Annotated in this window: 57 protein-coding genes (2 of these 57 cut by a window edge); 24 read left to right on the top strand and 33 right to left on the bottom strand. The window is 58.5% G+C overall.

The features are described from left to right. The 4 genes in view from ACEN83_RS13050 to ACEN83_RS13035 are tightly spaced (at most 32 nt apart) and all read right to left on the bottom strand, a layout consistent with a single transcriptional unit that may run on beyond the window. Positions 1–492: the 5' portion of an SDR family NAD(P)-dependent oxidoreductase gene (locus ACEN83_RS13050; protein WP_008059174.1), read on the bottom strand. 342 nt of this gene lie to the left of the window's left edge; 492 of the gene's 834 nt are visible here — the first part of the coding sequence; the start codon lies at positions 490–492; the stop codon falls past the left edge of the window. A gap of 32 nt (positions 493–524) precedes the next feature. Then, positions 525–947, bottom strand: a complete 423-nt coding sequence (locus ACEN83_RS13045; RefSeq protein WP_095967153.1) for a MaoC family dehydratase — start codon at positions 945–947, stop codon at positions 525–527. A 12-nt stretch (positions 948–959) separates the two neighbouring features. Next, on the bottom strand, positions 960–1,400 hold the full coding sequence (locus tag ACEN83_RS13040; protein ID WP_007973380.1) for a MaoC family dehydratase N-terminal domain-containing protein: 441 nt from the start codon (positions 1,398–1,400) through the stop codon (positions 960–962). Positions 1,401–1,410: 10 nt separating this feature from the next. Further along, on the bottom strand, positions 1,411–2,595 hold the full coding sequence (locus ACEN83_RS13035; protein ID WP_495580537.1) for a lipid-transfer protein: 1,185 nt from the start codon (positions 2,593–2,595) through the stop codon (positions 1,411–1,413). A 114-nt stretch (positions 2,596–2,709) separates the two neighbouring features. On the opposite strand from ACEN83_RS13035, the gene ACEN83_RS13030 reads away from it, so the two are divergent. Together ACEN83_RS13030 and ACEN83_RS13025 are read left to right on the top strand one after the other, a co-directional pair. Continuing rightward, positions 2,710–3,723 (top strand): AraC family transcriptional regulator, encoded by a 1,014-nt coding sequence (locus ACEN83_RS13030; protein ID WP_495580536.1) that lies wholly within the window; start codon positions 2,710–2,712, stop codon positions 3,721–3,723. A gap of 125 nt (positions 3,724–3,848) precedes the next feature. Next, entirely contained in the window at positions 3,849–4,991 is a 1,143-nt protein-coding gene (locus ACEN83_RS13025; protein WP_495580535.1) for an acyl-CoA dehydrogenase family protein, read from the top strand. Positions 4,992–5,368: 377 nt separating this feature from the next. Here the strand turns inward: ACEN83_RS13025 and ACEN83_RS13020 are convergent, their stop codons facing one another. After that, the gene (locus ACEN83_RS13020) at positions 5,369–6,292 is read right to left on the bottom strand and encodes a universal stress protein (RefSeq protein ID WP_495580534.1); all 924 of its coding nucleotides are present in this window, start codon (positions 6,290–6,292) and stop codon (positions 5,369–5,371) included. Between the two features lie 323 nt (positions 6,293–6,615). On the opposite strand from ACEN83_RS13020, the gene ACEN83_RS13015 reads away from it, so the two are divergent. Further along, positions 6,616–7,041: a potassium channel family protein gene (locus tag ACEN83_RS13015; RefSeq protein ID WP_495580533.1), complete on the top strand. Its 426-nt coding sequence runs from the start codon at positions 6,616–6,618 to the stop codon at positions 7,039–7,041. Positions 7,042–7,104: 63 nt separating this feature from the next. On the opposite strand, the gene ACEN83_RS13010 is transcribed toward ACEN83_RS13015, so the two are convergent. Further along, positions 7,105–7,989, bottom strand: coding sequence for a universal stress protein (locus tag ACEN83_RS13010; RefSeq protein WP_495580532.1), 885 nt, complete (start codon positions 7,987–7,989; stop codon positions 7,105–7,107). A gap of 335 nt (positions 7,990–8,324) precedes the next feature. Here ACEN83_RS13010 and fnr point away from each other — a divergent pair, with 335 nt between their 5' ends. Then, positions 8,325–9,068 carry a fumarate/nitrate reduction transcriptional regulator Fnr gene (gene fnr, locus ACEN83_RS13005; protein ID WP_495580531.1) on the top strand — a complete coding sequence of 248 codons (744 nt, stop codon included), beginning with the start codon at positions 8,325–8,327 and terminating at the stop codon, positions 9,066–9,068. 85 nt (positions 9,069–9,153) lie between these two features. Here the strand turns inward: fnr and ACEN83_RS13000 are convergent, their stop codons facing one another. Next, complete coding sequence (locus tag ACEN83_RS13000) at positions 9,154–10,065, bottom strand: universal stress protein (protein ID WP_495580530.1); 912 nt, start codon at positions 10,063–10,065, stop codon at positions 9,154–9,156. A 225-nt stretch (positions 10,066–10,290) separates the two neighbouring features. On the opposite strand from ACEN83_RS13000, the gene ACEN83_RS12995 reads away from it, so the two are divergent. Then, positions 10,291–10,854 carry a GNAT family N-acetyltransferase gene (locus tag ACEN83_RS12995; RefSeq protein ID WP_495580529.1) on the top strand — a complete coding sequence of 188 codons (564 nt, stop codon included), beginning with the start codon at positions 10,291–10,293 and terminating at the stop codon, positions 10,852–10,854. 54 nt (positions 10,855–10,908) lie between these two features. Here the strand turns inward: ACEN83_RS12995 and ACEN83_RS12990 are convergent, their stop codons facing one another. Beyond that, on the bottom strand, positions 10,909–11,832 hold the full coding sequence (locus ACEN83_RS12990; protein WP_495580528.1) for a universal stress protein: 924 nt from the start codon (positions 11,830–11,832) through the stop codon (positions 10,909–10,911). 24 nt (positions 11,833–11,856) lie between these two features. Further along, positions 11,857–12,114, bottom strand: a complete 258-nt coding sequence (locus ACEN83_RS12985) for a hypothetical protein (protein ID WP_007979448.1) — start codon at positions 12,112–12,114, stop codon at positions 11,857–11,859. Positions 12,115–12,425: 311 nt separating this feature from the next. Between ACEN83_RS12985 and ACEN83_RS12980 the strand changes: the two genes are divergently transcribed. Further along, positions 12,426–13,346 (top strand): universal stress protein, encoded by a 921-nt coding sequence (locus ACEN83_RS12980; protein ID WP_495580527.1) that lies wholly within the window; start codon positions 12,426–12,428, stop codon positions 13,344–13,346. A 21-nt stretch (positions 13,347–13,367) separates the two neighbouring features. Here the strand turns inward: ACEN83_RS12980 and ACEN83_RS12975 are convergent, their stop codons facing one another. The 4 genes from ACEN83_RS12975 to ACEN83_RS12960 form a co-directional block, all read right to left on the bottom strand. After that, positions 13,368–14,567: a patatin-like phospholipase family protein gene (locus ACEN83_RS12975; protein ID WP_495580526.1), complete on the bottom strand. Its 1,200-nt coding sequence runs from the start codon at positions 14,565–14,567 to the stop codon at positions 13,368–13,370. A gap of 327 nt (positions 14,568–14,894) precedes the next feature. Then, the gene (locus tag ACEN83_RS12970) at positions 14,895–15,176 is read right to left on the bottom strand and encodes a hypothetical protein (protein ID WP_116582752.1); all 282 of its coding nucleotides are present in this window, start codon (positions 15,174–15,176) and stop codon (positions 14,895–14,897) included. A gap of 387 nt (positions 15,177–15,563) precedes the next feature. After that, a complete protein-coding gene (locus ACEN83_RS12965; RefSeq protein ID WP_116582751.1) occupies positions 15,564–16,010 on the bottom strand; it encodes a VOC family protein in 447 nt (148 codons plus the stop codon). A gap of 85 nt (positions 16,011–16,095) precedes the next feature. Beyond that, positions 16,096–18,231 carry a calcium-binding protein gene (locus tag ACEN83_RS12960; RefSeq protein ID WP_495580525.1) on the bottom strand — a complete coding sequence of 712 codons (2,136 nt, stop codon included), beginning with the start codon at positions 18,229–18,231 and terminating at the stop codon, positions 16,096–16,098. 530 nt (positions 18,232–18,761) lie between these two features. On the opposite strand from ACEN83_RS12960, the gene ACEN83_RS12955 reads away from it, so the two are divergent. Together ACEN83_RS12955 and gltS are read left to right on the top strand one after the other, a co-directional pair. Continuing rightward, positions 18,762–19,322, top strand: coding sequence for a lipid-binding SYLF domain-containing protein (locus tag ACEN83_RS12955; RefSeq protein ID WP_429394789.1), 561 nt, complete (start codon positions 18,762–18,764; stop codon positions 19,320–19,322). Between the two features lie 232 nt (positions 19,323–19,554). Continuing rightward, positions 19,555–20,769 carry a sodium/glutamate symporter gene (gltS, locus tag ACEN83_RS12950; RefSeq protein ID WP_495580524.1) on the top strand — a complete coding sequence of 405 codons (1,215 nt, stop codon included), beginning with the start codon at positions 19,555–19,557 and terminating at the stop codon, positions 20,767–20,769. A 271-nt stretch (positions 20,770–21,040) separates the two neighbouring features. On the opposite strand, the gene ACEN83_RS12945 is transcribed toward gltS, so the two are convergent. Further along, the gene (locus ACEN83_RS12945) at positions 21,041–21,505 is read right to left on the bottom strand and encodes an Lrp/AsnC family transcriptional regulator (protein ID WP_007979515.1); all 465 of its coding nucleotides are present in this window, start codon (positions 21,503–21,505) and stop codon (positions 21,041–21,043) included. Between the two features lie 260 nt (positions 21,506–21,765). Between ACEN83_RS12945 and ACEN83_RS12940 the strand changes: the two genes are divergently transcribed. From ACEN83_RS12940 to ACEN83_RS12915, 6 genes are all read left to right on the top strand, one after another. Next, the gene (locus ACEN83_RS12940) at positions 21,766–22,749 is read left to right on the top strand and encodes a transporter substrate-binding domain-containing protein (RefSeq protein WP_495580523.1); all 984 of its coding nucleotides are present in this window, start codon (positions 21,766–21,768) and stop codon (positions 22,747–22,749) included. Positions 22,750–22,866: 117 nt separating this feature from the next. Further along, entirely contained in the window at positions 22,867–23,508 is a 642-nt protein-coding gene (locus tag ACEN83_RS12935) for an amino acid ABC transporter permease (protein WP_007979518.1), read from the top strand. Between the two features lie 8 nt (positions 23,509–23,516). Then, a complete protein-coding gene (locus tag ACEN83_RS12930; RefSeq protein WP_116582746.1) occupies positions 23,517–24,182 on the top strand; it encodes an amino acid ABC transporter permease in 666 nt (221 codons plus the stop codon). Next, a complete protein-coding gene (locus ACEN83_RS12925) occupies positions 24,175–24,951 on the top strand; it encodes an amino acid ABC transporter ATP-binding protein (RefSeq protein WP_495580522.1) in 777 nt (258 codons plus the stop codon). Before ACEN83_RS12930 ends, ACEN83_RS12925 begins: the two co-directional genes overlap by 8 nt. A gap of 90 nt (positions 24,952–25,041) precedes the next feature. Next, positions 25,042–26,274, top strand: a complete 1,233-nt coding sequence (locus ACEN83_RS12920) for a diaminopropionate ammonia-lyase (protein WP_495580521.1) — start codon at positions 25,042–25,044, stop codon at positions 26,272–26,274. A 25-nt stretch (positions 26,275–26,299) separates the two neighbouring features. Beyond that, positions 26,300–27,469 carry a M20 aminoacylase family protein gene (locus ACEN83_RS12915; protein WP_495580520.1) on the top strand — a complete coding sequence of 390 codons (1,170 nt, stop codon included), beginning with the start codon at positions 26,300–26,302 and terminating at the stop codon, positions 27,467–27,469. A 63-nt stretch (positions 27,470–27,532) separates the two neighbouring features. Here the strand turns inward: ACEN83_RS12915 and ACEN83_RS12910 are convergent, their stop codons facing one another. Together ACEN83_RS12910 and ACEN83_RS12905 are read right to left on the bottom strand one after the other, a co-directional pair. Continuing rightward, the gene (locus ACEN83_RS12910; protein WP_495580519.1) at positions 27,533–28,315 is read right to left on the bottom strand and encodes an SDR family NAD(P)-dependent oxidoreductase; all 783 of its coding nucleotides are present in this window, start codon (positions 28,313–28,315) and stop codon (positions 27,533–27,535) included. Between the two features lie 121 nt (positions 28,316–28,436). Then, positions 28,437–29,357 (bottom strand): LysR family transcriptional regulator, encoded by a 921-nt coding sequence (locus tag ACEN83_RS12905; protein ID WP_007979530.1) that lies wholly within the window; start codon positions 29,355–29,357, stop codon positions 28,437–28,439. A gap of 148 nt (positions 29,358–29,505) precedes the next feature. Between ACEN83_RS12905 and ACEN83_RS12900 the strand changes: the two genes are divergently transcribed. Then, complete coding sequence (locus ACEN83_RS12900; protein ID WP_116582740.1) at positions 29,506–30,411, top strand: NAD-dependent epimerase/dehydratase family protein; 906 nt, start codon at positions 29,506–29,508, stop codon at positions 30,409–30,411. 292 nt (positions 30,412–30,703) lie between these two features. On the opposite strand, the gene ACEN83_RS12895 is transcribed toward ACEN83_RS12900, so the two are convergent. The 8 genes from ACEN83_RS12895 to ACEN83_RS12860 form a co-directional block, all read right to left on the bottom strand. Further along, a complete protein-coding gene (locus ACEN83_RS12895) occupies positions 30,704–31,684 on the bottom strand; it encodes a transketolase family protein (RefSeq protein WP_495580518.1) in 981 nt (326 codons plus the stop codon). A gap of 3 nt (positions 31,685–31,687) precedes the next feature. Then, positions 31,688–32,572 carry a transketolase gene (locus ACEN83_RS12890; protein WP_007979537.1) on the bottom strand — a complete coding sequence of 295 codons (885 nt, stop codon included), beginning with the start codon at positions 32,570–32,572 and terminating at the stop codon, positions 31,688–31,690. A 79-nt stretch (positions 32,573–32,651) separates the two neighbouring features. Beyond that, positions 32,652–33,755: an LLM class flavin-dependent oxidoreductase gene (locus tag ACEN83_RS12885; RefSeq protein WP_495580517.1), complete on the bottom strand. Its 1,104-nt coding sequence runs from the start codon at positions 33,753–33,755 to the stop codon at positions 32,652–32,654. A gap of 202 nt (positions 33,756–33,957) precedes the next feature. Continuing rightward, entirely contained in the window at positions 33,958–34,755 is a 798-nt protein-coding gene (locus ACEN83_RS12880) for an SDR family NAD(P)-dependent oxidoreductase (RefSeq protein ID WP_495580516.1), read from the bottom strand. Positions 34,756–34,784: 29 nt separating this feature from the next. Then, complete coding sequence (locus ACEN83_RS12875; RefSeq protein WP_495580515.1) at positions 34,785–36,284, bottom strand: sugar ABC transporter ATP-binding protein; 1,500 nt, start codon at positions 36,282–36,284, stop codon at positions 34,785–34,787. A 23-nt stretch (positions 36,285–36,307) separates the two neighbouring features. Further along, positions 36,308–37,258 carry a sugar ABC transporter substrate-binding protein gene (locus ACEN83_RS12870; RefSeq protein ID WP_007979547.1) on the bottom strand — a complete coding sequence of 317 codons (951 nt, stop codon included), beginning with the start codon at positions 37,256–37,258 and terminating at the stop codon, positions 36,308–36,310. A 57-nt stretch (positions 37,259–37,315) separates the two neighbouring features. Beyond that, positions 37,316–38,302: an ABC transporter permease gene (locus ACEN83_RS12865; RefSeq protein WP_495580514.1), complete on the bottom strand. Its 987-nt coding sequence runs from the start codon at positions 38,300–38,302 to the stop codon at positions 37,316–37,318. Positions 38,303–38,361: 59 nt separating this feature from the next. Then, on the bottom strand, positions 38,362–38,877 hold the full coding sequence (locus tag ACEN83_RS12860; protein ID WP_102699744.1) for a flavin reductase family protein: 516 nt from the start codon (positions 38,875–38,877) through the stop codon (positions 38,362–38,364). Between the two features lie 289 nt (positions 38,878–39,166). Between ACEN83_RS12860 and ACEN83_RS12855 the strand changes: the two genes are divergently transcribed. Further along, the gene (locus ACEN83_RS12855) at positions 39,167–40,093 is read left to right on the top strand and encodes a LysR family transcriptional regulator (RefSeq protein WP_495580513.1); all 927 of its coding nucleotides are present in this window, start codon (positions 39,167–39,169) and stop codon (positions 40,091–40,093) included. A 159-nt stretch (positions 40,094–40,252) separates the two neighbouring features. Here the strand turns inward: ACEN83_RS12855 and ACEN83_RS12850 are convergent, their stop codons facing one another. Next, a complete protein-coding gene (locus tag ACEN83_RS12850) occupies positions 40,253–41,167 on the bottom strand; it encodes a pirin family protein (protein ID WP_495580512.1) in 915 nt (304 codons plus the stop codon). 122 nt (positions 41,168–41,289) lie between these two features. On the opposite strand from ACEN83_RS12850, the gene ACEN83_RS12845 reads away from it, so the two are divergent. From ACEN83_RS12845 to ACEN83_RS12835, 3 genes are all read left to right on the top strand, one after another. Continuing rightward, a complete protein-coding gene (locus ACEN83_RS12845) occupies positions 41,290–42,201 on the top strand; it encodes a LysR family transcriptional regulator (RefSeq protein WP_495580511.1) in 912 nt (303 codons plus the stop codon). 145 nt (positions 42,202–42,346) lie between these two features. Next, positions 42,347–43,111: a helix-turn-helix transcriptional regulator gene (locus ACEN83_RS12840; RefSeq protein ID WP_495580510.1), complete on the top strand. Its 765-nt coding sequence runs from the start codon at positions 42,347–42,349 to the stop codon at positions 43,109–43,111. 59 nt (positions 43,112–43,170) lie between these two features. After that, positions 43,171–44,292, top strand: a complete 1,122-nt coding sequence (locus ACEN83_RS12835; RefSeq protein ID WP_495580509.1) for a threonine aldolase family protein — start codon at positions 43,171–43,173, stop codon at positions 44,290–44,292. 79 nt (positions 44,293–44,371) lie between these two features. On the opposite strand, the gene ACEN83_RS12830 is transcribed toward ACEN83_RS12835, so the two are convergent. The 4 genes from ACEN83_RS12830 to ACEN83_RS12815 all read right to left on the bottom strand — a co-directional run bounded on the left by ACEN83_RS12830 (position 44,372) and on the right by ACEN83_RS12815 (position 46,954). Next, positions 44,372–44,629 (bottom strand): Atu4866 domain-containing protein, encoded by a 258-nt coding sequence (locus ACEN83_RS12830; RefSeq protein WP_495580508.1) that lies wholly within the window; start codon positions 44,627–44,629, stop codon positions 44,372–44,374. A gap of 15 nt (positions 44,630–44,644) precedes the next feature. Further along, positions 44,645–45,382 (bottom strand): SDR family oxidoreductase, encoded by a 738-nt coding sequence (locus tag ACEN83_RS12825; protein ID WP_217838112.1) that lies wholly within the window; start codon positions 45,380–45,382, stop codon positions 44,645–44,647. Positions 45,383–45,514: 132 nt separating this feature from the next. After that, positions 45,515–46,438: an NADP-dependent oxidoreductase gene (locus tag ACEN83_RS12820; RefSeq protein ID WP_495580507.1), complete on the bottom strand. Its 924-nt coding sequence runs from the start codon at positions 46,436–46,438 to the stop codon at positions 45,515–45,517. A gap of 75 nt (positions 46,439–46,513) precedes the next feature. Further along, a complete protein-coding gene (locus ACEN83_RS12815; RefSeq protein ID WP_495580506.1) occupies positions 46,514–46,954 on the bottom strand; it encodes a DoxX family protein in 441 nt (146 codons plus the stop codon). 153 nt (positions 46,955–47,107) lie between these two features. Here ACEN83_RS12815 and ACEN83_RS12810 point away from each other — a divergent pair, with 153 nt between their 5' ends. Then, positions 47,108–48,010, top strand: a complete 903-nt coding sequence (locus ACEN83_RS12810; protein ID WP_495580505.1) for a helix-turn-helix domain-containing protein — start codon at positions 47,108–47,110, stop codon at positions 48,008–48,010. A gap of 44 nt (positions 48,011–48,054) precedes the next feature. On the opposite strand, the gene ACEN83_RS12805 is transcribed toward ACEN83_RS12810, so the two are convergent. After that, positions 48,055–48,819, bottom strand: coding sequence for an SDR family NAD(P)-dependent oxidoreductase (locus tag ACEN83_RS12805; protein ID WP_258685773.1), 765 nt, complete (start codon positions 48,817–48,819; stop codon positions 48,055–48,057). A gap of 246 nt (positions 48,820–49,065) precedes the next feature. On the opposite strand from ACEN83_RS12805, the gene ACEN83_RS12800 reads away from it, so the two are divergent. Together ACEN83_RS12800 and ACEN83_RS12795 are read left to right on the top strand one after the other, a co-directional pair. Beyond that, on the top strand, positions 49,066–49,983 hold the full coding sequence (locus ACEN83_RS12800) for a LysR family transcriptional regulator (RefSeq protein WP_495580504.1): 918 nt from the start codon (positions 49,066–49,068) through the stop codon (positions 49,981–49,983). 274 nt (positions 49,984–50,257) lie between these two features. Next, positions 50,258–51,151: a LysR family transcriptional regulator gene (locus ACEN83_RS12795; protein ID WP_218481929.1), complete on the top strand. Its 894-nt coding sequence runs from the start codon at positions 50,258–50,260 to the stop codon at positions 51,149–51,151. Here ACEN83_RS12795 and ACEN83_RS12790 read toward each other — a convergent pair. The 3 genes from ACEN83_RS12790 to ACEN83_RS12780 all read right to left on the bottom strand — a co-directional run bounded on the left by ACEN83_RS12790 (position 51,139) and on the right by ACEN83_RS12780 (position 54,550). Then, positions 51,139–52,311 carry a (R)-mandelonitrile lyase gene (locus ACEN83_RS12790; RefSeq protein ID WP_495580503.1) on the bottom strand — a complete coding sequence of 391 codons (1,173 nt, stop codon included), beginning with the start codon at positions 52,309–52,311 and terminating at the stop codon, positions 51,139–51,141. The two genes, ACEN83_RS12795 and ACEN83_RS12790, sit on opposite strands and share 13 nt — an antisense overlap. An 18-nt stretch (positions 52,312–52,329) precedes the next feature. After that, complete coding sequence (locus ACEN83_RS12785) at positions 52,330–53,382, bottom strand: alpha/beta hydrolase (RefSeq protein WP_495580502.1); 1,053 nt, start codon at positions 53,380–53,382, stop codon at positions 52,330–52,332. Between the two features lie 64 nt (positions 53,383–53,446). Continuing rightward, the gene (locus ACEN83_RS12780) at positions 53,447–54,550 is read right to left on the bottom strand and encodes an alpha/beta hydrolase (RefSeq protein WP_493727724.1); all 1,104 of its coding nucleotides are present in this window, start codon (positions 54,548–54,550) and stop codon (positions 53,447–53,449) included. Between the two features lie 206 nt (positions 54,551–54,756). Here ACEN83_RS12780 and ACEN83_RS12775 point away from each other — a divergent pair, with 206 nt between their 5' ends. Further along, entirely contained in the window at positions 54,757–55,056 is a 300-nt protein-coding gene (locus ACEN83_RS12775) for a hypothetical protein (RefSeq protein WP_495580501.1), read from the top strand. A 160-nt stretch (positions 55,057–55,216) separates the two neighbouring features. After that, positions 55,217–56,672 carry the 5' portion of a dipeptidase gene (locus ACEN83_RS12770; RefSeq protein ID WP_495580500.1) on the top strand. Its footprint extends 284 nt past the window's final position, so the window shows 1,456 of its 1,740 coding nt (coding positions 1–1,456); it begins with the start codon at positions 55,217–55,219; its stop codon lies beyond the right edge, outside the window.

Below are 56,672 nucleotides of genomic sequence, written 5' to 3'. Positions count from 1 at the left end.
GGCCTGACCGGCATTTCCGAACAGCCCGGCAACGGAGGAAATGTTCACCACTTTGCGAATGTTACGCAGGCCGGCGTCCTGTTCAGCCTTGACCAGGCTGCGGATGACCGGCTGCGCCGCGCGCAGGATGCGAAATGGCGCGGTAAGGTGCACATCGAGCATGGCGTACCACTGCTCGTCAGTCATCTTCTGGATCACGCTGTCCCAGGTGTAGCCCGCGTTGTTGACGATGATGTCCAGCCCCTTGTAATGCTCGACCGCGGTGCCGACGAAGCGCTCGGCGAAGTCAGGCGCTGAAACGCTGCCGATACAGGCGACGGCTTCACCGCCCATGGCCTTGATGGCCTCGACCACTTCCTGAGCCGGCTCGGCGTCAAGGTCATTGACCACCACGCGGGCACCATCGGCTGCCAGCTTCAGGGCGATGGCACGGCCGATTCCACGACCGGAACCGGTAATCAGGGCAACTTTACCTTCGAGTTTCTTGCTCATCTGTCTCTTCCGCAAAAGGTTGAAAAAAGGGGTTAGCCAATGGCGATGGCGATCAACGCGTCGCCGACGATCTTGACCTGGCCGTACTGGTTGACCGTGGCCACCTCGACCCTGGCGCAACGTTCGCCGTTGACCTCGACGATCTCGGTTACCTGGCCCTTGCAGGTGATGACGTGCCCCAGGTGAGTGATGCCCTGGAAGCGCACGCCAAAGCTGCGCAGCCGGCTTTGCGGCACCCACTGGGTCAGCAGGCGACCCAGCCAGGCCATACTCAACATGCCGTGGGCAAACACGTCCGGCATGCCGGCCTTGCGGGCGAAATCCACGTCGATGTGAATCGGGTTGAGGTCGCCCGAGGCGCAACCGAACCGCGCCAGCGTGGTGCGGTCGACCGCCGCCAGCGTCAGGGGTGGCAGCCGGTCACCGACCTTCACGTGTTGCAGTGAATGACTCATGGTCGGGACTCCTCAGTTGCGGACCACGAGCACGGTGCGCAACTCGGCGACCAGCTCGTTTTTGTCGTTGTGGACTTGCGAGGTCTTGACCAGGAACTCCAGCGCGCCGTTTTTCTTGTCGAAAATGTCAGCGATCCGCGACTTCACGGTGACCGTTTCCCCGGCACACACCGGCTTGTGATAGGTGAAGCTCTGTTCACCGTGAAGAATCTTCGCGATCGGGATTTCCAGATCCGCCAGCATGCTGTCCACGGTGCCGGCATCCAGCTCGGCACCGAACAGGAATGTCGGTGGGACCAGCACGTCGCACAAGCCTGCTCCTTGGGCGGCAGCGAGATCGGTGTACAACGGATCGGTCTCGCCAATGGTCCGGGCGAATGCGCAAAGGCGCCCTCGCTCAAGCGTCATCGTGGTGGCGGCCAGTTCGTGACCGATCCACTTCTTGTCGATCATCCGTCGCCCCTCAGACTTTTTCGTAGAGGGTGACGACGCAGGCGCCGCCCAACCCGAGATTGTGTTGCAGAGCCAGACGCGCGCCGTCTACCTGACGTGGACCTGCCTCGCCACGCAACTGCTGGACCAGCTCGGTGCACTGGGCCAGGCCGGTGGCGCCCAGTGGATGGCCCTTGGAGAGCAACCCGCCGGAAGGATTGGTGACGAATTTGCCGCCATAAGTGTTATCGCCGTCCTCGACAAAGCGCTCCGCCCCGCCGATCGGGCACAGGCCCAGCGACTCGTAGGAGAGCAGCTCGTTCTGTGCGAAACAGTCGTGCAACTCGACGACCTGGATATCTTGCGGACCGACACCGGCCGCCTCGTAGACATTCTGCGCGGCCGTACGGGTCATGCTGAAACCGACCACTTCGCGCATGTCTCTCGCATCGAACGTCCTGGACGTGTCGGTGGTCATGGATTGCGCACGGATGCGTACTGCGCCCTTCAGGCCGTGGCGTTTCAGGAAGTCCTCCGAACAGAGGATCGCCGCCCCGGCGCCGCAGGTCGGCGGGCAAGCCATCAGGCGCGTCAGCACGCCGGGCCAGACGGCAGGCGAGTTCATCACGTCTTCGGCGCTGACGACGTTACGGAACAACGCCATCGGGTTGTTGGCGGCATGGCGGCTGGCTTTGGCGCGGATCTTGGCAAAGGTTTCCAGGCGGGTGCCGAACTCCTGCATGTGCGCCAGGCCAGCGCCACCGAAGTAGCGCAGTGCGAGCGGGATGCCGGCGTGCCCGACCAACTCATCGGTGGCCAGGTCGAAGCGCTCGAAGGGGCTGGGGCGGTCGCCAAAAAGCGTGCCCAGCGCACCCGGGCTCATTTGCTCAAAACCCAGGGCCAGGGCACATTCCGCCGCACCGCCGCTGACTGCCTGGTTGGCCAGGAACAGCGCGCTGGAACCGGTGGAGCAGTTGTTGTTGACGTTGACCACCGGGATACCGGTCATGCCGACTTCGTATAGCGCGCGCTGGCCTGCAGTGGAGTCACCATAGACGTAACCGACGTACGCCTGCTCTACCTGCGCGTAACCCACACCGGCATCGACCATCGCGGCACGCAAGGCGGCAGCGGCCATTTGCGGATAGGGCGCGTTGGCGCCCGGCTTGACGAAAGGGATCATGCCGACCCCAATCACATAGACATTGCGACTCATAGCGGCTTTCCTGAATTTAAGTTGCGGCACGGTGTGACTTTGTGGGCTTAATGTGATGGCCGTGCGCAAAACCGCCAATGTCATGGCGCCGCAAATGACTTGCAGAATCCACCAATGTCGAATCCAACCCCCGTTACCTTCGCCTCCGTTTTCGTCTCCTCCCTGCTCGCCGCAGCCCGTGATCGCGGCTACGAGATCGAGGGCTTTCTACGCGACGCAGGGATCGATCCACAGCAGCCTCAGGACTTGGACCACCACGTCACCGTCGACCAGTACGTTGCGCTGCTGCGCAAGACCATCAAGGGTCTCGATGACGAAGGCATCGCGCTGTTTTCGCGAAAATTGCGCCGCGGCAGCTTCATGCTGATGATGCGTTCAGCCCTGACCGGCGACACCCTGTTCGGCGCCCTGCGGGAATTCACCCACACCCTGCGACTCCTGCAAGACGACCTTGACCCGGTGCTGCTGGACGACGGTCGGCACGTACGGGTCGAACTGCACTTCCTCACCACTCAGGTCGAGTCCCGCGATTTCGCCCACGTGCTGTTTCTGCGACTGATCTGGCGCGTCATGGCCTGGCTGGAAGGCGGGAGCTTGCGCCCCGCTGGTATCGACGTGGCATTCACACAACCTGAGTCGGTTGGCGACTACCGCAAGCTCTTCCCTACGGAACTGCGCTTCGGCACAGCCTTCTCGACTATCTGGTTCGACTCCCAGGCACTGCAGGCACCCGTGCGCCGTGACAGTTCTCATCTGCATGAATACCTGGCCAAGGCCCTGCTCGACCTTCTGGTGCCCGCCATACCCGCACGCGTCAGCGACCGGGTGCGGGTCTATCTGCGTGAAGAACGCGCGCGCCATAGCGGCTGGCCAGACCTTGAACAGACCAGTGCCGCCCTGCACTGCTCGGCCAGCTCATTGCAACGTCACCTGGCTCAGGAAGGCGCCTCTTTCCAGAACATCCGCGATAGCCTGCGCCGCGACTGGGCGCTCTACCGACTGAAAACCAGCAAGCTGCCGACACCGGTGCTGGCCGAGGAACTTGGCTTCGCCGACAGCGCCAGCTTCCAGCGCGCCTTCAAGCGCTGGACCGGCCAGACCCCGGGCCAGGTTCGCAAGGGCAACTGACCGATTGAGGTCAAGTGCAACAGCTTTGGGGCCAGCGGCTATGTGCGCGCACGGCCCCTCGTTCTAGGCTCGCATTTCGCACGCTGCCATCGGTGGCGAAGCCCAAAATTGCGGAGACCGAGCTTATGTTGCCCCAACTGCACCAACATTCCTGGATGGATAGCGACATCGAGGCCTATCGCGACCAGGTACGTCGCTACATCACCAATGAGATGACACCGCACAATGATGCCTGGCGCGAACAGGGCTACGTGCCGCGCGAGATCTGGCAGGGCTTTGGCGAGATGGGTTTTCTGCTGCCGGAGATCAGTGAGGAATACGGCGGTGCCGGCGCGCCGCTGTCCTATCAACTGGTCGCCCTGGATGAACTGGCTCGCGCCGGAATGCCGCCCAGTACTGCGGTGCACTCCATCGCCACCCACTACATCCTCGACTACGGCACCGAAGAGCAAAAGCAAAAATGGATTCCCCGCCTGGCCAGCGGCGAGCTCTTCGCCGCCATCGCCATGACCGAACCCGATTGCGGCTCCGACCTCAAGACCCTGCGCACACGCGCCCGCCGTGATGGCGACGAGTACGTGATCGATGGTTCCAAGACCTTCATCACCAACGGCTACAGCGGCAACCTGGTGGTGATCGCCGTGCGCACGTCCGACGATGGCGCCAAGGGCATTTCACTGGTGGTGATCGAGACCGGGAACCTCAAGGGCTACAGCGTCAACAAGCTGAAAAAGATCGGCCTGCATGGCTCGGACACATGCGAAATGTTTTTCGACAGCGTGCGCGTACCGGTCGCCAATCTGCTCGGCCCGGTCGAGGGCAACGGGTTCATCCAGCTGATGAGCCAACTTTGCTATGAACGCATGTTGCTGGCTGTGCCCGCCGTGGCGGTCATGGAGCGTGCGCTGGAACTGGCCACGGACTACGCCAAGGAACGCCGGATGTTCGGCCAGAAACTGTTCGACCTGCAGAACACCAAGTTCAAGCTGGCCGAGTGTGCCACCATCACCCACATCGCCCGCACATTCGTCAACGACTGTACCCAGCGCTTGCTCGACGGCAAGCTCGATCCTCAGGCCGCCTACATGGCCAAGTTGTGGTGCAGCGATATGCAGTGCAAGGTTACCGACGAACTGCTGCAACTGTTCGGTGGTTACGGGTATATGGACGAATACCCTATCGCCCGGATGTTTGTCGATTCGCGCGTACAAAAGATTTATGGCGGCGCCAATGAAGTCATGAAGGACCTGATCGCTCGTCAGCTGTAGGTCTGGGCTGCGCCTTTTTCCTTGGCCGCTCCCCTCCCTGGCCTCTGCTTGTTTTGTTGGATGAAAAGCCCGCTCATCGAAGCGGGCATTGACTGTTGTTGCCGCCCTCCTCCTGCTCCGAAAGCCAACACTCGCGATCGACGCAGTTGCTCCAGCCTCTCCCCCTCTTCGACATTGCGCGGGAATGGGGACTGACGAGCAAGGAAAATCCCAGCCAGGATGACGCAAGAACAAGGCCACGGCCGATGGCATCCGCATCGCCTCCGCCATCTTTATACGACAAAGCCCTGATTATTCAGGGCTTTGTCGCTTCAGGGGGTTGGCGAACATACGACCACACTCAAAGCGTGACAAAACCATCCCGTATTCCCGCCTTCCTACATCCCGCCCCCCGATAATGGCTTGACGATCATCAAACTGCACGGTGCCCGGTTCAACACGCTCTCGGCGGTATCGCCGATAAACCGCTCGGGCCCATGGCGATAAGCCGTGCCCAGCACCACCATGTCGAAAGCATGCTGTTGAGCGAACCGTGCGATAACCTTGTGGGGGGAGCCCGTCAATAAATGTCGACGGGGATCCTTGATGCAGTAACGCTCGGCAAGCACATCGAACGCCTCTTGTTGGGCATCCTCGATAGCGTCTCTCAAACTCGCATCAAGACTGCCTGTCGGTACACTCATCGGCGCATCGCTCATCTCTGACCAACGACTGACGTTAAGCAAGTGCAACTGCGCACCGCAACTGGCTGCCAAAGTAGAGGCCAGGTCGAGTATTCGGTCATTTAATCCCTGAGTGAGTTCCTCCAGATGGGACAGATCGATCGCCGCGAGAATTTTCAAGGGTTTGGGATTTATGGCGCTGGTCACCAGATGCAGGTGGGTCGGACACTCGCGTAGCAATCGCCAGTCCACAGGCCGATGAAAGGCATGGTCCAGAGCCGGCACATAATGGGTGTCCTTGATCACCAGGTCCGGAACAAAGTCGTTCACGTATTCCAGCAGGTTTGTCAGGCTCGACCTGGCCCAGAACACTTCGGTGGTCACCTGTATGCCGCCGCATCGTTGAAACCGGGCCTGCTGCTCCAGCCAATGACGGTGAACCTGCAGATAGCCTTCTCGTGCCTGTGCCATCGCGTCATGGTCAAGCAGACCGGCTACCGCCAGGGCCTGGACATAATCGAACGCGACAATGTGCAATAAGGCACCGGTTGCACCCGCCAAGGCATATGCACGCTCAAACGCCGGGGTCAGGGTCATTTCGCTGGGGGCTATCAATAGAATGCGTTTGAGTTTGAGCATCACATACCTCGGCCTGAAACCTGCCTGAGTGCAAACCCGCCTGGCTGTCCGGGCCTTGAGACAAACGTTTGTTACTTCGAGCGAACTCATGATTGCAGCCAGCAAAAAGTCCTGTCGACTTGTTGCGACCGGAAAGCGGCAGTTCGATTATTTGGCGTTATGCCGTGGGGGATCTGACTTTTATCAACTATTCAACAGCTATCGTTAACGGAGCGACTGGCTTTCGATGACTTAAACCCTTATTGATTCAGCTCAACGATTTTCCGGCTTCCTGGCGTAGAACTACGCTGATGCACCGCCTCCCCTATCGCTGGAGATTTGCCATGCTGGCAGTCACGCTGATCAATACGCTGGTGGTGGTCATTGCCGTAGTGATCCACTACGAATGCCTGTTACGCCTGAATGACTGGCTGCCCCGGCTCAAGGTGTGGAACCGCTTCAGAATCGTGGTTGGCGTATTCGGCGCCCTCCTGGCCCACGCCATGGAGGTCTGGTGCTTTGCGCTGGTCTATTACCTGATGGTGCACTCAGGGGGATGGGGCAGCCTGACGGGTAACTTCGACGGTTCGCTGATGGACTGCGTCTACTTTTCCTTTACGACGTACACGACCATCGGCTTCGGCGATATTTCGCCTGAGGGCAACCTCAAATACTTGACCGGTCTACAAGCCCTTACCGGACTGGTGCTCATCACATGGACCGCATCCTTCCTGTTTCTGGAAATGCAAAAGTACTGGAAGCACAAATAATCCCCTTTCTGACTCGTATCAGACTCAACTGACGGTCTGGATCAAGTCTGGTACGGACAGGATCTAGACCGCCAGAACGCAGCAGGGCACCTGATACAGAATATGCTCGGTCGTGCTGCCCAGAAGCTTGTCCACACCATGGGACTGGACTCTGCCCATCACGATCACATCCACATTGTGTTCATCGGCAAACTCACTCAACGCCTTCACCGGGTTTCCCTCAATGAAATGTCGACGATCGGAGGGCACTCCGAACCGATCTGCCAACTCAATGAACGACGTTTCCAGGTCTCTGCGAAGCGCGTGGGTCAGGTCAGCGAGGGTCAGGCCGCCCATGTCCGCCAGAAAAGCGGCCGAGATATCGCAGGCATACAGCAAATGCAGCTCGGCGTTGCATTGCATCGCAAGGCTGCAAGCCTGCTTGATGATTCGGTCGTTCAGTTCATTGTCGGTAGACTCGACATCCGATACCTCGACCGCTGCTACTACCTTGCGAGGCAAAACGAAGCTGCTCCCGCCCACCAGAAAAACCGGCACCGGACAGTGACGCAACAAATGCCAATCCAACGGGGTGAAGAAGGCCCGCTTGAGCGCGGACTCATGCTGAATCTCCTTGATCAACACGTCAGGCTGCATGTCCGTGACGTGTTCAATGATGTCTTGCTTCATGTCCTCGGCCCAGGCCACCTCGGTGGTCACTTCTATCCCCCTGCCACGCAAATTTTCCGCCTGAGCCTCAAGCCAGCCGCGATGGTCCTGCAGGTAGCGCTCCCGACCCGATTCTCGATCGCCCTCTTCAAGCAGCGATAACCATCTGGACGAAGGGGTCAGCGCCGCGATATGCAAACTTGCACCGCTGGTCTTGGCCAGCGCCGCTGCATGATTCATGGCTGAGGAATGGCGCAAGGCCGGGTTGATGATCAGTAACAGGCGTTGATACTGGCTCATGAAAAATCTCCCGTGGGGTGGATATTCGGTTCAGCCTGCACGTCATGTGCCTGCAGTTGCCCGGCACTCGAAGAATCGCTGTTGAACTTCTCCGCTAGCGGATCAGGCCACCAACAGGTTTTTCTCGATTCTGAGCGCCTGCAGCGCGCATGATTTGATTTACATCAACGCTCAGAAAGTGCGTATTGACTGAATGACGCATAGGCAATGGACATTGGTCCAGCAGAGGCAACGAGGCTTTCACCCGTTCGTCTATTACATCCACTATAAGTTGGAACAAAGGGTGGCCTGGGCTGCTAGCGCGTATGCTGATCCTATCCGTGGGGAGACATGTCATGTCTGAAGCCATGCAGATTCAAAGTCAAAACCTCAAGTCTGCATGTTCCAACTGCAGCGTTGTGGAGCTGTGCCTGCCGCTTGGCCTGACCGGTCCGGAAATCGAACGTCTCGACACACTGATCGTGCAACGATTCAAGGTCAAAAAGGGCGCAACGCTTTACCGCGCGGGCGACCCGTTGCGTTCGCTGTATGCGGTGCGAATCGGTTCGTTCAAGACCAGCGTGCTGTCGGTCGATGGTCGCGAGCAAGTCACAGGGTTCCAGATCCCCGGCGAAATGCTCGGTCTGGATGCCATCAGCACCGATCTGCATGCGTGTAATGCCGTTGCTTTGGAAGATAGCGAGGTCTGCCCCATTCATTTTGCTCATCTGGAAAAACTTGCCCGGGAACTGCCTTCGTTGCAGCACAACCTGAACAAAATCCTCAGCCGGGAAATCGTTCGCGATCACGACATGCTGATGATGCTGGGCAACATGAACGCGGATGAACGCCTGGCCGCTTTTCTCCTCAATTGGTCGCAGCGCTTGAATACCCGCGGTTATTCGTCCAGCAGCTTTGTGCTGAAAATGCGTCGGGAGGAAATTGGCTCCTACCTGGGCCTGCGCCTTGAAACCATCTGTCGGGGCATCGCGCACCTGCGTGACCAGGGACTGGTGGAAATAAGCGGCCGCGACGTCAAGATCCTGAACATGGACGGGCTCAAGCAACTGATCGTGGGCTGCCATCGCAACCTCCACTGACACCTGCAGCCTGGAGAATCTTCATGCGTGCCATGTTGCTGGCTGGCGCTGTTGCGCGCAGGTCAGTTCAACGGTGCGATAGTGCTCACTCCCTGGCTCGCGACCTGACCACCAACAGACTGCCCGGCACAGAGTACAACGCCCGCTCTGTGTTGCTGCCGATCAACCGATCGAGCCCCACCCGATGAGCTGTGCCCATCACCACGACATCGGCCAGGTATTGCTCGACAAACTCACTGATCACCGGCACCGGCAGTCCCATGACGAAATGCCGTCGCTCCGGTGGCACCCCGTGACGCTCCGCCAGTGCAACAAACGCCTGGTGCAAGGATTGACGCAGCTCTTCGCTCAGATCCACGCCCCAACCGCCCCCGGCCAATGGCGCATCGCTGTTGAAAGCAGGCGACAGGTCATAGGCGTAAAGCAGGTGCAACGGCGCATCGCAGTGCAGGGCCAGGGCGTTGGCGGTCTGAATGATGGTGTCGTTCAATCCGCTCAATTGTGTCGACGGATCGAACGGATCCACTGCCGCCACGATTCGGTGCGGCAAGCTGTAACGAACGTGGTTGACCAGATGCACGGGGATCGGGCACTCACGCAATAAGTGACAATCGAGCGGGGTGATGAACACTCGCTTGAGCACAGGTTCAAGGGTTACATCCTTGATCAACAGGTCGGGCTTGAGATCCTCGACCGTCTTCAAGATATCCAGCAACGCATGGGTGGTGAAAACGGCCTTGACCGTCACCTGCAGCCCCAGGTCGCTGAGTCGATCGAGCTCTTCGGCCTCCCAGCGGCGGTAGCGACGCAAATATCGCTGTTGCTCCGCGTCATCTACTTTTTCTTGCCATAAATGCACCACCGGTGCCGGTTCGACAAAGGCCCGCACATCCAGTACGGCCCCGGCTGCCTTGGCCAGTGCGACGGCACGCAGCTGGGCGGGAGACTGATGCAGGTTTTGGTCAGCGATCAGCAGAAAACGTTGATATTGACCCATCACACACCTCCGTTCGACTCCGGTCATATAGTGCCGGGATGCTTTCAAGACTGCGCTCCATCACCTGGCGCGGTTTGATTTACATCAAGCCCACGCAAACCAGTTCCGCCGGCACGGCTGTCTGATCCAGATCAGATTCAAGCATCGACAGCGGTGTAGAAAAGTACTCAAACGCGACTTTTTTACCCCATGCCAATCTTGCAAACCGCACTGGAGGAACACCCCATGCTTACCGTCAAAGACCACAACGATCGGGCTGCGGCCACCTATGCCGCAGTCGACGGCCAATACTGGATAGAAGCGCTCAGGGACGGTCGCCACGTTTTGATCCGACCACTGGCGCAGAAGGATCGCGACCGTGAATACGCTTTCATCAAACGGCTGTCTCCCGAATCCCGGCACATGCGTTTTCTCGCGCAGATCAGAGAACCCGGCGCTGCGATGCTCGATCAGTTGATGGACACGGACAATGAACAGCGTGTGGCCTATGTTGCCCTGGTCCATGACAAAGGGGATCTGGTCGAGATCGGCATCAGCCGTTACGCGGCCAGTCGCGAGCATGAGTGTGAATGTGCCGTCACGGTCGCCGATGAATGGATGCATCTGGGGCTGGGCACGTTACTGATGGAGCATCTGATCAAGGCCGCCCGCAAAAACGGCTTTCGCCAGATGTATTCGGTGGACGCCTCCAGCAATGCCCCCATGCGCGACCTGGCCAAGGCACTCGGATTCGAGACGCACAATGATCCCGACGACAGCCGTCAGGTGATCCATCGTCTTTACCTGTAGAACAAACGCTGCGCGATGTTCCGGCCACCGGTTCGTCGCGGGGCGATCCAGCCCTCAGGATTGCAGCATTCTTCCCGGCTTGATCGCCAGCACACTGCACGGCGCCCGATGCAGCAGGTGCTCGGCGGTGGTTCCGATTAATTTGCTCAGACCCTTGTGCTGTACCGTGCCCATGACAATCACATCGGTACGGTGGTCCGAGACGAATTCACAGATCCTCGGCACGGGTGCCCCCTCGATGAAGTGACGACGCTCCGGAGGCACGCCGTGACGTTCAGCGATGGCGGCGAATGTCTCGTGGTGTGCCGTTCCCAGCATCTCATAAACACCGCTGGCCAGCGGCAATGCGGCAATGCCCATGTCCTGGACATACACAGCCGTCCAGTCATACACATGCAGCAACTCAAGACTGGCATCACAGACCGCCGCCAGTTTCGCCGCGGCATCGATAACCTGGTCGTTGAACACGCGGTCCTGATCTTCATCGCGCAACACATCAATGATGGCCAGCACGTTGCGTGGTCGGGCATTCAGCGCAGTCGTCACCAGATGCACCGGCACAGGACAATCGCGCAGCAGCTGCCAATCCAGCGGAGTAAAAAATACTCGTTTTAACGCCGATTCTTCCTGGGCGTCCTTGATGATCAGTGTCAGCGGCATCTCATTGATGAAGTTCAGAATCTCCTCATAAGGATGCTGTACCCACACCACTTCGCTGGTGACCTCGACCCCCTGCTTGCTCATCAATCCGGCCTGATCCACGAGCCATTGGCGATGGGTTTGCAAGTAGCCGTCCCGAGCCCGACTGAATTGTTCCGGGGCGAACAGCCCGGCCACCGCCAGGGCCTGGGAATAGTCGAACGCCACGATGTGCAACGGCAATTGCATCGCGAGCGCCAGCGCAGCAGCCCGGTCGAATGCCGGTGTTCGAGTCATGGCTGAAGGCGCGATCAAGAGTAAACGCTGAGATTGCGTCATGGGGCACCTCGGCACGCGGCCATTTCAATCCGGGAGTAAAACCACAGATTGATTGCTCCTTGTTCCGACCACTTGATTTTTATCAGTTGAGCGCGCGATATCTTTCAGGGCCGCCCCTGCCAGGCTAGCGCCGCTTGGCCAGACATGGGGCGCCTCGATACGCGCCGTGAGCTGGCCAACAAATGCCTGTGCTTCTCCCAGTGTGTTGAAGTTCACTTTCAAGGCATCCATGCACACAACCCAGCAATGGCTTGCCGGTTTCTCCTTGATATCAATGATCATAGAGTCCTCCGTACTGCTTCGAGAATGCACGGTCCGGTTCCTTTCGACGAAAACGGCCGCTCTCCTGGTTGCCGTGATGCTCCCTCCTCCACCGTACGTATGCCGAGTTCGGCATGAGCCCAAAGATTGCGCCGGGGAGCCGGACGAAAAATTGATAACGGTCAACAATTTCGTCACTGGACGAAGCCCGGACAACCGCACGTCGGGCAGCACCACCCGTTCCCTTCCATTTGACAAAGATCAAACCCGGCGCCCTGAACAGCGGCAGGCTAGGGGCAAGCGATTGCGCGATTGCCTACCGGAGATCCGTCATGTCTGATCAATTACGCTTCATGCTGGTCGTCTCGCCGTTGATGGAAAACAGCCCCGCCTTCGACCGGGCCGCTGCCTTGGCCAAGGCCTCAGGTGCTGCCCTGCACATCGTGGCGTTCGATTATCTTGAAGGGCTGGCGACTGCAGGGATGGTCAATGGACAGGCGCTGGAACAGATGCGGCTGGGCTATGTCGAGCGCCATCGCCAGTGGCTCGAAGACCAGGCCCGCCCCTTGCGCAAGATCGGTGTGCACGTCACCACGGAAGTCGTCTGGGTCGAAAGGCCTTTGCAGGAAATCCTCATTCATCTCAAAGAACAGCCGATGGCCGTATTGATCAAGGCGCTGGAACACGAATCGCTGCTGTCACGCCTGATGTTTACGCCATTGGATATCCACCTGCTACGTGAATGCCCGGTGCCCCTGCATTTTGTCAGTCATTTGCACAACGCTTTGCCGCGCAAGATCGTCGCCGCCGTTGACCCTTTTCATTCTGATGAGCAATACGAAGGCTTCAACGACAGCATTCTGCGCGAGGCCTCCAAACTGGCGAGCACCTGTAATGCAGAACTGGACGTGATCTACGCCCATGACCTTTCCAGCATCAGTGCAGACGAATTCGGTTTCAGCAATGGATCGGCGTTTTTCTCCTCGGGAAAAGCCAAGTCGCTGTTCGAAGCGCAGGCTGATGCGTTTCGCGAGCTTTCTGAGCGCAACGGTATCCCGCCGGAGCACCAGCACATGATCATGGGCAATCCGGTCAAGGTGCTATCCAGCTACGCGCAGACTTATGACATCGATGTGATTGTCATGGGACGCATTGGTCATCGCGGCATGGAGCGGCTGGTTGGCAGTACGGTGGAACACCTGCTGTACAAGTTGCCCTGCAGCGTGTGGGTGGTTTCCCCGGAAAAAACCTGAACGTTCGATGACACGCTTGTTTCACCGTTTAGCGTTTTCCAGATACGGCAATTTATGCCACGGATAGCCCTTCGCGCTGAGTTGAAAGGCGTAATCGAACAAACGCTTCATGTACTCGCCATCGAATTTCCGATCGTGCGCAAAGTTAAAGTCGGAGCCAATGTACGCAAGATTGAAATCCGCCCCATCCTGTTGCGCCATACGGTAGATACGCTCCAGGTCGCTGATCCCCTGGGTTTGAATCAAGGCGCTGATGGCCCGGCCGCCGATGCTCAATGTGCGGCGCTTGGTCCCGGACCACTGCGGCTCCAGTGTCCCGTTACGAATGACATAGAAATGACGGTCGAACCGCAACGGTGCTCCGGTGGCTTTGCTCAGCGCCATCACGGTGCTGGGCGGGTAAAGAAACACTTGGGTGATGACCCCTCCGTCCACGTGCATTTCCTGGAACTGTTTGCCGTCAACGTCCACATCAATCATGACGGGTGAGACTGCACCGGGAATGCTCATTGACGCGAGCAGGATGTTGCGAAAGAGGTCGAGCGCTCCCGGTGCCTGGCTTGCGGCAATCGCGCCCATGTTCCAGGTGACGGGCCGACCCGAATCAAGGTCGGTTGTGCCGATCAGCAGGATTCGTCCTTTGGCGTACTCCGTCGCGATCGCCGCAAGAATCTGTGTCGTGACGTATTTTGCGATGAGCCGCGACAGTGGCTTGCTGTCCGCTATACCGTCGCTGGCAAAACGGGTTAATACGTTTCGCGAATGAAAAATGTCTTTGGGCCCGATTGCGTTGGAGACATATCGAATCACGCTGTCGTAATCGGAACCCAGGTAAGCGAACGGGGCGACCAGGGCACCCGCGCTGATGCCGGTGACGACCTTGAACCGGGGGCGAGTCCCATGCGTCGTCCATCCTGCAATCAGTCCCGCTGCGAAGGCGCCCGCATCGCCACCACCGGAAACCGCCAGCATATTGGCCAGCGGCAGGATATGGTTCGGCTTCCCGGCCTTGGCAAGCTCCTCGCTCTCACGCTTGTTGGACTGAACCGCATCCTCAATGAAAGGCGTCAGGTCGTGGTCCAGCCTGTAACGAGCATTGGGAATGCCGGGGATGACCGCTTTTTCCGTCAAGGTTGGCGGAACAGCGTCACGACGTGGCAGACACGCTTGAAGAAACATGTCCAGAGTTGAGGCGCCAGGTCTGAGCGGGAATGGTTTCAAAGCGCGTCTCCAGCCCTTGCCGTCGTCAGCAAGCGCTCATCATCGCCGAGAGAGTCCCTACCTCTGGTGCTCGAGATGACCACACGCCAGCCCCGCCAGCGGCACTTCATTCGAACGCCGGGCTGCTCATTCTGCGCTCCTTTACCTGATAAAAAAACTCACTGGCCGTGCGCGCCAGGTTTTATGCGAAAGCCGTTGGACTCACCAGGTTAAGGGGCAGAGCGTAATATTCAACAAGTCGGGTTGGAACGCCTGATGAAAGAACATGGTTTCAATAACCAGCAGAGAATGTATTAGAACTTCCAGCTCATGAGTGACAACCCACTACTAGAACAGGACGCGGTATTTATTGCTGGCGACATTCAGTGTTGCCATAACCCTGACAGAACGATCAGCGTAGAACTTCTGGATAATGCCGTCATATACACAGAGCACAACCCCTTCACCCGATACGTATGAACTACCGTTATCCACCAAATTCAAATTGTGCACGCCGTAACTACGAGTGATATCTGGCTTGAGCCTGTTGCAAATGGCCAGGTGATCAGGTTCGCCAGCATTGGCGATAAGGGGTGCAAGCAGGGTCAACAGGATGAGTGACTTTTTCACTTTGGCTCGCCTTGACGCACATTGAGTTTGAATCTGACAGGCTCGACATTCAGTAATACTGCAGACACAACAGGCACATGAATATACATTTCCACCCGGGTACCGGAGCAAGTGCAAGATACCCGTGATTAGCTACCTTAAAGTTCATGGCGGCGGATGGTAGTTTTGGCTTGACTACCTGTCAATATGCGATATCTGCTAGCTTTTTATGCAGCATCGGATTCCACCAAATGCAAAAACCGACTGTTTAACTATTGGAAAATCAATAATAAAACCGACAAGCCAACTAGGTTAATACTGAGCTTCAATCAGCGATATGCAAGGCACCCAAGTTATCTCGCGCTTGCATCCGGTCCGGTGGTGACGCTCAGCACCTGCCGCAGGTACTCACCGGACTTGCCCGAGTTCCTGGGCAAGTCCGATGAGAATGCCTTCGGGCCCCCGGATGTAGCACAGACGATACATCTCCTCGTACCGGACCACTTTGCCGACGAGCTCTGCGCCGTGTTTGTGGAGCCTGGCGAGTGTGTCGTCAATGTCTTCCACGGTGAACATGACTCGCAGGTAACCAAGCGCGTTCACCGGGGCGCGGCGGTGATCGGCGACCACGGGGGGTGCGAGGAATCGGGAAATTTCGAGCCGGCTGTGACCGTCCGGCGTGCGCATCATGGCAATCTCGACGCGCATGTCGCGCAATCCTGTGACGCCATCTGCCCAGTCGCCCTCGATGGGCGCGCGCCCCTCGAGCTCAAGGCCCAGTTCGGTGAAGAACTCAATGGCAGCGTCGATGTCTTCTACAACGATGCCGATGTTGTCCATGCGCTTGACCGTCATGCTGTCTCCCTGGCGCTTGAAGGGGCCCGTCGCCCGGCCTGAGGCATGCTCACGCCCCCAACCGGCGTGAGCATGCGTCGGCCACTCAGGTAAAGGCGAAGTCCGACTCGGTGACGGCGGCCTGTGGCACGCCGCTCAAGGTGATGGTTCCCACCCCCGGCTGGCCCGTGACGCTGATGACGGCCTCGCCGAACTGTTCGCCAACGGTAAGGTTAGCAAAGGTCAGACCGCTGGCGCTCAGGTCGATCAGATCAATGCCGTCCTCGAAATCGGCGATGGTGTCCGTCCCCCAGAGGGCACCGAACTGGAACCTGTCCGCATCGAGGCCAGGTTCGAACTGGACGCTGCCGACCATGAAGTCATCCGCCGCGCTGCCCACCAGCCGGTCGTCCCCCGTGCCGCCAATCATGAAGGCGCCTGCGCTGCCCGATTGCAGTGTGTCGTTGCCTTCATTGCCCTCAAGGGTCGTCTGGAAGGCGAACGCGGCGCTGCTGCCGATCACCAGGTCGTTGCCGGCTCCGCCGAAGGCACTGCCGAAATCCTCGATGGTGAGTGTGTCGTTACCCTCGCCGCCGAACAGATTATCCAGGCCAGTGCCGCTGAGCAGCACGTCGTCCCCCGTACCGCCATCGAGCAGGTCCTCTCCTGCCTGGCCGAACAACTGGTCGTTGCCGCCGAGGCCGAAGATCTTGTCGTCGCCATCGGTGCCGACAATGATGTCGTTGCCATCGGTGCCCGCCGTGACGAACTCGGTATTGTTACCGAAGTCGCCCACCGTGAAGTTCTTGACGCCGAGGAAGTTCACCGTGAAGTCGGTGCTGTCGAGCCGGCCGTTGTCATCGTCGTCCGCTATCAGCCAGGTGTTGCCCTGGCGGACCGTGTAGAACAGGTCGGTGATGCCGTTGCCACCGCCGACCAGTACCGCGCCAAGCTGTGGATTGAGCGTGACCTGGCCACGAAATACGAACTCATCGTTCAGCTCGAGCGTATCGCCGCCGGCCACACCTGCGCCCTGGAAGTCCTGGACCGTATCGAAGATCGCGAAGGTCGAGCTCGGGTTGAACGAGCCAAGGAAGAACTCGAACTCGTCATTGCCGGCACCGCCGTTCAACTGGTCTGCCCCGGCGTCGCCTTCGAGCGCGTCGTCACCATTGCCGCCGAACAACTGGTCGTTGCCGGCATCACCGAACAGTTCGTCGTTGCCGTCCTCGCCGAAGATCTGGTCGTTACCCTCGCCGCCAAAGAAATCGTCATTACCGACACCACCGAACAACTGGTCGTTACCGGCATCGCCGTCGAGGGTATCGTTGCCGGCACCGCCATTGACGATATCAGCGCCGTTACCGCCGGAAAGCGTCGTGTCATTGCCGGCGCCACCATCAATGATGTCGTTGCCGTCGCCCCCGGTGATGAGGTCGCGGTCATCGCCACCGTTGAGGGTGTCATTGCCCAGCCCCCCGGTAAGCCGGTCGATTCCCGCGCCACCGTTGAGGATGTCGTTGCCGGCGCCGCCGTCGACGATGTCGTTGCCGTTGCCGGCGTTGACCACGTCGTTGCCACCGAGCGCGAAGATTGTATCGGCGTCCGGGGTGCCGTTGATCACGTCATTGCCCTCGGTGCCACGTACGACGAAGGCCGTGGTGCCGAAATCGGCTCTTGTGAGGTTGTGCTGTCCCGTGAGTTGTACAGAGAAGTCACTGGCATCGAGCACGCCATTGTCGTTGGAGTCTGCGAACAGCAGCGTGCTGGTGGCACCTACGGCATAGAACACCTCGGTAAAACCGTTGCCACCGAAACCGAGCGAAGCGCCCAGCGTCGGCACCGTGGGGCGAGCCCCCTCGAAAACCAGGCGGTTGCTCGCGGAAAGAAGCAGGTTGTCACCACCGGCAACGCCGGCCCCCTGGAAGTCGGTCACTGTGTCGCGGGCCAGGGAAGAGGATTCCACGCCACTGCCGACAAACCAGTTGAAAGCGTCATTATCCGCGCCCCCGGTCAGGGTATCGGCACCGACACTGCCCGTAAGACTGTCGAGTCCGGCGCCACCGCGAAGGAGATCATCGCCGTCACCACCGACGAGTTCATCGTTGCCATCCCCCCCTTCTATCGTGTCGTTGCCTCCTTCACCCAGGATAAAGTCGTCGCCACCCAGGCCGAAGATCTGATCAGCCTCCGGGTTGCCAAATATGAAGTCGCCTTGTTCAGTCCCATTGATAACAGCCATGGTACTACCCTCCATTAAAGGAAATGGTAAGCGTTAACTGCGTTACAGCGGGTTGAGGAAATTAGACAAACCCAAGGGGTCACAAGTGCGCCATTTCGGCCTCACCGTTTATCGCCAATGCAGACGGGTGTTCCGGAGCCTTCGCCCACCTTCCAATGCCGCTACATGGCTGGCTCGGGGGTTGCGGGGCAGGAGGGTTTGAAAATCTGTTATCTCCGGCGAGCGGAGGAAACATTTTGAAATACAAAGGATTTCCCCGGCGTGAACTTTGACAATAGTTCTACCGCACACCTTTTTTACTCGACAGGCCCACAAAGAAAAGCCTTGCGAACGAACACCGCCATTGCGCAGTGGTCACAACATCTGATGGCATCGCAAATGACAGGTGATTACGAGCCTGCTTCATACAAAAGCGACGCTTGAATTCACACATTTCAGGGCGCGCCGGATAACCTCAGCGGATTCAGTTCCTGCCAAATGCAGGCGCCTGCCGCTGCTCTCATCCAATGCTCCCTCAGCGGAGTATGCAAATGACTCAATCAATGCGGTTCTTCCTCTCGTTCTTCCTCGCCACTGCAACATTGGCATCGACCGGTTTCCTGAACACTGCAGGAGCGGCCACCGCCGAGGATCTGAATGCCGATGCCAAACAAGCCTTGCAATTGCTTTACAAGGCCCATCCTTTTGCCGAAAAAATCTCGCACGAAGCCAAAGCGGTGCTGGTTTTCCCGAAAATCATCAAGGCGGGCCTTGTGTTTGGTGGCAGCTACGGCGAAGGCGTCCTGATGAAAGGCACCAAAGTCGAAAATTACTACAACTCCGTCAGCGGTTCATGGGGCCTGCAGGCCGGCGCCCAGTCGTACGGCTATGCGGTTTTCCTGATGACCGATAAAGCAGTGAAATACATAACCGAAACCAAGGGCTGGGAAATCGGTGTGGGGCCAACGGTTGTCGTGGTTGATGAAGGGGTGGCGAAAAACCTGTCCAGCTCGACGCTGAAGGACGACGCCTACGCGTTCATCTTCGACCAGCAAGGGTTGATGGCGGGGGTCAGCATCGAGGGAACGAAGATTTCCCTGATCAAGCGCTAGACTCAGGCGTTTGACTGGCCATCGGGAGCGTGATGGCGGCCTATGCCAATACTGGTGGGTTTTCCCATACAGGCTAGGCTGTCCTCACTCCTGGCGCACAGACGTAGCTGATGATGAGGGCTATCTGGACGAGCAAGCTGGAGGTTGCTGCCTCGACCATTCATTGATCCAGGTCTAAACATTGAATGATCGAATCCTGATAATGATTGATCAGTTTTTAGGTAGGCCTTAAATGACTTCACAGCTCTTCCAGGTTCACGGCCTCGTGAGTTTCACCCTTGCCATCCTCCTGCTTTTCCTCGGCAAAACCCTCGTCCAGCACAACGCCTTTCTCCGTCAATACTGCATCCCCGAATCGGTCGTCGGCGGCTTCGTCTGTGCGGCGGTGACGTCCCTGCTCTACTTCGGCCTGAATATCCAGGTCGAATTCGATCTGCAGGTTCGCGACACCCTGCTGCTCTATTTCTTCGCCGGCATTGGCTTGAAATCGGACATGCGCCAACTGCTCAAGGGTGGGCGCCCGTTGCTGATCCTGCTGTTACTCGCCGCTGTGTTCATTCTCCTGCAGAACTCGCTGGGCATGGGTGTGGCCCAGGCGTTCGGGCTGGATCCCAAGGCGGGCCTGATGGTGGGCTCCATTTCCCTCACGGGCGGCGTGGGCACCACCCTGGCCTGGGCACCGCTTTTCGTCGAGAAACTGGGCATCAGTAACGCCCATGAACTGGGCATCGCCAGCAACACCGTCGGCCTGATTGCCGCTTGTGTCATCGGCGGCCCTATCGCCAACCGACTGATACGTCGTTATCAACTGACGCCGTCCAGGGATGCGGAGCTGGAAGTCGGCATTCTCGAACAACAACCGAGCAAGGCGCTGGACTACTACGACGTGCTCTGGGCGTGGATGTGGCTCAACCTGACCCTGATGCTCGGCTATGGGCTCAACCTGCTGCTGGTCGATGCCGGCGTCACCCTGCCCAAATTTGTCAGCTGTCTGTTCGCGGGCATCGTCATTCACCACCTTGTGCTGGCCTTTGTGGGTGATAAACGCCTGAAAAGCTGGAGCGGCGCCAGCCTGGGTCTGTCGCTGATCTCCGATATCTGCCTGGGCATGTTTTTGACCATGGCCCTGATGGGGCTCCAGCTATGGCAGCTCAGCGGCGCGCTGTTGTTCATTCTGTGTGCGTTGACCCTGCAAATTCTGCTGACGGTCGCCTATACGTATTTTGTGGTCTTCCGCTTCATGGGGCGCGATTACGAAGCCAGCGTGATCGCTTCCGGATTCGGCGGGATCGCCCTCGGCTCCACGGCGACGGCGATCGTCAACATGTCGACCGTGACACAGAAGTACGGCGCGGCGCACCAGGCCTTCCTGATCGTGCCACTGGTTTGTGGTTTTTTCATTGACTTGGTCAATGCCGTGATCATCAGCCTGTTCAGTGGTCTTTAGCGAGCGCCCCTTCGATGCTCGAACGGTCAAGCACACAGGAATGAGTGTGCCTCTGCCTTGATCCTGGACGACCGCGAGATTGTCAATGACTACGTAGTACTCGCGAGGACTCGGCAATACCCTGTCGCGCATCGCACTCAACCCTGCCGGGAATTCCAGTACTTCCATAACCCGGCTGTGACAAGACATCAGCTGCAGGTCCGCCTATAGAGAGGCGGTGAACCGGTGGCGCGGGACAAATCCGCGCTGCCGGCCTGCATGGAACTGCACTTCACTCAATATCCATGGGTATCGCAAAAGTTCTTTTGTTGTTCTGCATCGCCACGAATGTCTTGAACTGCTTGATATTCCCAAAAAAGAAAAGTTCGCGAGTGAGTTGCTCATACTCAGTCATATCCTTGACGTTCAACACCAACAAAAAATCAAAGTCGCCCGTCACGTAATAAACCTGTTGCACTTGCGGGCAACTAACGAAGCGCTTTTTTATCTCATCCAGCAAGTCAAGTCGCTCATTCTCGAGCTTGACTTCGACAATAACGGTAATGGGGCGCCCTACAGCCGCTGGGTCCACAATGCTGACGTTGTATTTTATTACACCTGCAGATTCCAATGCTGCGATTCTTCTATTGACCGCAGAGGGAGACAGGTTCACGCCTTCTGCCAATTCGCGCTGGGAAATCCGATTGTTCTCTTGAAGGAAGCTGAGGATTTTTCGGTCATAGGCATCAAGTTGCATCTTGAGTCTCCTTCGCTTGGGCGAACCCATTACAGCAGAAAAGCGCACTGAACGCTCATTCGTTGCGTAAAGCCCCTCCAATCTCGCACCGCCTCCCCCAACCTGCGCAACAAAATACTGAAAACGCAACGATGATGCATTTGACCACTCGATTTTCGAGCAATCGTGCGCATCCGGCGCATTAGCATCCTTCTATCCCACCTGCCTGTCAGGCAAGGGCTGCGCCTTCAACTGCAAAAAACAATAAGAGCCGAGAAAGCATGATCAAAGCTATCCCAACAGCAATCGCAGCTTTTAGTTTGGTACTGCCCCGCCACCTATCCGATGGGAGTTTCACGATGCATATTGTTCAAGAAAAGTGCACAGACCGAAGTGTCATGTCCAAAGCGGGTCGCCTTCTCGCCATTGGCGCGGCAAGTATTATCCTCAGCGCTCCCCTTGGTATTACCAGCATGGCTAATGCGGCCAGCCTGGCAGAGATCAACAGTCGCGGCACACTCAATGTTGCAACGGAAGACAGCTATTATCCCTTTGAGTTTATCAAGGATGGTGAGTCCGACGGCTTTCACAAGGACGTTATCGCGGAGCTGCGCAAGTACGCAAAATTCAAGGTAAACCAGGACATTATGCCTTGGACCGGCCTGCTGGCCGGTGTCACATCCGGCAAATACGACGCTGCAATCACGGGTGCTGGCGTTACCGAAGAGCGGTTGGGGGCGTTTGATTTCGTTGCACCGGTCGCGCCCGAGGTCTCCTATTACATCAAGCGGGCAGATGACGACCGCATCAAGAATATCTCAAGCCTTTCGGGGATGACCGTGGGTGTGCAGGCCGGTGGTGCCCAACTGGCACGATTGACGCAACTGGATGCAAAACTGAAAGCCTCCGGCGGAGCGATTGGCAAGATTGTGCAGTATCAATCTTACCCGGAGGCGTATGCCGACCTGGCTAATCATCGGCTGGACTACGTCGTCAACTCGATCGTGCCTGCCAACATGCTGGTGAAAGAGCGACCAAAAGTATTTGCCGTTGGCGAGGCCACTTCAAGCATGGGTTATATCGCTTGGCCAGTGGCCAAGGGGAACAAGGAACTACTCGATTACCTGAGTGGTTTTGTTAACCATTTGCGCGAAACCGGCAAACTCGCTGAGCTACAGAAGAAGTGGCTCGGACAATCTTTCGACAACCTGCCCCACGACCCCATTACTTCCGGTGAACAATTTACACAGCTGACGGCGAAATAATCCGAGCGCCTCCATCGTTGGAAAAAACAATTGTCAACGATGGTCAAGTCGGCAACTTATTCTTTTTGACTCGGTAGATATCAAAGAGCCAAAAGACTTGCTCGAAGGACGTACTCAATGGATAGCAGTGACTGGATCACTCTACTTTATGCTGGCTGGACGACCATTTGGGTTTCCGGCGTCTCTATAGTGTTTGGCATTATCCTGGGGCTGGTTGTTGCGATGTTGCGAGCAGCAAAAATCCCTGTCGTCAGTCAGGCTCTCGCTGTGTATGTCAGCTTGATCAGGGCTACACCGATGGTCACCCTGGTTTTATTTCTGTTCGTAATAGCACCTTCTGTTGGTTGGGAAGTCGATGCGAGAGTTGTCGCCATTGCGGCGATGACGATCAATACCACTGCATTTAACGCCGAGATCTGGCGTAGCGCCCTGACGAGCTTCTCGCGTGAACAACTGGAGGCGGCAAAAGCAGCAGGCATGACCACGGGATTGACCCTGCGACGCATCATGCTTCCACAGATGTTGACGACAAGTCTTCCCGGGCTTGTAAATGAAATGTCTCTATTGGTCAAAAGCAGTCCGGCGATAGCGATGATTGGCATCGTGGATTTAACCCGGGTCACCAACCGGATTGCTGCTGTGACCTACGATCCGCTTCCGCCCATCCTCGCGGCAGGCCTTCTTTACATTTTGATCATTGGTGGCCTTGTTCGCTTCCAGCGGATCGCAGATTCGCGCGCCAAGCGCCTGGCCATGTAGGGGACCCCATGAACGGAATTAAAATGCTGTGGGACAACCTGGATGTGTTCTCGGTTGGCCTCCAGAACACACTCATACTCTTTTGCGTATCGGCCGTGTTTTCATTTCTGTTGGCCTGCTTCATCGCCTTCCTGTTAGAAGGACGGGACAATATTCCCAGACGGCTTGTACGTGGGGGATTGGATCTCATGCGGATGCTGCCGTTTCTGATCTTTTTATACCTGCTTTATTACGGCCTTCCTAACGTTGGCATCAGCATGGATGTCTGGTCGGCCGGATTCATTGCATTGATTACTTATCACGGCGCTTATTTCGCCGAGATCCTCCGTGCGGCGAGAACTTCGTTACCTTCTGGCCAGGCAGAAGCTGCATGCGCTCATGGTTTCATCAACGCCAAGATGTATTGGAGAATTTTACTGCCGCAAATGGTGATGCGTTCAGGTCCGCTGTTTGGCAACCAATTAGTCTGCCTGCTAAAGGACACCGCCTTTTTATCGATCATCACCCTGATGGATCTAACGGCCGCGGCATCTGCAGTTCAAGCTAAATACTTCGTTCCGCTGCCACCCTTCATATTTGTGATTGTTCTGTATTGGTCCATCACATTGTGTGTAGAGGCGTTATTACGTCGCCTGGGCCGGCGCGCGCAGAAAAGAGGATTGGTAAATGAATAAGTCAGCTCCAGTCGTTGAAATACGTGACCTGCATAAACACTTCGCCGGTATCGAGGTTCTTCGCGGGATCAATCTCAACGTTGAACGAGGACAAACCGTCAGCGTTTTAGGCTCATCCGGCTCAGGTAAATCCACGATGCTGCGCTGCATCAACTGGCTGGAGGTTCCTGACGGCGGTGAGATTTACATCGGCGGGGATCGCATGGGGGTCAAGAGCGGTGGGGTTAAACCCATGTCAAACCGCGAACTTTCAGCCATGCGCGCTCGAACCGCCATGGTGTTCCAAAGCTTCAATCTCTGGCCGCATCTCACGGTGCTCCAGAATGTTACCGAGGCCCCTGTTCATGTCATGGGTGTTAGCCGAAAGGATGCCAACGATCACGCCGTTGCGCTGCTGGAAAAAGTAGGCCTGTCCCACAAGCACGATGCCTACCCCTGGTCTTTGTCGGGTGGACAACGACAACGCGTGGCTATTGCCAGAGCCTTGGCGATGAACCCTGAAGTCATTTTGTTCGATGAGCCGACCTCTGCTCTCGATCCGGAGCTTGTAGGTGAAGTCCTTGCAGTGATGCGCTCGCTGGCCGAGGACGGTTTCACCATGGTCATCGTCACTCATGAAATGGAGTTTGCGCGCGCCGTATCAAATGAAGTGGTCTTCATTGAAAAAGGACAGATCATTGAACGGGCTGCACCGGAAAAATTCTTCACGAATTCAGACAGTGAACGCGTACGTCAGTTTTTAGGGCGCTACAGAACGACGAGCGCATGACGGACCATGCCACTCGCTGATATTGCACCCAAAGCAACGCCATCCGCGCCCATCCACACGCCACTTCTCAATGAGTTACAAGGAACCGGTATGTTATTCGTAAATCCTCGCGCCTCTCGTTGCCCTTATCCTGCCGACCTCAAGGAAGTCATGAGCGTCGGCTCAGCACATGAATCACGAGACTGGCTATCGAGTTGGGAGCATCTGAGCCAGGACGCAACGCCGCTGTGGGAGCTTCCCGGCATTGCAACGGAGCTTGGTGTCGCCCGGTTTTGGGTCAAGGATGAATCGACACGCTCACCCTTGGCCAGCTTCAAGGCACTCGGTGCCCCCATCGCGTTGATCAGGCTGATTGTGCGTCTCATGCCCCAGGAGTCCTTCGACCCCAAAGGGCTTATTACCGGCAGGTATCGGGAACGCCTTCGTGACTTCACCGTTATCAGTGCCACCGACGGAAATCATGGCCGGGCCCTGGCTGCCGCCGCTCAAAGCGTCGGCTGCAAATGCGTCATCGTCTTGCACGCCAATGTGAGTGCCGAGCGCGAGGCTGCCATTGCGGCGTACGGTGCTCGCATTATCCGTATTGAGGGCAACTACGATGAGTCTGTCGAGCATACGGCCAAGGTTGCTGAACAGAATGGATGGCCCGTCGTCTCCGATACGTCATACGAAGGTTACGAGATTGTCCCTCGTGATGTGATGCAGGGTTACGGCACCATCGCCGCCGAACTGATAGAGCAAACCACGGGGGATACCACGGCGCCCTGCCCCTTTACCCACGTCTTCCTGCAGGGGGGCGTTGGCGGATTGGCCGCCGGGATCAGCAGCTATCTCTGGGAAATTTATCAAGACCAACGACCTGCATTCGTGATGGTCGAACCCCGGCAAGCCGATTGCCTTTATCAAAGCGCGGTTCAGGGTCGTCCTGCCAAAGCGACAGGCTCGGTAGATTCCGTCATGGCGGGTTTGGCCTGTGGTGAAACCTCTCCCCTCGCCTGGCGATTCCTGGAGCCGAGCATCGATTTCTTTTTGACCATTGCTGACCACGAAGCTGTAACCGCGATGCGCAAGCTCGCTCAAGGGAGCGCAAAGGATATTCCCATCGTTGCCGGTGAGTCGGGGGTGGCCGGTCTGGCGGCTGTTCAACTACTGGTGCGCGATCCAGAAGCAGCCAGAAAAATCGGCCTCAACAGTGACTCTCGCATCCTGATCATCAGTACCGAAGGTGCTACTGCACCGACAGTGTACGAAAGCCTGGTGGGTGAATCCGACGAAGCAGTGATCGACCGCCAGCGCCAATGGCAGAAACAAAAACATCTGTGATTCGAAGAGAGAAGGAGCACCTCCAGTGATCAACCAAGACGAATTCCACGCACAGCTTGTGAGCTGGCGTCATCACTTGCACCAACACCCCGAGGTCGGCTTCGAAGAGCTGCAAACCTCAAACTACGTTGCCGATGCGCTCACCTCTATGGGCCTGGAAGTTCACCGAGGTATTGGTGGCACGGGGTTGGTCGCGAGTCTGAAGATCGGTGATAGCCCGGCGGTCGTAGGCTTGCGTGCCGATATGGATGCACTGCATATCCATGAAGATGCGCCGGGACGCGATCACGCCTCCGTATCCGCCGGGAAGATGCATGCCTGCGGTCACGACGGCCACATGACGATGATCCTCGGAGCCGCGCGGCTATTGACCGAAAGTCGCGATTTCAATGGCACCGTGCGTTTCATTTTCCAGCCCGCCGAAGAACACGGCTGTGGTGCAAAAGCGATGATCGCCGATGGTCTGTTTGAGCGTTTTCCTGTTGATGCGATCTACGGTGCTCACAACATGCCCGGGCTCCCCGCTGGATCGATCGCGACTCGCTCAGGGGGGATCATGGCCAGTGAAGATAACTTCGTTATCCGAATCAAAGGCCAGGGGACCCATGCGGCACGACCTCACATGGGGGTTGACCCAATCGTCATTGCGGCGGAAGTGGTGTTGGCGTTGCAGACCATCATTTCCCGAAACCTCGACCCGAGCGTTCCGGCGGTGATTTCGTGCACAGAGTTCATCACTGATGGAATCCGCAATGCGATTCCAACCCATGTTGTGATCAAGGGCGACACTCGCAGCTATGCACCCGACGTCCAGTCCATGCTGGAAACGCGGATGCGAGAAGTTGCAGAAGGTATTTGCAGGCTCCATGGCGCTTCCTGCGAATTCGAATACTCCCATGAGTTCGCACCGACGGTGAACTGGGCGCAGTGCACCCCCATCGCTGTTGCTGCCGCGACAAAAATCGTTGGCGCAGACAAGGTGAATGCTGACATCCAGCCGATGATGATCTCGGAGGATTTCGGTGCATTCCTTCAAGTCGTCCCCGGAAATTTTGTGTTCATCGGCAACGGCGAAAAGGCGGATGAAGGGGGTATTCCCCTCCACAACGCCAAATACGATTTCAACGACAATGTACTGACCACCGGTGCGCATTATTTCGCTGAGGTGGCCCGCACTGCCCTGTCTGCGGGATAGGCAAGAAGAGGACAGCACTGTGACGTGCTGTCCTCTCGCAAGGGCCTGAGAGCGGCTACCGCTTTAAAGTATCGAGCGTATGGTTCCACCTTCAATGCGCATGGCCATGCCGTTGAGCGCCGGCGATGCTGCCAGGTGCAGGACGCTGCAGGCCACCTCTTCGGGCTCGATCATGCGTCTGATCAGGGATGTCGGTTCGGTCTCGTCAAAATAGTCGTGTACCACCTGTTGCGCCGAGATGCCCTTCTCTTCTGCGATTTCCCGGTGATAGCGCTTGACCGCCTCGGTGTAGGTAGGCCCGGGGAGTATCGAGTTGACGCGCACCGCAGTGCCCTTGGTCAACTCCGCCAAAGCTCTGGAGATACCCAGCAGACAGGTTTTCATCGCGCCATAGTGAACCATCCACGGCTGTGGCTTGACGGCTGACTCACTGCTGATAAAGACAATCGACCCATGTCCGCGATCGAGCATGTCCTTCATGACAAGGCGCGTCATGCGCACACCGCTCATGACATTGACGTTGAAGTAATGAAACCACTGGGCATCGTCTGTTTCGAAAAAATCCCTGACCTCGAATATCCCGACATTATTGATCAGGAAGTCGATCGGGCCGGACTCCAGGGCCATGTTGACCAGGCGCTCCGCCGCTCCGTCCTGCGTCAGATCGGCAACCAGGCCCCTGCTGGACTCGCCCAGTTCTTCAACCGCCGCATTCACTTCGTCCGCCAATAGCCCGCTAATGACAACCTTTGCACCTTCGAGAATGAAGCGTTGGGCGATGGCCTTGCCAATGCCTGTCGCCCCGCCTGTGATGAGTGCGGTTTTGCCAGTCAGTTGATAATCCATGAAAGCGGCCTTGTTTGTTGTTATGCGTAAAATCTTGCCCCAGGCTCGGGCTGAAGTCTTTCAAGGGTTGCAGAAGACTGTTTTAACAAAACTCTGAAAATGGCTGCTTGACCTGCCGTCATTAAGGTCTGAGATGCGGGCCAATCCTTTCCAACAGAAAATCAATAAAAACCCTGACGCGATGGGGTAGTTGCTGTCCCGGGCCGATAAACACCGCATGAATCGCCTCGGTTTCACCGCTGTTGAATGGCTCCAGCAGCGGTATCAAACGCCCCGACTCGATATCGGCATTAATATGGAAGCTCGCGAGTCGAGCGATACCCAATCCCGCCAGCGCAGACTGGCGCATGCTCTCGCCATCGCTGAGCAAGGCATTGCCTTTGGGTTCAATCTCGATGCGCTGGCCCTCGGCGTCGCGATAAACCCAGGCCTGCGAATGACGATGAAAACCAAAGCTCAGCCGATTATGTCGTTGCAGGTCATCCAGGGTTTTCGGCTGACCGTATCGTGCGATGTACGCCGGTGACGCCACCGTGATCATTCGGCTTTCACCCAGTCGACGCTGAACCAGGCTCGACTCCTTCATCGGTCCGGTACGTATCGCGACATCCGCGCGTCGTTCCAGTAGATCCACAACGGTATCGGTCAACTCCACGTTCAGGGTGATGTCCGGGTAAGCCGCCAGAAAATCAGGCAATTGCGGTAACAAGCAATGCAGGCCAAAGGGAAGGTTGGCATTGACCTGAATCAACCCGCTAGGTTTGGCCACATTGGCAACATCACGCTCGGCGGAGTCAATCAGCTCAAGTATCCGCAGGCACTCATTGTTGAATCGCTCGCCTTCGGCCGTGAGCTCGAGGCGTCGAGTGGAGCGATGAAGTAAACGCGCACCCAGCCGCGTCTCCAATCGGGCGATCAACTTGCTCACCGCCGAGGGCGACATGTGCAGAAGCCGGGCAGCCTCGGAAAAGGTGCCTGCGTTGACGACTCGGGTGAACACTTCCATTTCGCCAGAGCGGTTGATGTCTTTGAGATTTAGCATGAACTGTATTCACAGATACTTGTAGTTAGAGCAGTCTAGCTCACAAACGGACCCCATCGTATCGTGAAGAGATTCCTTAACCAGGAATGACCGCGGCTTTGTTTCAAGTAGAGGCCGGGCAAACTCAAGATGCGAAGGAGACAGAACATTGAAAATTTTCGTTACCGGTGTGACCGGTTACATCGGCGGTTCGATTGCCAAATACCTGGTAGATGCGGGTCATGAAGTCACTGGCCTGCTGCGTAATCCGGAACAGCGCAGTGCGCTGCTGGCACTGGGCATCACCCCTGTGCTCGGCACCCTGGATGACGCGTTCATTCTTAGCGAACAGGCGCGTGCTGCAGACGCGGTCGTGAATGCGGCCAATTCGGATCATCTGGCCTCGGTTCAAACCTTTATCAGCGCCCTGAGCGGTAGCGGAAAAGTGCTGCTGCATACCTCAGGCTCCAGTGTTGTGGGGGACGATGCTCGCGGTGCTTATGAGCGTGCCGAGATCTTCACCGACGAGACGCCATTCACCCCCATGGACATCCGCAAGGATCGGGTTCACATCAACCAGACCGTGCGGCGCGCAGGTGTCGAACAAGGTATCCGCAGCATCGTGTTTTGCCCGACCATGATCTACGGTGAATCATTGGGATTGCCGGCAAAAAGCGATCAACTGCCCAAGCTGTTCGCGCAATCGCGCAAATATGGCGCCGGGGCCTACATGGGTGCCGGAGTACATCGCTGGTCCAACGTGCACATTGAAGATCTGGCAGAGCTTTATCGCCTTGCAATCGAAAAGGCTCCATCGGCCTCGTTGTTCTTCGCCGAAAACGGCGAAGCATCGTTCCTCGAAATCGCTACGTCGATCAGCAAATCACTTGGCTTTGGCGGCGAGATTCAAAGCTGGCCGGCTGATGATGCCATCGCCAAACTTGGAGATTGGGCGCGTTTTGCCATCGGCTCCAACAGCCGCGTGCGGGCAGTCAATGCGCGTACTCTGCTTGGCTGGAAGCCAAAGCGCGAATCGATTTTGCAGTGGATCGAAAACAGCGGAGTGCAATGGTAGTAACCGCTGACTGTCGAGATTCTGAAAGCTCACTTCGGTGAGCTTTTTTATGGGCTGGCGAATGCTGTTTCCAGGCAAATCCCACCCATAAAAAAACGTGCAACCAGGGTGATCGTCAATGAAGACCCTCGTTGCACGCCAGGCCCATTAAGCCTAAAGGGGAAATTCGTTATGGCGTTACTGCCGGTCAGTCATGTGGGAGCGAACCTGCTCGCGAAAGCGATGTATGCGTCGAATCATCGGCGACTGACACACCATCGCGAGCAGGCTCGCCCCCACCCGATATCAAGGCTTAACCCAACACCTCCCGCGCCACGCTTTCGATGCCCGCCGCATCCAGCCGGTAATGCCGATAGAGGTGAGTCGGCGGCGCAATGAGGCTGTACTCGTCGTAAATCCCATGGCGTCGCACTTTGACGCCAATACCTTCTTCGGCGATGACTTCACACACGGCGCCACCCAGACCGCCAATGATGTTGTGTTCTTCAACGGTAAGAATGGACCGGCTGTTGCGCGCAGCCGTCAATACCGCTTCACGGTCCAATGGCTTGATGGTGGTCATATCGATCACGCCTACCGAGCGCCCCGCAGCATTCAAGGCTCGCGCCGCTTCAAGGGCGGGGTGAACCGTGGAGCCGGTCGCGATGATGGTCAGTTCATCGCCCGTCAGGTGCACGGTTGCCTTGCCAAAGACAAAGTCCGGAACGGTTTCATACACCACCGGATCACGCCCGCGCTGGATGCGGAAGTAGATCGGTTGCGGGTAGTTGGCCGAAGCCAGGATCGCCGCCTTGAGCTGATTGCCATCGGCTGGAGCAACCACCGTGATATCGGCAATCGAACGCATGATCGCCAGGTCCTCGGTGGCGTGGTGCGAGGTGCCGTAGAAGCCCAGGGAAATCCCGGCGTGGTGGCCGATCAGGCGCACCGGCAAGGCTGAATACGCGACGTCCATACGGATCTGCTCGCAGCACAGCAATGGCAGGAAGGACGCAAAGGTCGCTACGAACGGCTTCATGCCTACTGCGGCCATCCCGGCCGCGGCAGATACCATGTTCTGTTCGGAAATACCGAACTGCACGAATTTCTCTGGATGCAGTTCGGCAAATTTAGAAAGGCCGTTGGAGTACTGAAGGTCGGCGGTTCCGGCAACGATTGGCTCGCCCCGTTCGACCAGTTCGATCAGGGCATCCGACAAGGCATTCAAGCTCGGTGTCTGGCTGTTCAGTTCCCGGTACTGCCAGGAGTTGTTCGACAGAGGTGCGGTATTCATGAGTTAGATCACCTTGCTTTTGATTTCGTCGATAGCACGCTGCGCATCTTCGGGATCGAGATACCCCAGGTGCCAACCCGGCTCGGTTTCCATGTAGGAAACCCCTTTGCCCTTGACCGTATTGGCGATGACGCACACCGGCTGTGTGCGCGTCGTGTCGGCTTTGAGGCGGCGCAACAGGCTGGTGACGGCAGCGAGATCATGGCCATCCACCACGTGGGTCTCCCAACCGAAAGCAATCCACTTGTCCGCCAACGGCTCGATACCGATGACGTCATCGACATTACCGTCGAGCTGATAGCCATTGCGGTCGATGATTGCCACCAGGTTTGCAGTCTTGTGGTGGGCCGCCGACAGTGCCGCCTCCCATACTTGCCCTTCCTGCATTTCCCCGTCGCCGAGCATCACGTAAGTGGTGAACGACTTGCCCAGCATCCGCCCGGCCAGGGCCATGCCCAAGCCGCCGGACAGGGCATGACCGATGGAACCGGAGGAGAAATCCACACCGGGGACTTTGCGCATATCAGGGTGGTCGCCCAGGGGATTACCGAGACGCGTGTAGTTGTCGAGGATTTCTTTGGCGAAGAAGCCCCACTCCACCAACACTGGAAACAACCCGACGGCCGCATGCCCCTTACCCATCATGAAACGGTCACGGTCGGGCCATTTTGGCTCGGCGAACCGCAGGTCCATCACGTCGTAATACAACGCGGCGAACAACTCGGCGGCAGAGAACACTGAGGTGTAGTGGCCGACCTTGGCGATCTCGATCAGCCGGATGGTTTCCAGGCGAATGAACTGGGCCTTCTCCCGCAGTCGAGACAATTCGTTCTCGGTCAGTTCAAAAGCGTGATCCGCGCTTTCGCGGAAATTCGTCAAATCAGTCATATGTCGTGTCCAGGCGCAATACCAGAGTTTCGGCCGCATCCGCGACGCGGCCGCACATAAGCCCAGCGCAATCGGGCGATTACTGCGCTTTCAAGCGTGGCGTCATGTAGTCGTTGAGGCGCGGCATGACCTGCTGCGCGGTCAGCTGCATCGAGCGCCGCCACAGCGCTTCGTCGTCCCACTCGTGGAAGGTGGTCATCAAGGTGCCGAACGGCCCGGTCTGCTCACTGAACGCGACCAGTTGCTCGGTGACGGAATTGACGTCGCCGTAAATCACCATTTCCTTGATGCAGTGGTCGACCGTCACATCCTCGTCGGTCATGTCGGGGCGGGTCTTGAAGATCTTGGTGTAATGGTTGGTGGCCAGGTTATCGATCATGTAGTCGAAGTAGCGCCGCAGCGTGCAGCTCTCTTGCGCCAGATAGTCTTCGGCCTGGGCCTGGGAGTCGGCAACGAACACCGAACGGGCCACTCGCCAATTATTGGCATCGGCCTTGATCCCGGCACTTTCCGCGCCCTGACAGTAAGCCAGCCAATGGGAAGCCACCGTTGCCGTCGGGTTGAAGTTGGCGGACATCAGGTCCCAATCCCTGGCGCCCGCAAGTTTTGCGGTGCCGGAAAACGGACTCATGGCCGTGGTTGCTACCCGAGGAAACGGCTTCTGGAATGGCGTCGGCATGTAGCCGATCTCCAGTTCGTGGTGCACCGATTCCTTGAGGCTGACCTGGTAGTGCTGCGAGGAAAAATCATAGGGCGCGCCCGAGTTCCAGATCGCACGGATCATCTCGTAGCACTCCACCATCATCTGCCCGCGATCCTTGCCGTTGCTGCCGTACACCTCGAAGTCGGAAGCCAGCCCACCCGGGCCGATGCCCATGATGAAACGCCCCTTGGACATGTGGTCGAACATCGCGGCATCGGCGGCGATTCGCGCCGGGAAATGGTGCGGTAGATTCAGCACTCCGGTGCACAGTTTCATGCGTTGGGTAAGCGGAATCAGGGTGGACAGAAATTGCAGTGCATTGGTAATCGGCTCGGTGCGCTGTGAGGTATGTTCACCGACCCAAAGCTCATCAAAACCGACGCTGTCGGCATGGACGGCACACGCGATGTCCTGATCGTACATCTCGTGATAGTCCCAGCCCTTGTGATGAAGTGGCTGCATGAACATGGCGAGTTTCATGTCGTTCTCCTGCTGTTTTCAGTGACCGGTGCACAGCGAAACTGTTTTCGCTGCACACCGTTTTCATGACGAGCGCTCGTTTCGCAGGCGTGCCAGTGCCCGCGCTGCAAGTCGCAACGTTCAAGGAATGGGTTAAATATCCGGGGCGATTGACGCGTGACTTCAGCGCGTACAACTCACCCTCAAATGCGTTGTTTGTGCTTCAACTTCCGTGCAGCAACCAGCCGCCGTCCACCAGCAAATCGATGCCCGTCACATAGGACGACAGCGGCGAAACCAGGAACAGCACGGCATCGGCGATCTCCCAGGGCTCGGCCGCCCGCCCCAAACCGATGTTGCCCAGCACGTTGTTCTGCCGGTGCTGTTCGAGCAGTTCCGGCGCCAGGTTGCCCGGCGTCGCGGTCAAGCCCGGAGAGATCGAATTGACCCGAATGTTGAAGGCACTCAAGTCCTTCGCCAGGCTCCGGGTCATGGCCAGAACCGCGCCCTTTGAAGCGTCATAGGTGCAGTGATTGGCCATGGGTCGGTGAGCGCAAATCGACGACAGATTGACGATCGCCCCGGCGCTTTTCTGCCGGCGCATTTGTCGTTGTGCGGCCTGAGCGCCCAGAAACACCGCCCGCGTATTGATCGCGTGGACTGCGTCCCAGAAACCCGCATCGATGTCATCAACCGCCTGGAGCGGGTAGACGCCAGCGTTATTGACCCAGATATCCAGGCCACCGAAACGCTCGATCGCGGTGTCCGCCAACCCTTGAATGTCACTCGGACGACTGACATCGGTGGCGTGAAAGTCCACGGCGAAACCGGCCTCGATCAGTTCGCCGCTGCGCTCCGGCGCCAGACTGCCGATCAGTACATTGGCCCCTGCTTCGGCCAGGCGCCGACTGATGGCGAAGCCGATGCCGTTGCTGCCGCCGGTGACAACGGCGGTTTTTCCGGACAAATCCAGCAGTTCGGCAAAGGGCCGATACGGCAGTGCCTGGTACGGATTCGACATGTTTGCTCCTCCTCGATTAATCCCCGTCATCAAGCGGTGGCCAGGGTCATGATGCTGTCGGGGGCAATCTGCGGCCGATGCAGAATGCCCTGGGAACAGCCGCGCGCCATGACCATGACCCGATGGGACAGACCGATGACTTCCTCCAGGTCGGAACTGACGACAATCACTGACACCCCGGTTTTAGCCAGATTGATGATCAGCTCGTAAATCGCCGCGCGTGCGCCCATGTCGATGCCTCGGGTCGGCTCATCGAGGATGATGACTTTCGGATTGCGCGCGATCCATTTGGCGATCACCACTTTCTGCTGGTTGCCGCCGGACAACTTGTCGAGCATCTGCCCCGCCACGCCCTTGATCCCCAGCGTCGCAATGCGTTCACGAGCGAATGCCGCTACCCGGTGATTGGCCATGACGCCGCAAGAGCTGAGACTATCCAGATTGCAGTAGGCCAGGTTCTCGGCAATCGTCTGGCTCAGCACCACGCCTTCGGATTTGCGGTCCTCCGGGATCAGCACGACACCGGCATGGATCGCCGCCAGCACGTTATTGGCTGGCAGTGTCCGATCCCCCAGCATCACCCTGCCCTGGCTCAACGCACTCAACCCGGCGATCGCCTGAACCAGCTCCGTTCGACCGGCGCCGACGATACCGGCAATGCCGAAAATCTCCCCGGCCTTCACTGAAAATGACACATCGTGAAAGCGCCCCGCCTTGTCCGACAGATGCTCGACGCTCAATACCGACGCATCCCCTGGGGTCGGCAACTCCGGAAACAAACGGTCGATCGGGCGCCCCACCATCTGCGACACCAGGACGCCGACATCGGCCTTTCCGCTGTCGTGACGAGCGATCAGGTGACCATCGCGCATGACCACGACCTTGTCGGCGATCCGCGCGATCTCGTCCATGCGATGACTGATGTAGATGAAGGACACGCCCTCCTTCTTCAGTTCCTCGATCTGTTTGAACAGCAGGTCGGTTTCGTCCTTGCCCAGGGCTGCGGTCGGCTCGTCGAGAATCAACAGACGCGAGTTGAGCGTCAGGGCCCGGGCGATTTCCACCAGCTGCTGGGCGGCGATTTTCAGTTGCCGCACCGGTGTGTCCGGCGAGATATCCAGACCCAGGCGCCGCAGTTGCGTCTCTGTTTCACGGAACATCTTCTTGCGGTCGATGATGCCGTCGCGGGTCGGCAGATGACCGAGGAAAACGTTCTCCGCCACGCTCAGGTCAGGCAGCAGGTGGACTTCCTGATGGATCATGTTGATCCCCAGCGCCATCGCAGCCCCCGGTCCACTCGGCGCGTAGGGTTCACCGGCCAGGAACATCGTGCCTTTGGACGGCGTCAGTGCGCCGGCGACGATGGAGGAAAAGGTCGATTTACCCGCGCCGTTTTCCCCCAGCAATGCCACCACTTCTCCATAGCCGATATCGAGGCTGATATCTTCCAGCACCCTGACCGAGTTGAATGACTTGCCGATGTTGCTTGCACGGAACAACGGCGCCTGGGTGGTATTGATCGCACTCATGACTTGCCCTCCCTTCACCGGTCTCAAGGATGCTGCTCAAGGAAGGTTGCTGCGTTTTCCCGGGTGGTGACGAAGGCCGGCAACAGCTGAGTCTTGGTCACCGGTTTGCCTTGCTGCAGATCGACCGCGGTACGCAACGCGGTACGCCCCATTTCCACGGCTTGTTGCGTGATGGTCATGTCCAGTTTTCCATCGCGAATCGCTTCCAGGGCAGATGGCAAACCGTCATAACCGAACACCCAGACCTTGTGATCGATGTTGGCCACCTTTACCGCCTGAGCCGCACCGAGCGCCGGCGCATCGGAACGTCCGATGAACACGTTGATCTTCGGGTTCTTTTGCAGCATGTCCTGGGCGACCTTGAAGCCGTTGTCCTGCAGCCAGTCAGTCGGTTTGCGGTCGATGATCTTCATCTCCGGGGCCTCGGAAAGCACCGCATCCAGGCCTTTGGCCCGAGCGACTTCAGTGGAATCGCCAAGAGTCCCTTGCAGCAGGCCGATTTCAGCCTTGCCGCCCGTCAACTTGATCATTTGCCGGGCCAGCTCGCCCGCCGCGGCCAGGTTGTCGGTAGAGATGTAGGCATCGCATTCGACGTTTTTCGGAAAGTTGTCAATGCAGATCACCGGCACACCCTGCTGTCGCGCCAGGCGCACAGGCACGGCCGAAGCAGCGCTACCGGTGGCGGTGTAGAGCAGCACATCGATGCCTTTGCTCAACATGTCCTGAATCTGACTGACCTGGCGCGCGGGATCGGCCTGTGCATCGGCCACCAGCACATTCTTGATGCCGAGGGTCTTGGCTTGCTCCATGACACCGTCTCGAACCATCAGGTAGAACACCCATTGCAGGCTCGGGATCGACATCCCCACGGTGATTTCGTCCGTAGGTTTGCTTTGAGCGTAAGCACCGGCCGACATCAGGCAGCCCAGCAATGGCAACCACAGAAAACGAAGCGAAAAAGCAGACAGGTTCATGTTTCTTACCTTTTTATTGTGCGTGGAACGAGGCGGGTGTTGGTCAATGACCCGGGATCAGTCGGCCTTGCGCTTGAGCAAGTCGAGCATCACCGCGAAAGCGATCACCGCGCCGATGACCACTTGCTGGACGAAGGGAGAAATACCGGCCAGGTTCAGGCCGTTGCGCAAAACGCCGATGATCAATACGCCGATGATCGTGCCGACCACACTCCCCGCACCGCCCTTGAGACTGCCACCGCCGATCACCACGGCAGCGATCACATCCAGTTCGTAGCCGACACCCGCGCCGGCACCGGCGGTGTCCAGGCGGGACGTCATGATGATGCCGCCCAGGGCCGCACAGATGCCGGAGATGATGTACACCGCGCTGGTGTAACCCTTGACCCGGATACCGGCGAGCTTGGCCACCTTGCTGCTACCGCCGATGGCATACAGGCTGCGACCGGGCACCGTGAACTTGAGAACGAACCAGAACAGCAGTGCCAGCACCACGAAACAACTCACGGTGAGCGACAGCACGCCGCCATAGCGAATAACCGAGAGGTTGCTGAACCACTCCGGAAATCCGCTGACTTGCGCGCCGTCCGTGACCATATAGGCCAGGCCACGTGCTATGGACATCATCGCCAGCGTCGCAATGAATGATGGCAGGCCAGCCCGAACCACCAGCAAGGCCGTGGTCGATCCACACGCTGCACCAACGGCTATCGCTCCGAGCATGGCCGCCCACATCGGCAGGCCGAGAACCTGCTCGAGCCAACTCATGACCATGATCGCTACCGCCAGCACTGCACCCACCGACAGATCGATGCCACCGATGAGAATCACCAGCGTCATGCCCAGTGCCATGATGCCCAGCACCGTCACTTGATCCAGCACATTGAGCAGGTTGCTCAAGGTCAGAAAACTATCGGTAAAGAAGGTCAATACTGCACATAACAATAAAAGCCCGACCATCGGCCCCGCCACACTGTTATCCAGACCGACCCACTTTGGAACCGACCCGGGCAGTCTTGTTTTTGCCAACAACTGATTATTCATACCCACATCCACTTCTTATGTAATTGTTATAAGATCGAGCAGTACGCGCCAACTACGAATTAACGACCCAACTCCCTGTAACGCCCCTCCATATAAAGAAGTGGCTCGTCCAGTGGCTGCGTGATGACATAAATAACGTTGCCGATAATCACCGTGTGCGTGCCGTGTTCAATCTCCTGCACTACTTCGCAAAAGATCGCCGCCTGGGCGTCGGCCAAGTAACGAATACCGTGAACACCCGTGCGCCAGTCACCCTCGACAAAACGCCGTTCGCGCAGATCGGGCTGGCTGAATATTTTGCAGATCGGTTCGTGCTGACTTTGCAGCATGTTCACGCAGAACAGCCCGGAACGCTTGATGATCGGTGAGGCACTTGCGCTGCGATTGACACAGATCAGGGCCGACGCAGGGTCCATCGACACCGAGGAAAAGGCAGTCGCAGCCAGGCCGTGGGGCTGACCATCGTCATCAAGTGTGGTGATCAGGGTTATAGAAGAGGCAAAGCGGCCCATTGCCAATTTGAACTGACCGGCCAGGTCTATCGAAGGGGCGGCCTCTTGATATTGAACGCGCATAGCATAAACCCTCTTTTTATTGTGACTCACAGGCACTGGCTAGCATTATTAACAATCAACCGGACTTTTCTATTCGATTTTAGGAAATTGACTCTTCACCAAAGCTGAAAGATGAACCAAACAACAAACATATTTGAATTCGTTTCACAGACACCCTCAAACCCCTATTCCAAAGCGCTTGCGAACTTATTCACCTTATCCGTCGACTCTTTGATTAGATGGTTTTTACTGAATAATTGACTGATACTTTGACAGCAATAAAAAGCAACTTTCACGAGGCGAAATTCCCATGGTCGATCGATTGCAGGACATGCGGCTGTTTCGCCTTGTCGTTCAGACAGGTTCACTTTCAACGGCGGGTCGGCAAATGGGCCTGTCGCCAGCGGCCATGAGTGGTCGACTCAAGGCGATGGAGGACTTCTATGGATTGCGCTTGCTCAAGCGCAACACCCGAAGCTTGAGCCCTACCGCCGAAGGGCAGTTGCTGTTTGAAAATGCGCAGAGAATTCTCGAGGAGGTCGACACCCTCGACAGCATCATCAAAAACGGCCACAGCGATTTGCTGGGTACTATCGGCCTGACGTGCCCTACCGATCTGGGTCGGCAGTGGATCAGTCAACTGGTCGATAGCTTCATCAGCGAAAATCCCCATATCCGCATTCGCCTTTTTCTCACTGACCGCGTACTGGACTTTGTCGAGTCCGGCTCGGACATTGCAATCAGGTTCGGCGACCTTCCGGACAGCACACTTATCGCCCGCTCCCTTGGAGTGGACCGGCATATAGTTTGCTGTTCTCCGCAGTATCTTGAGCAGCACGGCGCACCGCTCAGCCCTGAAGACCTGCAGCATCACAACTGCCTGGTACACCTGAGTGCAGACTTCACACTTGATCGATGGAAATTCATGGATAAAGGCGTGCCGACCACCATTCAGGTCAAGGGCAATCGGCTGGCCAACGACGGTTTCACCTTGCGCCAATGGGGCGTTCAAGGCTTGGGGATCATCTGGAAGTCAGCCTGGGAGGTGGCGGACGACATACAAGCCAAACGGTTGGTCCCGCTGCTTGAAGACTATCAATGCCCCAGCACCGGGTTTCACCTGCTGACCGAGGGTGGAAAAAAGCTGCCGTTACGGGTCAAGACCTTCGTCGATTTTGCCGTGCAGTACTTCAAGAAACTCGACACGCCGTCCCGATACAACCTGCCCTTCCCCTGACAAGACCTGCTCAAGACATCGGCCTTGATCTGACGAACAGAGCACTGTTGGAGCCACCGTTGGAGTCCACAGGCGTGAGGCTTCTCGATACAGCGAAGCCCCCGTTCCATCTCAAAATCCTTCGACCGGCACCAAATCGGTCAGACCAGCACATCCGGGTTATTTGAAAACCGGCACGCTGCCTGAGCCGTCGGGCTTTTTCAGATACTCGCGCAACCGGGCGCCAATCTCGGCGATTTTCGCCTCCCCCGCCCGCAAGGCTTGCGGGTTGGTATGCACCGAGTAGTTGCCCAGTGCCAGTTCATGGGGATGGGGTAACGCCGAGCCGATCACGAAGACCGTGTCCTTGTGCATGGCCTTGAGCGTGACGGCACCGCTACCGGGTTCGAAGATCACCATTTCTCCTGCCATGACCACCCCGGGCGCGCCAAGGGATCCGCGGCTGACACTCAACCACAACGACTCATGTCCGTCGGGCGGTACATAGCTCCAGGATTCCCCGGCACGCAGCGTGACCAGCAGATAATTCATGCCGGCGGGAGCGCGGACCGGACTCTGAACGCCCTGATAGGTGCCGAGAATCACCCGCGCCGGCCCCACTTCGGGCATCGCGCCCGACTCCAGGTACTGGCTGTCGACACTGGCGTTTTCCAACGCCGGCGGCAGTGCCACCCACAATTGAAAGCCCTGGATCCGTTTCGATGTCCCCATCGACATTTCCTTGCCGTGCCAGACCCCGCCTCCGGCCCGCATCCACTCGACACCGCCGTAGTCGATCATGCCCTTGCCAGAATCCGCATCCTCGAAGCGCAGGTTGCCTTCAGTAATGACGGTGACGGTGGCGATGCCCGAGTGCGGATGCATGGGCATGCCGTTGATGAACGAGCTCTCACCTTCGAACAGATCAAGGAACACAAAGGGCTTGATCAGGTGGCCGAGATCACCGGGGCTCATCAACCGGACGATGGCGCCATGCCCGCTGCCTGTGGTGCGGTAGCTGATCGCCCGGTAAGTGTCGGTTTCACGCGCAGTGGCCGGAGCAACCGCGTTGTAAGGCTGTGGCAGAGCATTCATCAGGATCACTCTAAACAGGAGGCCTCGCGGCCCGATACCCCAGACAATAGAGCGAGGCCGATTACTTGATTAGCCGGTACAATTGGATTGCACTCGTCCACCCACGTCAGGAATGACCGGCCATGCTCGACCTCAATGACATCGCGATGTTTGTCCAGGTAGTCCGCTGCGGCAGCTTTGCCGAGGCGGCGCGCCGGCTGGGCATGCCGCCCAATACCCTGAGTCGCCGCATCCAGCAGCTCGAAGCGCACCTCGGCACACGGCTGCTGCAACGCTCGACCCGCAAGCTCACGCTCACCAGTGCCGGCCAAGGCTTTCACGAGCGTTGCGTGGGCGCCGTCGATGGACTGCTCGAAGCGGGACAAGCGTTGATGACCGGCAGCAACGAACCCAGCGGGCTGGTACGCGTGGCGGCTCCCGCTGACTTTTTCGACTTTTTCCAGATGGCGTGGGTGAGCGAGTTTCTGGCCGCGCACCCGCGCGTGCGGCTCGATTTCGTGCTCAGCGATGCGAAGGCCGACCTGATCGCAGAACAGATCGACGTCGCCTTTCGCGGCGGCCCCTTGCGCGATTCGGGCTTTGTCGGGCGCCAGATCCTTGATCCGCGCAGCGTCGGCATGGTGGCCAGTCCGGCCTACATCGCGGCGCGCGGCGCCCCCCGCACCCTGCAGGACCTGGCGGACCACGACTGTGTGATCTCCGCGCAGCCGGGCGGCCACGCCACCTGGCGCCTGGTCGGTCCCGATGGCGAGGAAGAAGTGCAGGTTACCGGGCGCTTCAGCGGCAATACCGCCCAGGCATTGCGCAAAGCCGCCGTGGCCGGGCTCGGCATCGCGTTGCTGCCGCCCGTAATGGCCAGGCTGGAGGTAGAGACCGGCGCACTGATCCCGGTACTGCCGCAATACCAACCCAAAGGCTATGGGCTGAACGTGCTGTATCCGAGCCGCCGCCAGCTGCCGCTGGCGGTATCGGCATTCATCGGGCTGGTGATCCAGAAGATGAATACGGCAGACGCACCGCAGGAGCCTCGCTAACCACCCCCGTTACTGGCACCCCATGGATCTGAACCGCGTGAGCACCTAGACTTTGTGCGCCCCTGCCCTCCTCGCCGATTGTTGAACGGGTCCCATGACTGAGCATGCCAAGTACCATCACGTGTCCGAAGTACCAGGCCTGGTCTTGGGTTCCGCACGCTTTGCCGATGTCGGCTTCGACCGCCATTACCACCTCGATTTCCACATTGGCTTTGTCACCGAAGGCATCCAGCGTCATCGTTCGAAAGGCGAGTCGTTTCTTTTGGGGCCGGGCCGTATTGCCCTGATGCCGCCGGGTGAAATTCACGATGGTGCGTCCGAAGGCGGCGGCGCCTATACGCTCAAGACGTTCCGCCTGTCGCAAGCACTGATCGCGGACATGACCGAGGAGATCAGCGGTCAACCGAGAGAACTTGAGTTGACCAGTGTGTTGCTGGAGGACGCGCGGCTTGTCGGCAACCTGCGCGGGCTGCACGAAGCGATGCAGCAGCACGTCAGCCCCGGCAGCCTCGCGGTGCAGGCGCAATGGATCACCCTGCTTGAACGCCTGTTGCGCCAGTCACGGACAATCACGCCCGAAAGCATTCCCGGATCGCTCTCAGCCCTGCAATGGTCGCGCGTCAGGGACTATTGTTTCAGTCACATCGATCAGCGCATCACGCTCGATGATCTTGCCGGACTGTGCGGTCTGGGCCGATTCCCGTTCCTCAAGCAATTCAAGCGGACCATCGGCATGACGCCGCACGCGTGGCTGCTTCGGCTGCGTCTGGAACGGGCGTGTGGCCTGCTATCGCGCAGCGGTCAATCGATCGTCGATGTCGCCCACGCCGTCGGCTTTTACGATCAGAGCCATTTCAACCGCGCCTTTCGCCAGGCATTCGGCGTCGCCCCCTCGCGCTACAGGACTTAGGGCGTCGCACAGGCGAGCGTCAATTTTTTACAAGCGCGACAACCGCCCCTCTCCCTAGGATGCGCCAATCCAGGCGAAACACCTTCGCCTGCGCAGCCGAGAGTTGGATGATGAACGGTGAAACAAGCAGAGCGCCCGCCCTGGGTTTTTCAAGTGACAACATCGCAGGCGCATCGCCGGAGGTGGCACACGCCCTCGCCAAACACAGCACGGGCCAGGCGGGGCCCTATGGCAGCGACGAGTTGACGGCGCAGGTCCAGCGCAAATTCAGCGAGATCTTCGAGCGCGACGTGGAGGTCCTTCTCGTGCCCACCGGCACCGCCGCCAACGGCCTGTGCCTGAGCGCGATGACACCACCCTGGGGAAACATCTATTGCCATCCCGCCAGTCATATCAACAACGATGAATGCGGCGCGCCTGAGTTCTTCTCCAACGGCGCAAAGCTGATGACCATCGACGGCCCGTCGGCCAAGCTGGACATCAACCGACTGCGTGAGCGCACCCGCGAAAAGCTGGGTGACGTGCACACGACCCAGCCCGCCTGCGTCAGCATCACCCAGGCCACCGAAGTCGGCAGCGTCTACACCCTGGACGACATCGCGGCCATCGGTGAGGTCTGCAAGTCGGCCTCCCTCGGGTTCCATATGGATGGATCCCGATTCGCCAACGCCTTGGTCTCCCTGGGTTGTTCGGCGGCAGAGATGACCTGGAAGGCCGGCGTGGATGCCCTGTCGTTTGGCGCCACCAAGAATGGCGTGCTGGCGGCGGAAGCCATCGTCCTGTTCAACTCATCACTCGCGACCGAGTTGAACTACCGTCGCAAGCGTGCAGGCCATCTCTTCTCCAAAATGCGATTTCTTTCGGCGCAGATCGATGCGTACCTGACCGATGATCTCTGGCTGCGCAATGCCCGCAAGGCCAACGATGCCGCCCAGCGCCTGGCGCAGGGGCTTGCCGGGCTGAGCGGCGTTGAAGTGCTGGGTGGCACCGAGGCGAATATCCTGTTCTGTCGGCTGGACTCTGCCGTGATCGATGCACTGCTGAAGGCCGGGTTCGTCTTCTACCATGATCGCTGGGGCCCTAACATCGTGCGTTTTGTCACCTCGTTCGCCACCACCGCCGAGGATGTCGATCACCTGTTGAGCCATGTGAGGCGAGTGGTGAGGTCGGTACACGCATAACGGGCGCAAGGCGCAATGACGGATGGCGGCGGTGCTCACTCTCAGTCGAATGAGCACCCGCCACTGCGGCGTCAGGCGTCTACAACTGGCGGTAAAGAATCATGCCCGCGTGATACAGAATCCCGTCGCGGAACTCCCCGTCAGCCGTGAAGCCGGTGTCATCGACGTACTCGATGTGGTCACCCTCCAGCCAATACCGCCCCTGGTAGGCACTCGTCTTGCGGCCACGGGCTTCATCGTACCGGCCACCCGGTAACAGCTCATGGCGGATGAGCCCGTCTGCCGTGACCCACAGACCGACGTACTTAGCCTGATCAGCGGATTTTTTCATCGTCATGTTCAAGTCCTCCATTCAGAACGCACTGGCGGTCGGGCGGACAATCAGTTCACTGACGTCCACATCGGCAGGCTGTTCAATGGCGTAAGCGATCGCACGAGCAACCGCCATTGCAGGGATGGCGATCTTGCGGAACTCGCGCATCTCCGCCCGCCCGCCTTCATCGGAAATGCTCTCGGCCAATTCGGACTCGGTAACCCCAGGGGAAATCACCGTGACACGAATGTCCCCGCCGACCTCCTGGCGCAACCCTTCCGAAATGGCGCGCACGGCAAACTTGGTCGCGCAGTAGACTGCCGCTGTCGGGCTCACGGTGTAGGCACCGATCGAGGCGATATTGATGAACTGGCCTGATTGCTGTTTTTGCATCAGTGGCAAACCGGCCGCGATACCGTGCAGAACCCCGCGAATATTGACGTCGATCATCCGGTCCCACTCGGAGACTTTCAGCGCCTCGAGTTTCGACAGCGGCATCACCCCGGCATTGTTGACGATCACATCGACCCGGCCATGCAGCTTCAACGCAAAGTCCACAAACCCTTGCATGTCGTCTCGGCGGGTGACATCCAATGCCTGGAAGTGAGCGACTCCACCGCTCGCGTTGATCTCACCACAGAGTATTTCGAGGCGCTCGGTACGACGTGCCCCGAGCACGACATGCGCCCCCTTGCTGGCCAACAGGCGCGCTGTCGCCTCGCCTATGCCACTGCTCGCGCCCGTGATCAGAACGACTTTTTTCGAGATGTTCGACATGACCTAATCCCTCACTTGAGTGTCTGGTGACGCGAGAGCGGTGTCTCGCTGCCAGTCCAGATTAGGGATAACGGCGGTCGGCCAGTTAGTCAGATCCTTCTGACAACTTGCCTGATCCTGTCGGGGAACACCTTACTTCGTGGTGTCGAGGACAAGCCTGCCCTGTAAATGCCGGCCCATGCTTTTCTCGATCGCCACTTTCGCCTCACTCAACGGGAATGCCTCGACGTCGACCCTGAGGCGTCCCTTGTCGAACAGTTCGGCAATCAGCGAAAGCTGCCGGCCATCCGAGCGAGTCGCAAAGTTGGCCGGGGTCACACCGTAGTCGTTGGCCAGGGACATGTTCGGCAGGCTCACGGGCGATACCAGCACGCCGTGTTTTTTCAGCACCGCAAAGGAACGGGTCTGTGTATCGCCGCCCACCAGGTCCAGTACCACATCGACACCGGACACCAGCTCTTCGAATGCCTGGGTGCTGTAGTCGATGGTGTAATCAGCGCCGAGGTCTTTCAGGTAAGCATGATTATGCGCGGACGCCGTTGCGTAGACTTCGGCCCCCAGGTACTTGGCCATCTGCACGGCCATGCTGCCCACGCCACCGGCCGCGGCATGGATCAACACTTTCTGTCGACGTTGCACACCCGCGTGTTCGGTCAGGGCCTGCCAGGCCGTCAGGGCCGTGGCGGGGACAGCGCTGGCCTGCAAGGCACTGAGTGATGTGGGTTTCAGCGCCAGTTTTGCAACCTGGGCGACGGCTTTGCTCGCATAACCCCCGACGATGTTGATGAAGCCGAACACTTCATCGCCGAGGCTGAACTCAGTGACGCCCTGCCCCAGCGCGATCACGGTACCGGCCACTTCAACCCCCGGGGTAAAGGGCAGCGGCAAAGGGATGAACGCTTTCATGGCACCGGAGAGGATCTTCCAGTCAATCGGGTTCACCCCGGCTCCGGCGACATCGATCAGCACTTCACCGACACCGGCCACCGGGTCGGCAATGTCTTCCAGACGTAAAACTTCAGGGCTGCCGTATTCGTACACGCGTATGGCTTTCATGGAGGTCTCGACTATCGAAAAAGAAGGGAGAAGAACATTGCGCTGCGAGGGGCTGGCCTTCGCAGCGCGGGGCTATCAACGACGGCGAGCGTCGATGCTGAAACGACCGGCACCGAAGGCCACGACCTGCAACAGGCCACCCGCCATCGCGATGTTCTTGAAGAAGTGAATGAACTGGTTTTGATCGCCCAGGGCGTTATGGAAAGCCAATGCGGTAAACACGCTGAACACAGCCAGCACAGCGGCAACGGTGCGGGTGCGGTAACCGGCGATCAGTGCCAGGCCACCACCGATTTCAACGACGATCGCCAGCGCCAGCGCCAATTGCGGAAGGGGAAGACCCACGGAGCTGATGTAGCCGACCATCATGGCCGGAGCGGCCAGTTTCGAAAAACCGGAGAGGATGAAGATTGCACTGAGCAGTACGCGGCCGATCAACGAGGCCGAGGCCTGGGTGACGTCGGAACGGCTCTGTTCAGCGGTGGCGGAATGAGCGATGTTTGCGGAAGTCGTCATGAGGCATTTCCTTCAATGGGTTGCGATTCGACATGAACCGCCCTGTTGAGGAAATGTTGCGCCTGGACAGCTCATCTGAATAGCCGACTAATTTAGATCATTAGATTCGATAAAATAGATAAGCTAATCACCCCATCGAAAGGGAGCTCAATCGTGCAAACCGCTGAGCGAACATCTGCAACAGGCCTGGAGGCCCACATTCGCGGTCAGCGCCTGGCCGCCTCCGACGAGGTTTTTTCCAACGATGTGCTGGTGCAGATCTTTACCCGCGAGCGGATCGAGCAAAGCGTTGTCGTTCCTGCCGTAGCTGAGCCGCTGATTGTCTGGGTACTTTCCGGGAGCGCCACCATTGAGGAACGGGAGGCAGGCGAAGCGTGGCGGGCGAGTGAAGTGACACAAGGGGATTTTTTCCTCACCACCAGCGCCATGCCCTACGAGATGCGCTGGCAAGTGACCAGTGCGGAGCCCTTTGTGGTGATGCATATTTACCTCGGCCTGCCCCTGCTTGAACGAGCGATCCAGGAAACCGGCAAACACGTCACCGGTTCGATTTGTCTGCGTGAAATATCCGGGGGGCGTGACGAGACTTTATCGTTGTTGTTCGAACAGTTCAGAGTCGAACTGCAATCCCGGGGAGAAACCAGCCCGCTGCTGATGCAAGGCATCGCCCAGTGCATCGCCGTGCACCTGGCGCGCCACTATCTGGATGCGCAAGCCGATAACATCGTTCAGCGCAACGCCCTGCCGGCCTTCAAGCTCAAGCGTGCGGTGACTGCGATGGAGGCGTCGCTGGGTGAGACGTTTTGCCTGGGGGATCTGGCCGACGCAGCCGGGATGAGCGAGTACCACTTCAGCCGCCTGTTCAAACGCGCCACGGGGCTTTCACCCTCGCGCTACTTCATCAGGCTGAGAATGACCAAGGCCAGGCAACTGCTGATCGAAACCGACATGAGCATCATCGATGCGGGACTTGAGGTCGGCTACAGCAGCGCCAGCCATTTTTCCCAGGCATTCAAACGGGAGGTCGGCGTCCCGCCCAGTCATTACCGCAAATGAAAACGCGGCACGGCGCTCGCCGTGCCGCCAGTACAACCGGCCAATCAACTGCCCACGGGAATGCTCATGCCGCCATCGGCCATGACCACCGAGCCGACTATGAAACTGGCACGCTCGGAGGCCAGGAACGCCACGATCTCGGCAATTTCATCGGGCGAAGCCGCACGGCCGATCGGTGCCGACTTGCCGTGCTCTTGCAGGAAGCCCGGGCCATCTTCCATGAAGTGATTGAGCAGATTGGTGACCACGTCGCCCACGCCAATCGCATTGACCCGAATACCGTGCTCTATCGCTTCCAGGGCCTGGGTTCGGGTCAGTTGAGCCAGAGCCCCTTTCGACGCGGTGTAGGCCGCGATGCCCGGGAACGCGAAGTAAGAGGCATAGGACGCGATGTTGACGATGGCGCCTGACTTTTGCTTCATCATTTCCTTCGCCGCTTCACGGGAATGAAGGAACGCGCCCGTCACATTGGTCTCCATCTGCCAGCTCCAGTCCTCGCGCGTCATCTCGACCAGAGGCTTGTAGATGATCCGTCCCGCGTTGTTGACCAGCACATCGAGTTTGCCGAAGTGCTGAACGGCCAGGGCAACCGCTTTTTCCGCCGAGCCATCGACCGTGATGTCAGCCACGAATGGCACCAGGCCCGGACGCTCGAGAGCGTTCACTTCAGGGTTGATGTCTTCGGCAATGACCTTGGCGCCACGGGCATGGAACAGCTCGGCGATGGCACGGCCGATACCGCTGGCGGCGCCCGTGACAATCACGACTTTGCCGGCAATCTCGTTGGGGGTAGCAATAAAATCAGTCATCTCGTTTCTCCTGGCAAGAGAGCAGCTGAACCATTCCAGCCGCTGCGCATACGCCGTATGCGGGTGTCGCTTTCGACGACTCAACTGTCGCCGATCACGGTTCGCCACTCTTTAGGAGCCTTGTTCAACCTGTCGCGGTTTTGCGCTTATCTGCCTGGTGTTTCATTTTTCCAGCACACCGGGCAGATGCATGACGCTATACGATGTACCGGGATAATATTGGCCATTACGTTCGAGGAAACAGGCATGATCTCTGACCCCGGAACACCGACACTGGACCAGCTGCGCGTGTTCCTGACGGTCGTGGAAGTCGGCAGTTTCGCCGCGGCGGCCAGAAAACTGCACCGGGCCACCTCGGTCATCAGTTACTCGATCGCCAACCTGGAAATGCAGCTCGGCGTGTCGCTGTTTGACCGTCAGACCACCCGCAAACCCCAGCTCACCGATGCCGGCCGCACAGTGCTGGCCGAAGCCAGGACCATCGCCAACGGTATTCATGGATTGCGCGCCAAAGTGAAGGGCCTGCTCCAGGGGCTCGAAGCCGAGGTTCACGTGGTACTCGATGTGATGCTTCCCCCCGAGCGCGTGGTGGACGCACTCAAATCCTTTCGCGAAGCGTTCCCCACCGTTGCCCTGCACTTGCATATGGAAGCCCTCGGCGCCGTCACTGAGCTGGTGATCAACCGTGGCGCGATCATCGGCGTCAGTGGGCCCATGAATGAAGGCATCGACGGTATCGAAAGAATGGGCGTCGGCAGTGTCGAGCTGATTCCGGTGGCCGCCCCGAATCATCCACTGGCATCGAGCGACTCGAATGCTCCGGGCGCCGGGCGAGAGTTCACGCAACTGGTGCTGTCCGACCGTTCGGTGCTGACCAAGGACAAGGATTTCGCCGTGCTCAGCAACCGCACCTGGCGGCTGGCGGACCTGGGCGCCAAGCACATGCTGCTGCGGGAGGGCATCGGTTGGGGCAACATGCCGGCCCCGATGGTCCAGGAAGATCTGCAGAGTGGCCGGCTCGTGCAACTGAACATTCCGGAATACAAAAGCGGCCAATATGCCTTCGACGTCATCTACCGCACGGATGTGCCACCGGGGCCGGCGGCGCGGTGGTTGATTGACCGCTTCGTCCAACAAGGCTCGGCGCAGGAGGCTTCGGCTTGAGGACGGGACTTGTCGATTTTCTGGAAATCCCGGGGGAACAGAGATTACGAAATATCTGTAGGAGCTGCCGAAGGCTGCGATCTTTTGATCCTGCTTTTGCGATCTGGAGATTGCTGAAGATCAAGATCAAAAGATCGCAGCCTTCGGCAGCTCCTACAGTTTCCCGGAATTACGTGATGAACCATTTTTTGACCAGACCGTGAACGTTCCAGGGCAACACCATTACTCACTTCAGATGGCATAATCGCAACCGGTTCATAACAGGTGCGTATCAATGACCGTCGAAAGCTACGACCAACTGGCGATCTTCTCGGCCGTGGCACAGGAGCGCAGTTTTACCCGTGCCGCCGCCAGGCTGGGTATGTCGCAGCCGGCCTTGAGTCGCGCCATGCGCCAGCTGGAGGATCGACTGGGTGTTCGGTTATTGTCTCGCACCACGCGCAGCGTTTCGCCGACTGAAGCCGGCGAGCATCTGCTGCGGGTGATCGCCCCCAGGTTCGAAGAGATCGACAACGAACTGGCCTTGCTCAGCGCGTTCCGTGACAAGCCGGCGGGCAAATTGCGGATCACGGCCGGCGAGCATTCAGCGATCACGGTTCTGCACCCCGTACTGGCCAAATTGCTGCCGGACTATCCTGACCTCAACATCGAAATCATCGTCGACTACGGCTTTACCGACATTGTGGCCGAAGGCTTCGACGCTGGCGTACGGTTGGGTGAGCAGGTCGCCAAGGACATGATCGCCATGCGCATCGGCCCCGACATGCGCATGGCGGTGGTCGGCTCCCCCGCGTATTTCACCCGATATTCAAAGCCCGTCGTCCCGATCGATCTGATGCAGCACAATTGCATCACCTTGCGCATGCCGACTCACGGTGGGCTGTATTCGTGGGAGTTCGAGAAGAATGGCCAGCCAGTGAACGTCCGCGTCGAGGGTCAACTGGTGTTCAACAACATTGCCATGCGCCTGCAGGCCGCCCTGCAGGGGTTGGGCCTGGCCTACATGCCGGAAGACCAGGTGCAGGAGCATGTAGCGCAGGGCCGGTTGATCCGCGTGCTCACGGACTGGTGCGAGCCGTTCTCTGGTTATCACCTCTATTACCCAAGCCGGCGGCAAAGCTCGCCGGCCTTTACCCTGCTGCGCGAAGCCTTGCGCTATCCGGGCTGATTGGCCTGCGTGGCGTCCAGCGCCTCGGCGGCGCGCTTGGCTGCTTCGGCATCCCCCTGATCGGCCAGTAGCCGGGTCAACTGACGCAATTGTCCGACAGTCAGGCCGACCCGCAGGCTGGCGGCCATGTGCGAGCGCAGTTGTGACTCTACGCCCGGCGTGGCGGCCAGCGCCGCGACGGTCGCCAGCTCCCGACTTTGCCAGTCAAGGTTGTCGCGCTCGAAAATGTCACCGAACAGATGCGTTTGCAGGTACTGATTGATGACTGGGACGAAGTCGAACAGCGGCCCCTGGACAGGCGCCCCGGCAATACGCGTCTGGTTGGCCTTGCCAACCGCCAGCAACTCATCGCCGACGGGAAGGGTGCGACCGGGCTCGCGCCCCGCAACATCCTCGATGCCCCGCTGTTTGCGTGCCTGGACCACATTCATCAACTCGCCAAGGGCATTGAGGCTGCGCGGAAAACCGCTGTAGGCGTAGAGCTGCACCAGTATTTCCTTGGCCTCGCTGACCGTCAGCCCTGCATCAAGTCCCTGGTTCAGGGCCGCATTGAGTCGGGGAATATTGCTCGTGGCCATGGCGGCGGCAATCAACGGGATGGCCTGCTGCCTTTCGGACAATGTCTCGGAAACGGGTGGCGTAGCAGGCAAGGATTGCGGCGCAACAGAACCCTGGGCGCTGTACTGGGCATCGGTGACCTTCTCCAGCCATTGCACGCTTTTGCCCTCTACCGAACCGGTCACGGCCAGGTGCGTCATGCGGCTCGCAGGAGCGGCACCATGCCAGTGCTTGACGCCCGGCGGGCAGACAATCACATCGCCTGGATGGATTTCCTGCACGGGCTTGCCCCACTCTTGCGTCAGGCCGACACCGGAGGTCACTACCAATCGCTGGCCGGCAGGATGGGTATGCCAGGCCGAACGCGCGCCCGGCTCGAAGGTGACGTAGGCACCGGACGCATTGTTCTCGCCCGTGGCAGGAAACAACGGATCGACGCGCACCTGTCCGGTGAAATAATCCGCCGGGCCGGCGACCGAAGCCTGGCTGCCTGCACGACTGATCTGCTGGGCGGCCCTGGGCTCACTGACACCGTCGGCCCCTGCTGCGCCGGCAAAAGGCGCCGCAGCGCACACCGCGATGCCAAAAAGCGTGTTTTTCATGATGAAGGATCCCTCGAGTCAGAGTGTTCTGGCGTAGAACGCGTTCAACTGGCCTATGGCGACGTCCACATACTCAGGCACCCAATAGGTTTCGATATGGGTCGCGCCATCGATCGTGAACAGTTTCTTGTCCCGGGTTCCAGTGGCCTTGGCGAACGCCTGCTCCGACATGTACAGGCTGTCGGCCTTGCTGCCGGCGATCATCAGCAAGGGTTGGTCGATCAGTTCGATCTGGTCCGTGGCATCGAAGCTCATCAGGTCCAGCAGGCTGCTCTGGGTGTAGCGGAAGGTCGAGTTCGGATGGGCGTGGGTCTTGCCGTAATACTCGAAACCCTGCCGATACAGATCGAACGGCAGCCTGGCGATCTGCTCATCGGTCAGCCTGGCGTCGCCAACGTAGAGCACCTCCCCGCCCGCCGCTTCTTGCGCGCGGGCGGCCGAAGCCTGTTGCAAGCGCTCCTGGATCGTCGACAGTTGCGAGTCCCGGTAGCCATTGCGACGTACCAGCCCGGAGTTGAACATGCTCAAGGTCGCGATCGACTGGAAGCGCTTGTCGGATTGCGCCGCCTTCAACGAATACCCCCCGCCGCCGCAGATACCGAGCAAGCCCAGTCGCGCGCTATCGACGCCCGGATAGCGGGCGATGAAGTCCGCCATGCCATGGATGTCCTCGATGCGGTACGCGGGCTTGTCGATGTTGCGCGGCTCGCCACCGCTGGCCCCCTGATACGCCGCATCCGCCGTGATCGTGATGTAGCCCTGATCGGCCAGGCGCTGGGCATACAGGCCGGCGACCTGCTCCTTCACCCCGCCATTGGGATGCGCCACGACGACGGCCGGGTATTGCTTCGTCGCGTCATAATTGGCCGGGGTGTAGACGTTGGCGGCGATGTCCAGGCCGTTGAGTCTGTAGGTGACCGGATGGATGTTGACCTTGCCCGGCTCGTTCTTCACCAGCGCGCCTGCGTAGGTCAAGGTGTAGGGATTGTGTTTGTAGTCTGCGGCCTCGGCGTCAACGCCGGACATGCCGATCATGGCGGCCATGAGTGTGGCCTTCAGCGTGGTTCGCATCTTGTGAATACTCCTGACAATTCCAGTTTCCAAGGGTGTGCGGCAGCGATTGCCCTGCTCGACATCAATCGAGGTTTTTCTCGGCGAGAAACTGCGAAACCAGGTCCGCGATCTCGACGTTGTTCAGGTCCGAAAACGGGAAGTGGCTGTTGCCCCTGATGCCGATCTCCGGCAGGTGAATGAGCCGCACGTCGCCGCCATGGCGATTCACGGTGTCTCGCCACAGTCGCGCCATCTCGAGCCGGGCACGCCAGCTGTCCTGTGCCGGTAAACGAACCGGCTTGTCGGGGATGTTGTCGCCGTAGATGATCAGGATGGGGATATGCGTCAGCGCTTCGAACTGCGCCTTCGATACGACCTGCGCCGAGAGCGTGTCGAACGCGCTGGGAATCGGCGCCGGCACCTCGCCTTCGGGAAACACGAAGCTGCTACCCGGCTCGAACGCGACGATGCCCCGCACCTGTTGGCTCTTGATCGCGGTCATCCAACCGGGTCCACCGCCCTGAGAGTGGGTAAACAAGATGGCGGGCCCGGTCTTGTCCAACAGCGCGGATACGCCATCGGAGGCGACTTCAATGTCATAAGGGCCGGTGTTGGGTGTCATCGAACGGAAGAATTGCTCCAGCGCCTGCGGCCCACGGGGGAACTGACTGCCCTCGAAGGTTTCGGGCCACTGTCCGATGCGGAACTGGTTGAACCACAGTTGCTCGTCCGGCACTGGCTTGATCGTCGTTTCCACCAGGCTGCGCCCCGCATCGCCACGGCGCGGTTGGTCAATCAGGTAGGTGGAGAACCCGCGCCGCAGGAAGATATTCTGGAAGCCTTCGCGGCCATCGGCCGTGGTTTCCCAGGACTTCGCCGATTGCCCTGCGCCATGCCACATGACGATGGGCAACGGATGCGCATCGACCGGTACCTGATAGAACGCGTACACATGGTCGCCATGGTAGGTCTGGCCATCAGGCATCAGCGGTTTGTAAGGATCAAAGCGACCCGGCTGGGTGATCAGTCCCCCGCCGGCAATCAGGCTTCCTTGATCCTTGATGATCAGCGGGCTGCGCTCGCTGCGCTCGTCAGCTTCCACGAGCGCCCCGCCGGTCAGGGTGAGGCAGAGCGTGCCCGCCCTGACGGCGGCATGTGCGTACTTGCGGATGGAATCCCGGGTCATGAGTGGCTCTCGATGTGTAATCGCAGAGAGGCAAACTACCGCCCAGGCATTAATTAATGAATAGACCCAATCGGATAGCAGTAATACCAAAAACACATAATTCTATTGATTGAGGCAGGTCCAGCCGCAGGTGGAGGATGCCCTGAAAGAGGCCTAATCTGAATAGGCACGACCTTGATCACGCCTCTCGATACAGGGGAAACGCAATGACGGGACAGACTGCACGCCAAGGCTCGTCATGGCTCCTGCTTTCCCTGCTCGCGGCCAATCTGGTGCTGACAGCCGGATGCTCAGGCAAGACCAACACGGCTCGCTATTCAGCCTCTAGCACCGGCTCAGCCTGCTATGCGAAAGCCCTCCCCACTGTCGGCGAAGGTGGCCTCGCCTGGGGCGACACGCTGAACATGGCTCGCCAGAAATCACTGAACAACTGCATCCGCTATGCCGGCCGATCAGGCGGCACGCCGAATACCTGCCAGGTGGTGTTGGCGGAATGCAAACACTGATAGAGCGGTTTTTCGTTTCTGCGTCGCTTTTGCATTTCTGTGCGACAGATCCCACTTCAGGGGCTCCCGTTTCACACGCGCATGGTGTTAGTTTTGAAATGTTTCTGATCAGACGATCAGATATTTCTTACAATCCGCCTGCAAAGGAATGCCCCCAGCAATGGATTTTTCATTCAAGCACCTGGCTGCGACCACCCTGATGCTCGCCAGCCTTTCGTCGTTCACCAGCGCTGCCCACGCCAACATCACACCGCAACAGAGCGCGATCATCCTCAAGACGTTCAATGATGCTTCGGTCAAGGATTTCCGCCAGTTCCTGCAAAGCCTGGCCAAGAGCGATGTCGCCAAAACCGACGACCTCGGCCCGGCCATCAGTGCCTTCCTCGGCAACAAGACGCTGTCCGCTGAGCAGCAGAACGAAATCCATCGTTTGCTCGGTCTTTACGCTCGGGTCAAATACGGCAGCGCGGCCACCGAAACCCTGAAGGAACTGGTGGCCATTCCGACCGTGCGCGTGGACGGCGTTGACCAGCACGACAATCCCGAATTCCTCAAGATTGCCGAGAAGATCAAGGGCCTCGCCCAGGCGTTCAACCTGAACTTTCGCAACATCGACAACCGCGTGTACGAGATCTCCCTCGAAGGCAAGGGCGATGAAGTCGTGGGCATTCACGCCCATGCCGATGTGGTGCCGGTGACACCGGAGAACTGGGTGCTGCAGGACGGCACCCGCCTCGATCCGTTCAAGGTCACCCTGGTCGGCGATCGCATGTATGGCCGCGGCACCGAAGATGACAAGAACGGCATCGTGGTGGCGCTCTACGCCATGAAGATCATCAAGGAGGAGCAACTGCCGCTGGCGCGCAACTTCAAGCTGCTGGTCGACACCACCGAAGAAACCACCGGTGATGCCATCCCCTACTACTTCGAGCGCAACCCGACACCCAACTACAACCTGGCGCTGGATGGCGGCTACCCGGTGGTGATCGCCGAGAAAGGCTACGGCACCGTCATGGCCAGCTTCGCCAAGCGTGCTGGCGAGGGCAAAGGCGCAGAAATCATTTCGATGACCGGCGGCCTGGCCACCAACCAGATTCCGTCGACATCGGTCGCGACCCTGGTGACCGACAAGCCCGCCGAACTGGCTGCCAGCCTGCAAAAGGCCGGCACTGAGTACGCCAAGCAAAATGGCGGCAACTTCGAATTGGCCGCCAAGGTCGACGGCAAGGACGTCAAACTGACGGTCACCGGCGTTTCCGCCCACTCCTCCGAGCCCGAGTCCGGCGTCAACCCGGTGGCCAGGATGCTCGACTTCATCAATAGCCTCGACGGCAAGGTCGCGCTCAAGCACAACCAGTTCACCGACGCTGCCCGCTACGCCGCCGACAACTGGGGGCTGGACTACCTGGGTGGCAAGCTGGGGGTCGGTTTTGCCGATGAGTTCATGGGCCCGCTGACCACTTCCCTGACCTATGTCGGGATGGATGACAAAGCCTTCAAACTCGCCGTCAACCTGCGCGTGCCGAAGGGCAAGACGCCGGAGGTGCTCAAGTCCGAAATCGCCACCAAGCTGGACGCCTGGAGCAAGAAAACCGGGATCGCACCGACCTTCGACC

This window comes from Pseudomonas sp. Pseusp49, from assembly GCF_059491875.1.
This window is presented reverse-complemented; position numbering and strand designations above follow the sequence as displayed.

Coding starts and splice junctions, on each gene's coding strand:
- ACEN83_RS13045 (WP_095967153.1), bottom strand. CDS start 947: ATGAGTCATTCACTGCAACACGTGAAGGTCGGTGACCGGCTGCCACCC.
- ACEN83_RS13040 (WP_007973380.1), bottom strand. CDS start 1,400: ATGATCGACAAGAAGTGGATCGGTCACGAACTGGCCGCCACCACGATG.
- ACEN83_RS13035 (WP_495580537.1), bottom strand. CDS start 2,595: ATGAGTCGCAATGTCTATGTGATTGGGGTCGGCATGATCCCTTTCGTC.
- ACEN83_RS13030 (WP_495580536.1), top strand. CDS start 2,710: ATGTCGAATCCAACCCCCGTTACCTTCGCCTCCGTTTTCGTCTCCTCC.
- ACEN83_RS13025 (WP_495580535.1), top strand. CDS start 3,849: ATGTTGCCCCAACTGCACCAACATTCCTGGATGGATAGCGACATCGAG.
- ACEN83_RS13020 (WP_495580534.1), bottom strand. CDS start 6,292: ATGCTCAAACTCAAACGCATTCTATTGATAGCCCCCAGCGAAATGACC.
- ACEN83_RS13015 (WP_495580533.1), top strand. CDS start 6,616: ATGCTGGCAGTCACGCTGATCAATACGCTGGTGGTGGTCATTGCCGTA.
- ACEN83_RS13010 (WP_495580532.1), bottom strand. CDS start 7,989: ATGAGCCAGTATCAACGCCTGTTACTGATCATCAACCCGGCCTTGCGC.
- fnr (WP_495580531.1), top strand. CDS start 8,325: ATGTCTGAAGCCATGCAGATTCAAAGTCAAAACCTCAAGTCTGCATGT.
- ACEN83_RS13000 (WP_495580530.1), bottom strand. CDS start 10,065: ATGGGTCAATATCAACGTTTTCTGCTGATCGCTGACCAAAACCTGCAT.
- ACEN83_RS12995 (WP_495580529.1), top strand. CDS start 10,291: ATGCTTACCGTCAAAGACCACAACGATCGGGCTGCGGCCACCTATGCC.
- ACEN83_RS12990 (WP_495580528.1), bottom strand. CDS start 11,832: ATGACGCAATCTCAGCGTTTACTCTTGATCGCGCCTTCAGCCATGACT.
- ACEN83_RS12985 (WP_007979448.1), bottom strand. CDS start 12,114: ATGATCATTGATATCAAGGAGAAACCGGCAAGCCATTGCTGGGTTGTG.
- ACEN83_RS12980 (WP_495580527.1), top strand. CDS start 12,426: ATGTCTGATCAATTACGCTTCATGCTGGTCGTCTCGCCGTTGATGGAA.
- ACEN83_RS12965 (WP_116582751.1), bottom strand. CDS start 16,010: ATGACGGTCAAGCGCATGGACAACATCGGCATCGTTGTAGAAGACATC.
- ACEN83_RS12960 (WP_495580525.1), bottom strand. CDS start 18,231: ATGGCTGTTATCAATGGGACTGAACAAGGCGACTTCATATTTGGCAAC.
- ACEN83_RS12955 (WP_429394789.1), top strand. CDS start 18,762: ATGACTCAATCAATGCGGTTCTTCCTCTCGTTCTTCCTCGCCACTGCA.
- gltS (WP_495580524.1), top strand. CDS start 19,555: ATGACTTCACAGCTCTTCCAGGTTCACGGCCTCGTGAGTTTCACCCTT.
- ACEN83_RS12945 (WP_007979515.1), bottom strand. CDS start 21,505: ATGCAACTTGATGCCTATGACCGAAAAATCCTCAGCTTCCTTCAAGAG.
- ACEN83_RS12940 (WP_495580523.1), top strand. CDS start 21,766: ATGATCAAAGCTATCCCAACAGCAATCGCAGCTTTTAGTTTGGTACTG.
- ACEN83_RS12935 (WP_007979518.1), top strand. CDS start 22,867: ATGGATAGCAGTGACTGGATCACTCTACTTTATGCTGGCTGGACGACC.
- ACEN83_RS12930 (WP_116582746.1), top strand. CDS start 23,517: ATGAACGGAATTAAAATGCTGTGGGACAACCTGGATGTGTTCTCGGTT.
- ACEN83_RS12925 (WP_495580522.1), top strand. CDS start 24,175: ATGAATAAGTCAGCTCCAGTCGTTGAAATACGTGACCTGCATAAACAC.
- ACEN83_RS12920 (WP_495580521.1), top strand. CDS start 25,042: ATGTTATTCGTAAATCCTCGCGCCTCTCGTTGCCCTTATCCTGCCGAC.
- ACEN83_RS12910 (WP_495580519.1), bottom strand. CDS start 28,315: ATGGATTATCAACTGACTGGCAAAACCGCACTCATCACAGGCGGGGCG.
- ACEN83_RS12905 (WP_007979530.1), bottom strand. CDS start 29,357: ATGCTAAATCTCAAAGACATCAACCGCTCTGGCGAAATGGAAGTGTTC.
- ACEN83_RS12895 (WP_495580518.1), bottom strand. CDS start 31,684: ATGAATACCGCACCTCTGTCGAACAACTCCTGGCAGTACCGGGAACTG.
- ACEN83_RS12890 (WP_007979537.1), bottom strand. CDS start 32,572: ATGACTGATTTGACGAATTTCCGCGAAAGCGCGGATCACGCTTTTGAA.
- ACEN83_RS12885 (WP_495580517.1), bottom strand. CDS start 33,755: ATGAAACTCGCCATGTTCATGCAGCCACTTCATCACAAGGGCTGGGAC.
- ACEN83_RS12880 (WP_495580516.1), bottom strand. CDS start 34,755: ATGTCGAATCCGTACCAGGCACTGCCGTATCGGCCCTTTGCCGAACTG.
- ACEN83_RS12875 (WP_495580515.1), bottom strand. CDS start 36,284: ATGAGTGCGATCAATACCACCCAGGCGCCGTTGTTCCGTGCAAGCAAC.
- ACEN83_RS12870 (WP_007979547.1), bottom strand. CDS start 37,258: ATGAACCTGTCTGCTTTTTCGCTTCGTTTTCTGTGGTTGCCATTGCTG.
- ACEN83_RS12865 (WP_495580514.1), bottom strand. CDS start 38,302: ATGAATAATCAGTTGTTGGCAAAAACAAGACTGCCCGGGTCGGTTCCA.
- ACEN83_RS12860 (WP_102699744.1), bottom strand. CDS start 38,877: ATGCGCGTTCAATATCAAGAGGCCGCCCCTTCGATAGACCTGGCCGGT.
- ACEN83_RS12855 (WP_495580513.1), top strand. CDS start 39,167: ATGGTCGATCGATTGCAGGACATGCGGCTGTTTCGCCTTGTCGTTCAG.
- ACEN83_RS12850 (WP_495580512.1), bottom strand. CDS start 41,167: ATGAATGCTCTGCCACAGCCTTACAACGCGGTTGCTCCGGCCACTGCG.
- ACEN83_RS12845 (WP_495580511.1), top strand. CDS start 41,290: ATGCTCGACCTCAATGACATCGCGATGTTTGTCCAGGTAGTCCGCTGC.
- ACEN83_RS12835 (WP_495580509.1), top strand. CDS start 43,171: ATGCGCCAATCCAGGCGAAACACCTTCGCCTGCGCAGCCGAGAGTTGG.
- ACEN83_RS12830 (WP_495580508.1), bottom strand. CDS start 44,629: ATGACGATGAAAAAATCCGCTGATCAGGCTAAGTACGTCGGTCTGTGG.
- ACEN83_RS12825 (WP_217838112.1), bottom strand. CDS start 45,382: ATGTCGAACATCTCGAAAAAAGTCGTTCTGATCACGGGCGCGAGCAGT.
- ACEN83_RS12820 (WP_495580507.1), bottom strand. CDS start 46,438: ATGAAAGCCATACGCGTGTACGAATACGGCAGCCCTGAAGTTTTACGT.
- ACEN83_RS12815 (WP_495580506.1), bottom strand. CDS start 46,954: ATGACGACTTCCGCAAACATCGCTCATTCCGCCACCGCTGAACAGAGC.
- ACEN83_RS12805 (WP_258685773.1), bottom strand. CDS start 48,819: ATGACTGATTTTATTGCTACCCCCAACGAGATTGCCGGCAAAGTCGTG.
- ACEN83_RS12800 (WP_495580504.1), top strand. CDS start 49,066: ATGATCTCTGACCCCGGAACACCGACACTGGACCAGCTGCGCGTGTTC.
- ACEN83_RS12795 (WP_218481929.1), top strand. CDS start 50,258: ATGACCGTCGAAAGCTACGACCAACTGGCGATCTTCTCGGCCGTGGCA.
- ACEN83_RS12790 (WP_495580503.1), bottom strand. CDS start 52,311: ATGAAAAACACGCTTTTTGGCATCGCGGTGTGCGCTGCGGCGCCTTTT.
- ACEN83_RS12785 (WP_495580502.1), bottom strand. CDS start 53,382: ATGCGAACCACGCTGAAGGCCACACTCATGGCCGCCATGATCGGCATG.
- ACEN83_RS12780 (WP_493727724.1), bottom strand. CDS start 54,550: ATGACCCGGGATTCCATCCGCAAGTACGCACATGCCGCCGTCAGGGCG.
- ACEN83_RS12775 (WP_495580501.1), top strand. CDS start 54,757: ATGACGGGACAGACTGCACGCCAAGGCTCGTCATGGCTCCTGCTTTCC.